Here is a 56,572-nt window from a genome sequence, read left to right as displayed (position 1 = left end):
TTGTCGCGGGTGAACTCGCGCTCGCCCTGGAAGACCTGGATCGCGACGGACGGCTGGTTGTCGTCGGCCGTGGTGAAGGTCTCGGACCGCTTGGTCGGGATGGCCGTGTTGCGCTCGATGAGCTTGGTCATGATCCCTCCCTTGGTCTCGATGCCGAGCGAGAGCGGGGTGACGTCGATGAGCAGGACGTCCTTGCGCTCGCCCTTGAGGACGCCGGCCTGCAGCGCGGCGCCGACGGCGACGACCTCGTCCGGGTTGACGCCCTTGTTGGGCTCCTTGCCGCCGGTGAGCTTCTTGACCAGCTCGGCCACGGCGGGCATGCGGGTCGAGCCGCCGACGAGCACGACGTGCGCGATGTCGTCGACCTTGACACCGGCCTCCGCGATGACGTCGGTGAACGGCTTGCGGGTGCGCTCGATCAGGTCGTTCGTGAGCTCCTCGAACTTGGCGCGGGTGAGCGTCTCGTCGAGGTTCGCGGGGCCGTTCTCGGTGAGCGAGAGGTACGGCAGCTGGATGCTGGTCGAGGTGCTCGAGGAGAGCTCCTTCTTGGCCTGCTCCGCCGCCTCCTTGAGGCGCTGGCGCGCGATCTTGTCCTTCGAGACGTCGACGCCGGTCGAGTCCTTGAAGCGCTTGACCAGGTAGTCGACGACGCGCTGGTCCCAGTCGTCGCCGCCGAGGCGGTTGTCACCCGAGGTCGCGCGGACCTGGATGGTGGAGAAGTCGTCGTCCTTGCCCACCTCGAGGAGGGAGACGTCGAAGGTTCCGCCACCGAGGTCGAAGACGAGGATGAGCTCGTCCTCCTTGCCCTTGTCGAGGCCGTAGGCGAGCGCCGCGGCGGTCGGCTCGTTGATGATGCGGAGCACGTTGAGGCCGGCGATCTCGCCGGCGTCCTTCGTGGCCTGGCGCTCGGCGTCGTTGAAGTAGGCCGGAACGGTGATGACCGCGTCGGTCACCTTCTCGCCCAGGTACTGCTCGGCGTCGCGCTTGAGCTTGCCGAGGATGCGCGCCGAGATCTCCTGCGGCGTGTACTTCTTGTCCTCGACCGCGAAGGTCCAGTCGGTGCCCATGTGGCGCTTGACGGAGGCGAGGGTGCGGTCGACGTTCGTCACGGCCTGGCGCTTCGCGGTCTCGCCGACGAGCACCTCGCCGTCCTTGGTGAACGCGACGACGGACGGGGTGGTGCGGAAGCCCTCGGCGTTGGCGATGACGGTGGGCTCGCCACCTTCGAGGACGGCCACGACCGAGTTGGTGGTTCCCAGGTCAATGCCTACGGCACGGGACATATGCGTGTTTCTCCTTCGCGGGCGGCCGTCGGGCCGCCCCTCACTGGTGGATCTTCTGCGGGAAAGTCGTTCGCGGGAGTTGAGCCCCGCACGCTCAAGTTTACGCATGGGTCGCGGGGAGTCAAGTCGAGAGCTGAAAACCTGAGTCGCTTCGACTCAACTCTCAGGCTGCAGAAAACGTCACGCTACCCGCCGTTCTTCCGGTCCCCCTACGGTGAGTCCATGACCGCCGGAACCCTCCCCCGCCCCCGCACCGGCCGCTGGCCCGTCCTCGCCTGGGGGCTGTGGGACTGGGGCAGCGCCGCCTTCAACGCCGTCGTCACGACCTTCGTCTTCACCGTCTACCTCACCACCGACGGCCTCTTCGGCACGCCGAGCGGCGTCTCGGCCGCGCTCGGCTGGACCCTCGCCGGCGCCGGGGTCGTCGTCGCGCTGATCGCCCCGGTCACCGGCCGTCGCGCCGACCTCGGCGGGAGCCGGCGCCGCTGGCTCGGCCTGCACTCCGCGGTCGTCGTCGCCTGCATCCTGCTGATGTTCCTCGTCCGCCCCGACCCGGCCTACCTCTGGCTCGGGCTGGGTCTGCTCGCCGTCGGCACGGTCTTCTTCGAGTTCGCGAGCGTCAACTACAACGCGATGCTCAGCCAGGTCTCCACCCGGGCGAGCGTCGGTCGCGTGTCGGGCTTCGGCTGGGGCATGGGCTACGTCGGCGGCATCGCACTCCTGCTGATCCTCTACTTCGGCTTCATCTCGCCCGAGGTCGGGCTCTTCGGCGTCACCGGCGAGGACGGCCTCGACGTCCGCGTCTCGATCCTCCTCGCCGGCGTCTGGTTCGCCGTCTTCGCGCTGCCGGTGCTGTTCGCGGTCCCGGAGCTCCCGGGACGGGTCGGCGGCGGGGAGCGGGTGAGTGTGCTCGAGTCCTACCGCGCGCTCTTCCGCCAGATCGGGGCGCTCCGCCGCGAGAGCCCGACGACGCTCGCCTTCCTGCTCGCGAGCGCCGTCTTCCGCGACGGCCTGACCGGCGTCTTCACCTTCGGCGGCGTCCTCGCGCAGGGGACCTTCGGCTTCAGCGCGGGCCAGGTCATCCTCTTCGCGATCGCGGCGAACATCGTCGCCGGGGTCGCGACGATCGCCGTCGGCGCTCTCGACGACCGCCTCGGCCCCAAGTCCGTCATCGTCGCCTCGCTGATCGGGCTGATCGTCTGCGGCGGCGCCGTCTTCCTCCTGCACGACGCCGGCGCGACCGCGTTCTGGGTCTTCGGCCTGCTGCTGTGCCTGTTCGTCGGTCCCGCGCAGTCGGCGAGCCGCAGCTACCTCTCCCGGCTGATCCCGGAGGGGCGCGAGGGCGAGATCTTCGGCCTCTACGCCACGACCGGTCGTGCGGCGTCGTTCCTCGCGCCGGCCGCCTTCGCCGCGGCCGTCTCGATCGCCGCGGGCTTCTCCGGCGACGCCGACGTGCAGTACTGGGGCATCCTCGGGCTGGTCGTCGTGCTGGCCGCGGGGCTCGCGCTGCTGCTGCCGGTCAAGACGCCGGCCGCCGCCGCCCGGACGAGCGACTGAACAGCTCGCGGACTCCGATCAGGCGGCGAGCTCCGATCAGGACGCGAGCCAGAACAGGATCAGCAGCAGCGTCACCAGGAAACCGGTGAGGAAGTTGAGCGCGAGGAAGCGCTTCCAGCCCGCGTTCGCCCGCTCGGCCTGTTCGTCGGTCAGCGAGCGGTACGGCCAGACGCTCAGCGCGTAGGGGATCGCCAGCAGCGCGGCGAGCGTCCCCGGCCAGGGCAGCAGCAGCAGGAGCAGTCCGCTGGCGACGTAGGCGCCGATCGCGAAGCGCACCGTCGCCTTCGCGCCGATCACCGTGGCGATCGAGCCGATGCCGCCGGCCCGGTCGGCGAGGATGTCCTGCACCGCACCGAAGGCGTGGCTGGCGATCCCCCAGAGGAAGAACGCGACCAGCAGGGCCCACAGACCCGGCGTCGCCGTCGTGCCCGCGAGCGCGAGGCCGTAGACCGCGGGGCTGACGAAGTGCGTCGCCGAGGTGAGCGAGTCGACGAACGGCCGCTCCTTGAAGCGCAGCCCGGGAGCGCTGTAGGCGATGACGGCGAAGACGCTGATCGCCAGCACCAGCCAGGAGAGCGGCGAGCCGAGCAGCACGAGCGCGATCAGGAACGGGACGTTGGTCGCCACCGCCGCGATGAGCGTCGCGCGATGCTCGCTGCGATCCAGGACCGCGCCCTCGACGCCGCCCTTCCGGGGGTTCCGCAGATCGGACTCGTAGTCGAAGACGTCGTTGATCCCGTACATCGCCAGGTTGTAGGGGATCAGGAAGTAGAGGGTGCCGAGCACGAAGGCGAGGTCGATCTCGCGGGTGGTCAGCAGGTAGGCCGCGGCGAACGGGTACGCGGTGTTGACCCAGCTCAGCGGGCGGCTCGAGACGAACAGCGCGCGCAGCCGCTTCACGGGGCGCTCCGGCGGCGGGCGGGCAGGAGGGTCCAGAGCGCCGGCAGGGCGAGCGCGGCGGCGATCGCGTAGGCGAAGTCCTCGATCGGCGCGACGCCGATCCGGATGCCGGAGATCAGGTCGTCGTCGTAGGCGACGAGGAGCCCGACGCCGATCATGATGTTGTCGAAGACGGCGGTCATCACGAGCAGCACCGCGAGGGTGCCGAGCAACGCGGGCAGCCGGAGCCGGCCGCGGCGGAGCGCGACCACGAGCAGCACCGCGACCACCGCGAGGAACACCGCGTTCAGGAGCAGGTAGGTCACGCGCGCGCCTCCGCCCGCTTCGCGAGGAACCCGTGCACGTCCATCGACAGGTAGCAGAGCAGCGTGAGGAAGAGGACCTCCTCGATCGGCAGCTCCGGCGCGATCTGCAGCCCGGTCATGTACGGCGTCTCGCCGCGGAAGAAGACCCCGAGGCCGATCCCGGCGAGGTCCCAGAGCAGGAAGAACACGACGCCGGCCGGGAGCACGATCGCGGCACGGCGGGCGTCCGCCCAGAAGAACAGGCCGAAGCGCCGGTCGAGCACGACCATCCCGGTGATCGAGACGACGAGCGCGAGCAGGTAGAGCACCCCCACGCGCTACTCCCCCGCGACCGCGACGACCGGCTCGGGCACGGGCTCGGGCGCGGGCTCGGGAGCCACGCTCGGAGCGACCGGCGCCGAGGGCGCGTCGCGCACCGGCAGCGGCTCGGTCGACACGTCGCCGCGCACGCGCTTGAGCATCACCTCGGCGCTGATCACGCACATCGGCAGGCCGATGCCCGGGATCGTCGAGCTGCCCGCGAAGAGCAGCCCGTCCACGTGCGCGCTGGCGTTGCCGGAGCGGAAGAACGCGCTCTGCGAGAGGATGTGCGCCGGTCCGAGCATCGAGCCGCGCCAGGCGCCGAGGTCGCTCTCGAAGTCGGCCGGGCCGATGGTGCGGCGCACCACGATCCGCTCGGCGAGGTCCTCGGCACCGGTCCAGGTCGCGATCTGGCGGATCGCGGCGTCCGCGATCGCCTCGACCTGCGCGTCGCCGGCGCCGTCGACGCCGCCGTGGCCGATCGAGGTGTCGGCCGGGATCGGCACGAGCACGAAGAGGTTCTCGTGGCCCTCGGGAGCGACGCCGGGGTCGGTCGCGCTCGGGCGGCAGACGTAGATCGACGCGGGGTCGGGGACGGAGGGGGTCTCGCCGAAGATCCGGCCGAAGTTCTCGCGCCAGTCGCTCGTGAACAGCAGCGTGTGGTGCTCGAGCTGCGGCAGCGCGCCGCGGACGCCGAGCAGCACCAGCACGGCGCTCGGGCCGGGCTCGCGGTTCTCCCAGTACTCCGGCGGGTAGCTGCGCAGCTCGTCGGGCAGCAGCGACTGCTCGGTGGTGAAGAGGTCCGAGGCGTTGACGACGAGCTCGGCTGGGAGCCGCTTCGTCCCCTCCGGCCCCTCGTACTCGACGCCGACGACCTCGGCGCCGCGCCGGCTGCCGCGCGGGGCGCGGGTCGTGAGGATGCGGGTCGCGGGCGAGGAGGTGCGGACGGTGACGCCCGCCTCCTCCGCCACCTCGGCGACCGCCGCGATCAGGCGGGTGAAGCCGCCCATCGGGTAGAGCACACCGTCGGCCAGGTCGAGGTGGCTCATCAGGTGGTACATGCTCGGCGCCGCGAACGGCGAGGAGCCGAGGAAGACGGCCGGGTAGCCGAGGATCTGCCGCAGGCGGTTGTCGGTGACCGCGGTCGCCGCGAAGGTGTCCAGCGGGGTGAGCAGGAGGCGGCCGAGCCGGCCGGTGCGGCTGAGCACGTCGCGGCGCAGCAGCGGGAGGAAGGACGCGAAGCTGGTGTAGAGGAAGCGGCGCTTGGCCACCTCGTAGGTGTCGCGGGCCGACTCGAGGTAGACCCGCATCCGGGCCCCCGCGCCGGGCTCGATGCTCTCGAACAGGGCGAGGTTCGACTCGAGATCGGCGAGCACGTCGATCGGCTCGTCGATGCCCTGGCTGTAGACCCGGTAGCCCGGGTCGAGGCGCTGGAGGTCGAGGCGCTCGGCGGCGCTCGTGCCCATCAGGCGGAAGAAGTGGTCGAACACCTCGGGCATCAGGTACCAGGAGGGGCCGGTGTCGAAGCGGAAGCCGTCGCGCTCCCAGGAGCCGGCGCGGCCGCCGACGACCTCGCGCTGCTCGAGCAGCGTGACGTCCCAGCCGTCGCGGGCGAGCAGGCCGGCGGAGGCGAGTCCGCCGATGCCGCCGCCGATCACGACGGCGCGGTGCGGGCCGCTCGCCGAGCGCGAGGCGCGGGCGGGGCCGGTGCCCAGGCGCGGGCCGATCGTCGAGACCGCGGCCCGGGCGGCGAGCGCCGCCTTCGTCGCGGTCGGGACACTGACCCGGGCACGGAGGAGCTCCTCGGCGGGGGTCGCGCGGATCCGGTCGGCGAGGGCGGCGAAGAGGGAGTGCGCGAGCAGCACGGCGCGGCGGCTCGAGCGCGGCAGCTCCGGCACGATCGCGCCGGCGGCGGCGAGGTCGTCGTCGAGGTCGGCGAGCAGGGCCGCCTTGTCGGTCTCCGAGAACGCCCGCGGGTCGACGCCCGGGAAGTAGCTGCGGCCGAGGCCGTCGACGTCGGCGGCCAGATCGCGGAGGAAGTTGACCTTCTGGAACGCGGAGCCGAGTCGCCGCGCGCCGGCGACGAGGCGCTCGCGCGCGGCGGGCGAGACGAGGCCCGCGTCGGGTGCGGCGAGGAAGACGTGCAGGCACATCAGTCCGACGACCTCGGCCGAGCCGTAGACGTAGCTCTCGAACGACTCCGGGGTGTGCACGGTCTCGCGGAGGTCGGCGCGCATCGAGGCGAAGAACGGACCCGTCAGCTCGGTGCCGAAGCCGGTCGCCCGCGCGGTGCGGGCGAAGGCGTGGATCACGAGGTTCGCGCTGTAGCCGCTGGCGAGGGCGCGCTCGGTCTCGGCCTCGAAGGCGTCGAGCGACTCCTCGACGGCGGCGCGGTCCAGGTGCGCCTCCTCGGCGACCCCGTCCACGATCTCGTCGGCGACGCGCACCAGCGCGTAGACGTCCTCGACGCGCTCGCGGACACCGGCGCCGAGCAGGCGGGTCGCCAGGCCGAAGGAGGTGGAGTAGCGCCGGATCACCTGCGCGGACGCCTCGTGGGCGACGCGGTCGTACAGTTCGCTCTGCCGGCTCATCGTGCCACCGTACGGCGCCCGCGGGCGTCGAGAAGCATCGGGGCCGAGATCCGCGCGTGGCGAGCGGTCCTCCGCTGCGCAGCCGCCGGTCCGGCGGTCATCGGGTGCGCCCGAGGACGCTGGAGACGAGGGGGCGCATCTCGGTGCGGAACGCCTCCGTCACCGCGGGGGTGTGCAGCGCGTCCCAGGCCCGGTTCGCGAAGTCGCTCGCGAGCGCCTCCGCGTAGCCGCGCGAGCCGCACTCCTCGAGGATGCAGCGCACCCGCTCCGCCGTGTCCGGGTCGAGGTGCTCGTCGCCGATCAGCCCCTCGATCTCCGGCCAGCGGTCGGTGCCGGCCGCGTGCGCGATGAGCACCGTGCGCTTGCCCTCGCGGAGATCGCCGAGCGTGGTCTTGCCGGTCTGCCCCTCGGAGCCGAAGACGCCGAGCAGGTCGTCGACGATCTGGTAGGCGATGCCGATGCCGCGGCCGAACTCGCCGAGCGCCTCGACCGCCGCGTCGTCGGCGCCGGCCAGGATCGCGCCGGCCTGCAGCGGCGCCTCGAACGAGTAGACCGCGGTCTTCATCCGCTCCATCTCGAGCACCTCGTCGACGGAGGGCATGCCAGGCATCAGCGAGAAGTCGACGTCGGCCAGCTCGCCCGCGGCGGAGGCGAAGACGGCCTCGTCGAGCAGGGTGAGCAGCCGGGCGCGGACGCCGTCGGAGGCGCCGACGCCCTCGACCAGGCGGTGCGCGCCGGTGAGCGCGAGGTCGCCCGCGATGACGGCGACGGAGGTGCCGCGGTGCTCGGCGATCGGGATCGAGAGGCCGGCGGTCGTCGCCTCGTCGCGGTAGCTGCCGGAGACGTTGGGGCCGCCGCGGCGGACGAAGTCGCGGTCGATCACGTCGTCGTGCACGATCAGCGCGGTGTGCAGCAGCTCGAAGGCCGCGCCCAGGTGGGCGGACGCCTCCGGGTCGAGTCCGCCGTGCGCCTCGTAGGCCGAGATCACCATCAGCGGGCGGAAGCGCTTGCCGCCGCGGGTGTTCGCCTCGATGGTCTGCCAGAGGGTCAGGTACCGGGGTCCGAGCCGCGTCGCCCGCGAGCGCGCGAGCGAGAAGAACCGGTCGAGGACAGCATCGACGTGCTCCTGCCGCCTTCGGGAGAGAACCACGGGGTCGCGCGTATCCACGGGGTCGAGGCTAACAAACTCGCTTCTCTAGCAATAAGCCGGCTGAGTTCCGCCGTCGTGCTTGACTTACGGTCATGACTTCGGAAGGAATCGCCGTGCGCACCGACGAGCTCGAGCAGCTGGATCTCCTCGAGGAGGTGGTCCTCCTCGACGAGTCCGGGACCGCCGTCGGCGTGGCCGACAAGGCGACCGTGCACGACACGCAGACCCGCCTGCACCTCGCGTTCTCCTGCCACGTCTTCGCCCCCGACGGCGCGCTGCTGGTCACCCGGCGCGCGCTCGGCAAGCGCACCTGGCCCGGCGTGTGGACCAACTCGTTCTGCGGGCACCCCGCTCCCGGCGAGCGGATCGAGGACGCGGTGGTGCGCCGCGCGGAGCGCGAGCTCGGTGCCCGGCTCGAGACGCTCGAGGTCGCGCTGCCGGACTTCCGCTACCGCGCGGTCGACGCCTCCGGGATCGTCGAGAACGAGATCTGCCCCGTCTACACCGCGACCGTGGCGAGCCGCGACGCGCTGAGCCCGCGCGCCGACGAGGTCATGGACGTCGAGTGGGTCGACCCCGAGGCGACGCTCGCCGCCGTCCGCGCGACCCCCTGGGCCTTCTCCCCCTGGCTCGTGCTGCAGCTCCCCCGCCTGCTCGGCTGACGTCTGCCCCCTCCCGCGAGATGCCACTTGTGCACGCGACATGCCGTGGAGAGCGTGCACAAGTGGCATCTCGCGGAGGGGGTCAGTCGCCGTAGACGTCGGTGCGGTGGAAGTTGAGGGACGAGCGGGAGGCGGTGGGGCCGCGCTGGCCCTGGTAGCGCGAGAGGTAGGCGGCCGAGCCGTAGGGCTGCTCGGCGGGCGAGCTCAGGCGGAAGAAGCACATCTGGCCGATCTTCATCCCGGGCCAGAGCATGATCGGCAGCGTCGCGACGTTGCTCAGCTCGAGCGTCACGTGCCCGGTGAAGCCCGGATCGATGAACCCCGCGGTCGAGTGGGTGAGCAGCCCCAGCCGCCCGAGCGAGCTCTTGCCCTCGAGCCGCGCGGCGATGTCGTCGGGGAGCGAGACCTCCTCGTAGGTCGAGCCGAGCACGAACTCGCCGGGGTGCAGGATGAACGCCTCGCCCGCCGGGGTCTCGACCAGGCGCGTCAGCTCGGGCTGGTCCTCCGCCGGGTCGATGTAGGGGTAGCGGTGGTTGTCGAACAGCCGGAAGAAGCGGTCGAGCCGCACGTCGACCGACGACGGCTGGATCATCGCGGGGTCGTGGGGCGAGAGCCCGACGCGGCCGGAGGAGAGTTCGAGCTTGATGTCGCGATCGGAGAGCAGCACGAGGCGAGCTTAGGGCGCGGGGCTTGCTACCATGGGGCGGTGCGCCCGAGCGGCGCCGCGCGAGTGTAGTTCAATGGTAGAACTTCTGCTTCCCAAGCAGATGGCGCGGGTTCGATTCCCGTCACTCGCTCCGACTCCCCCGGGTCTGCCGGCGCTCACGGCGGTTCAGCCGGCGCTCTCAGCTGTAGCGGCGCGTGCCGCAGCGGCACGTGCGGCAGCCGCGTCGAACACCGCGAGGATCTCCGCGGCGATGATCGCGTGGCCGCGCTCGTTCGGATGGTTGACGTACGACATCACGTCCGCCAGAGGCTCGCCGCGCTCCTGCACGGCGCAGAAGACCCGGAACGGGTCCGCCAGCAGCACGCCCTCGCGGCCGGCGAGCTCGCGGATCTGCTCCGCCTGCCGGACGAGGTCGTCGGCGGGGTCGGCGAGATCCGCGGTCAGATCCGGCGACGGCGTGATCAGCACGGGGACGACGCCCGCCTCGAGCACGGAGTCGATCATCGATGTCCAGGCGCGGCGGGAGCGCTCCGGTCCGATCGCCCTGTCGTTCAGCGCGTAGTCGATCAGGACGACGTCCGGGCGATGGCCGAGGACCTCGCTCATCCTCCGCGCTCCCGACTCCGAGTGCTCGCCGCCGACGGCGGTGACGATCGCGTTGAGGACGGCGTGCGGATGGCGCTCCGCGAGCCGGCCGGCGACGACGTGCGGGTAGGAGGCGCGGCGATCGATCACCGGCGTCGCGAAGTAGCCGGAGGGGACGCTGTGCCCATGGAAGACGAGGTTCACCGCCCGGTTGTCGGGCCAGGTCGCCTCCAGCAGGGCGATCACCCGCGCGAGGTCGGGCACTGCGGGAACGGGCGCTGCGCTATCGGGCACGAGCGTCGGCCTCTCGCTTCGCGGGCGGCGCCGTGCTCGCCCTCACGATCAGGGTCGTCGGCACCAGCTCGACGACAGGCTCGTCGGTGACCCCGTGCGCGAGCTGCTCGAGCAGACGCGCCACGCACCTCTCGCCGATCGCCCGGTAGTCCTGGCGGATCGTCGTCAGCGGGGGCGAGAAGTCCTGCGCCTCCGGGATGTCGTTGAACCCCACCACGCTGACGTCCTCCGGGATCCGCAGTCCGTGCTCCGCGAACGCCCGGTAGACGCCGAGCGCGGCCTCGTCGCTGGAGACCAGCACGGCGGTGCACTCGCCGTCCTCGGCCAGGGCTGCGCCCTGCAGGTGCCCGCCGTCGGAGCGCCAGTTGCTGTACCGCACGGGCGGCACGGGTGCTCCCGCCGCGAGGAGGGTCTCTCGCCACGCCGCCTCGCGGCGCTCGGCCGCGTACGAGCCCCGGGGGCCGGCGATGTGGTGCACGGTCCGGTGCCCGAGCTGCAGCAGGTGCTCGACGGCGGCGCGGACACCGCCCGCCTGATCGGCGTCCACCACCGGTCCGCGGGCGCCGGCGGCCGCGTTCACGAGCACCCGCGGGATCTCCGGGAGGGTCAGCTCCTCCGTGTCCCGCAGGTGGGTCTCGACGATGACTATGAGTCCGTCGACGGCCAGCTCACCGAAGCGCGTGAACGCGCCGTTGAGCCCGGTCTGACTGGGCGCCGAGACCGGGACGAGGGTGATCGCGTACCCGGCGGCGGCGGCGGCGCGGGCGATCGAATCGATCGTCCTCGTCATCCCCAGGCTGTCCAGGCTGAAGACGGCGACGCCGATGGTGCGGAACGAGCCGCTCTTCAGGGCGCGCGCCGCGCTGTTGGGCCGGTATCCGAGGGCGCGCATCGCGTCCAGCACGGCGGCCCTCGTCGCGGGGACGACGTTCGACTGGCCGTTGGCGACGCGGGACGCCGTGACGGGCGCCACACCGGCGAGGCGCGCCACGTCCGCGAGCGACGGGCGCCGAGAGGCTTCGGTCATGTCCTCAGTCTGGCTCCTCCGCTCGCGGACGTGGTTCATCACGTCGTCGACAAGATCGTCGCCGGAAAATGAGCCTTGCGCATTTTCATGTGACATGCGATGATGGTAACGCAACCATGCACGAACGACGAAACTCGGATCGTGCACATAGAAGGGACGAAGATGTCTTCTCACACGTCGAACCGCGCGCGTCGCGTCGCGGCCGCAGTCGTGGCAGCGGCGGTCGCCCTCGCCCTCGGCGGGTGCGCCGGCGGGGCCGCGCCGGAGGATCAGAGCCTCCTCGTCTGGACCTGGGACGGCAACGTCCCCCAGATCGCAGAGGCCTACCAGGAGGAGCACCCGGGGGTCGAGATCGAGGTCGTCAACGTGGGCACCGGCATCGACCAGTACACCGCCCTCCAGAACGCGATCGCCGCGAAGTCGGGCGCCCCGGACATCGCCTTCCTCGACGCGACCGCCCTTCCGCAGTTCGGCATCGCGGGCGCGCTGGCCGATCTCGGTCCCCTGGGCGCGGACGAGCTGGCCGACGACTTCGCTCCCGGACCCTGGGCGGCATCGCAGCTGAACGGCAGGACACTCGGGCTGCCCTGGGCGTCGGGCCCGATGGTGATGTTCTACAACCAGGCCGTCTTCGATCGGCTCGGCGTCCAGGTGCCGACCACCTGGTCGGAGTACGTGACCGCGGCCGAGCAGCTGCACGCCGCGGACCCCGAGGTCTACATCCTGAACGACTCCGGCAACGCGGGTCTCACGACCAGCCTGATCTGGCAGGCGGGCGGCACTCCGTTCGAGGTGGACGACGCCGAGGTGGCGATCGATCTCGCCGACGCCGGCACCACGAGGTACTCCGAGAACTGGCAGAAGCTCATCGACGCGGACCTGCTCGCGCCCGTCGCCGACTGGAGCGACGACTGGGTGAAGATGCTCGGCGCCGGCCGGATCGCGACCCTCCCCGCCGGAAGCTGGATGGGATCGGCGCTGATGGGGAGCGTGCCCGATGCGGCCGGTCAGTGGCGGGTGGCTCAGCTCCCGCAGTGGGAGGCGGGCGAGCAGGTCGCGGCCGAGCACGGCGGCGGCGGGTTCTCGGTGCTCGAGAGCAGCTCGCAGAAGGAGCTCGCCTACGACTTTCTGGAGTACACGACCAAGGGCGCCGGCGTCGACATCATCAAGGAGAACGGGCTGTGGCCGGCCTACCGGCCCGCCACGGAGTCCACGGCGTTCCTCGATGAGCCGAACGACTACTTCGGCGGCCAGAAGGTCAATCAGCAGTACGCGACCGCGTCGGCGAGCGTTCCCGGCGACTTCGAGTTCCTGCCCTACCAGGTGTACGCCAACGGGGTCTTCAACGACTCCGTCGGGAAGGCCTACACCAAGGACATCAGCCTGGAGGAGGGCCTGCTCGAGTGGCAGGCGTCGCTGGACGAGTACGGCGCCCAGCAGGGCTTCACCGTCGAGAAATGAGGCCGGCGGTCCCGGGCCCCGGGCCCGGGACCGTCCCGAGACAAGGATCGCCATGACCTCGACCACTCCGATGCGCCGTCGGCGCTCGCTCCGCCCGCAGTGGCCCGCCTGGGTCCTGCTGACACCGTTCCTCGCCGCCTTCGTGCTCGTGTTCGCGGCCCCGATCGTCTACGCGGTCGTCACCAGCCTGTTCCGCACGCAGCTGCTCACCGGCACGGTCTTCGTCGGACTCGACAACTACGTCCGTGCAGTGGGGGACCCGAAGCTCTGGCAGGGGCTGACGACGGTGCTGCTCCTGCTCGGAGTGCAGGTCCCGATCATGCTCGGCGTCGCCCTCGGGCTCGCGCTGGCGATCGACAGCGGCCGACTCCACGGGATGCGGTTCCTCCGCATCTCCGTCTTCCTCCCCTACGCGGTCCCGGCCGTCGTCTCGACCCTGATCTGGGGCTTCATGTACAGCTCGCGATACGGACTGATCGGCTCCCTCAACGACGCGCTCGGCCTCGATCTGCCGGATCCGCTGCGCGCGGACCTCATCCTGGCGTCCATCGGGAACATCGTCACGTGGGAGTTCATCGGCTACAACATGCTGATCTTCTACTCGGCGCTGCGGATCATCCCGCGATCGCTGTACGAGGCCGCGGCGATCGACGGTGCCGGAGAGCTGCGGCTCATCCGCTCGGTCAAGCTGCCGGGCATCCGCGGCGCGCTGCTCGTGACCGTCGTCTTCTCGATCATCGGCAGCTTCCAGCTCTTCAGCGAGCCGAGCATCCTGCAGGGGCTCGCGCCGAATGCCATCTCGTCGTTCTTCACTCCCAACCTCTACGCGTTCACCCTCTCGTTCTCCGGCCAGCAGATCAGCTACGCCTCCGCGGTGTCGATCCTGCTCGGGCTCGTGACGGCGGCGATCGCGTTCGCGGTGCAGGTCCGCACCCTCCGGAGGACGGACGCATGACCGGGCGCCTGTACACCCTCGACAGCCCGCGGCGGAGCATCCCGCTGAGCCTGGTCTGCGGCCTGGTCGTCCTCTACACCCTCCTGCCGTTCCTGTGGCTGGTGATCAACGCGACGAAGACCGAGGAGGGGCTGGCCTCGTCCTTCGGACTCTGGTTCGCGGGGGACTTCACCCTCGTCCAGAACATCGTCGAGACCCTGACCTACCAGGACGGCGTCTTCGTGCGCTGGCTGGCCAACACCCTCGTCTACGTCGTCGTCGGCGCCGGCGGAGCGACTTTGTTCGCCGCGCTCGGCGGCTACGCCCTCGCCACCTACGAGTTCCGGGGCAAGCAGTTCGTCCTCGGAGCCGTGCTCGTCTCGGTCGCCGTGCCCGGCGCCGCCCTCGCGGTGCCCACCTTCCTGCTGTTCAGCCAGCTCGGCCTGACGAACACGATGTCGGCGGTCATCGTGCCCTCCCTCGTCTCGCCGTTCGGCCTCTACCTGATGTGGAACTTCGCCCGCGACGCCGTCCCGCTCGACCTCCTCGACGCCGCGCGCATCGACGGCGCGGGCGAGTTCCGGGTCTTCTGGACGGTCGCCGCTCCGCTGCTGGCACCGGGAACGGTGACGGTGCTCCTGTTCAGCGTCGTCGCCGTCTGGAACAACTACTTCCTGCCGCTGATCATGCTCCGGAACCCGGACCTCTACCCCCTCACTCTCGGCCTGAACGCCTGGAACAACCAGGCCTCGACTGCGGGCGGCGACCCCGTCTACAACCTGGTGATCACCGGCTCGCTGCTGACGATCGTCCCGCTGATCGCGGTGTTCCTGCTGCTGCAGCGCTACTGGCAGTCGGGGCTGGCCGAGGGCGGCGTGAAGGGCTGATGCAGGATCCGGCGCAGGGGCCGGCGAACGGCGCCGACGAGCACGATCGACGACGAAGTCCGATCAGAGGAGAGACGACCATGACCACCCGTACCACCGAGCTCCCGGCGAGACTCGCCGTCTGCCTCTGGGACTTCACCTGGTTCACGCAGACGCGACCCGGAGAGCCGTTCCACGATCTGGACGCCGCCCTGCAGCAGACCGTCGAGCGCGGCTACAACACCGTCCGCATCTGCGCGGCACCCCTGCTGCTCTTCGGAGACCACGAGCTGGACACGTCCGCCCTCCGCTTCGCCCGGATCGCCGACGGAGTCGGCCAGGGCACGCGCTGGTACAACGTCGAGGGCGGGGACACGCTCGACCTGAGGGCGCGCCTTCTGGAGCTCTTCCGGCTGGCGAGGAAGCACGGGGTGGTCGTCATCGTCTCGTCGTGGGAGTACCAGCAGAGTCCCGCCTTCCTGGCCGACTCCTGTTGGCACGACATGCTGAGCGCGATCGCGCCGGAGGATCGGTGCCTGGCGCTCGCGCGCTCCCTCTCGCGGATGCTCGACCAGCTGACCGCTCTCGACCTGGTCGACACCGTCGCGTACGTGGAGCTGCACAACGAGGTCGATCTCTCCCGCCTGCGCGAGGCCGCCGACCCCGGCGACGACGTCTTCCGGGCGCTGCGCCCGCTCCTCACGGAGGCCTTGGCGGTGCTCCAGGAGGACCATCCCGAGATCCTCTCGACCGTGTGCTACGGCGTACCGCCCCACCTCGACCTCGAGGCCGTCCCGGAGAACGCGCAGGTCGCACACGCCCACTTCTACGTCTACGGAGTGCTCGGCGCCCTCGAGCAATGGGCCGGGGTGCGGGCCGACGCGCCGCACTTCCCGTCGCCCGAACTGGTGTCGCTCCTCCGCGACGACGCTCCGGCGTTCGAGGACTGGAGCGCGTCGATCCCTCCCTGGCGACTCGCCGCCACCGGGATCTCGCCCAGCATGTTCTACGCCTACGACTGGGTGGACCCGCGGAAGTGGGACGCCTGGCTGGAGCGCGAGTACGTCGATCATCGGGAGTCGATGCGGGCGGCGATCGACGAGCGGCTGGAGGCGTTCGCGGAGCTCGGCCGGGTCCGGGGCATCCCCGCCGTCATCGGCGAGGGCTGGATCGGCTACACCCCGCTGCACGCCGACTTCGAGGACGGACCGCTCGGCCAACAGCTGGCCGAGCACGCCGTGCGGCGCTGCGCCGAGCTCGGCTACTGGGGCACCCTCCCCGGCTCCAACAGCGCCCCGCACCACCCGGGCTGGGACAACGTCGTCTTCCAGCGGACGGTGAACGGCCTCTTCCGGGATTCCGCCGCGTCGATGTCGACGCGGGCCTGACCGCCCGGCGCTCCGCAGGCCGGGCAGCGCGCACCGGGCCGCCGACGGCAGCGACACCGACGGCAGGGACACCGACGGCAGCGACACCGGAGCCGCAGCACGAAGGCGCGGACATCGAAGACCACCCCTCAACAAAGGAGTTGACATGAGAACGAACCGGACTCGTCGAGCACCTCGACGAGCACGCCTCGCCGTCGCGGGGGCACTCGCCGTCGCGACAGCGGCGGCGGGCCTCGCCACCGGACCGGTCGCCGTCGCGGCCGCCCCGGTCACGATCGGGATCCATCCCGGCACGTCCTACCAGACCATCCAGGGCTGGGGCACCTCCCTGGCCTGGTGGGCCGAGGGATCGGGCAGATGGGCCTCCGTGCCCGCCAGGGAGGCGCTCGCCACCGCGCTCTTCGATCCCGTGGACGGGCTCGGCTTCACGGTCGCCCGCTACGTGTACGGGGCCGACGGCCCCGCCAACACCTGCGCGGCCACCCAGTGGCCCGAGTCGGACTTCCACTCCTTCCAGCCGACCCAGGGGACCTACGACTGGGCGGACACCTCCGGCCAGACCTGGATGCTGCGCGCCGCTCAGAAGCGGGGGGCGAACGTCTTCCAGGCCACGAACTACTCGGCACCCGTCTGGATGACGAAGACCGCGTGCTCCATGGGCGACTTCTCCGCACCCGGCACCGACAACCTCGACCCCGCGTTCTACGACGACTACGCAGCGCACCTCGCCACCGTCACGCAGCACCTGCAGACCACGACGGGCGTGCCGATCTCCTCGATCGAGCCCTTCAACGAGCCGAAGGACACCACCTGGCCGGCGCTGCTCCAGGACTACCCGACACCGGGAGTGACGACGCCGATCGGCACCCAGGGGATGAACGCGTCGCAGGCGACTCAGAACGCCGTGTACCAGGAGCTGATCGCGGCGCTGAGCAGCCGCGGGATGACCCCGTCGACGGGGATCGCCGCGTCCGACGAGGTCAGCGTCGCCAGCACGGTGGCCGGCGTCAACTCCTACTCCCCCGCGGTGCGCGACGGCCTGACCCAGATCGACACCCACGACTACGGCGGAGGCGACGGGAACGCGGTGCGGCTCGTCGCCGAGCGCGAGAACACGAGCCTCTGGATGTCCGAGTGGGGCAGCAACGGCGATCGGGACGATACGAGCCCGACGTCGATGGGCGCGGCGCTCGAGCTGTCCTCGCGGATCATCAAGAACCAGGACGAGATGCATCCCGAGGCGTGGGTGATCTGGCAGGCCGTCGACGGCCCGACCAACGGCGGGAAGCTCAACGACCTGTGGGGACTGGTCTACGCGGACTACGCGGCGAGCGGCTCCGGCGAGCTGACGTTCCCGAAGCGCTACTACGCCATGGGGCAGTACTCGAAGTTCCTCCGCCCCGGCTCGGTGATGATCGCCGACACCGACCCCTCGACGATGACCGCGTACGACTTCGGCTCCGGGAAGCTGGTCGCCGTCGCGACGAACAGCTCGGGTGCGGCCCGCGACATCGCCCTCGACCTCCGCGCCTTCGGAGGGACGGCCTCGGCGACCGCGTTCCGCACCTCGGCGACGGAGAGCATCGCGCCGGTCAGCGCGGGCACGATCGCGGGCTCGACACTCACGTCCTCCCTGCCCGCGAACTCGATCACGACGTTCGTGATCGACGGATTGAGCTACTCCGGCGCGAACGCCCGCATCCAGGTCGACGACGCCACCATCGGAACGGGCGCGAACCAGTGGTCCTACAGCGCCGGCTGGGGCCACTGCGCCGCCGCGGCGTGCGGGGACCCGCAGAACCTGCATGCGGGAACGACCAGCTACACCGGGCAGAAGGACGCGACCGCGACGCTGTCGTTCACGGGGACGAAGGTCGCGCTGCGCGGCGTGACCGGCCCGACCGCCGGGATCGCCCGCGTGTCGATCGACGGCGGACCGCCGACGGACCTCGACCTCTACGCCGCGCAGCGGCACGGTGACCAGCTGATCTGGCAGAGCCCCGACCTCGCGTCGGGACCGCACACGCTGGAGTTCCGCCACACGGGGCGCTTCAACCCGCAGGCGAGTCAGAGCGTCTCCGCGCTGGACCGGGCGGAGGTGACCACGACGGCGGCCCCCGCGGCGGGGAGCCTGGTGTCCCAGGCCGACCCCGGCACCGTCCGCAACGACCTGACCGGAGAGGTCGGCCTGTCGTTCACCACGGGAGCCTCGCCGGTCACGGTGACCGCGCTCGGGCGCCAGCTCGTCACCGGCTCGACGACGGGCGTGCACCAGCTGAGCCTCTACGACTCCACCACCGGGACGGCGGTGGCGACCGCCGCACTCGACACCGCGGTGAGCGAGACCGACGGTCTGGGCTTCCAGTACCGGCCGCTCGCCGCACCGGTGACGCTCGCGGCCGGTCGCACCTACCACCTTGCCAGCGCGGAGGCGGCGGGCGGGGACCAGTGGCGCGAGTTCGACAGCACGGTCGCGCTGCGCCCCGGCTTCACCGCGAACGGCCCGGCTTACCGGCTCCCGGGAGGAACCTGGACAGTGTTCGGTGCCACGCCGACCAAGGGCTACGGGCTCGTCAACCTTCTGACGAGCCCCTAGGCGCTCGGCGCCCCGGGGGCTCGTCGACAGTCCGACGAGCCCCCGGGCGCTCAGCCCGACACGCCGACCGGATCGGCGCCGATCCGCCGATCCGGCCCCTCGACGGTGCAGGCTGGACGGGTGAGCGAGCTCGTCCAGATCCCGTCTCCGGGCATCGCCCTCGAGTACGGGCACCCCGGCCGCCCCGTCGTGGTGATCCTGCACGACGTGTTCGGCCGGCTGCCCTGGCTGGAGCCGTTCGCCGAGGCCGTCTCGAAGCACGGCTACCACGTGCTCGTCCCCGACCTCTACGACGGCTGGGCCACGCTCGCCGCCGAGGACGCGTGGGACCTCGCCGCGATGGCGGCGCAGGACCGCGCCCTCGCCTCCGTCGCCGACGCGGTGCGCACCGGGGCGGCAGCCGGCGCGGCCCGCTCCGCGATCATCGGCTTCGGCTTCGGCGGGCGGCTGGCGCTGCTCGTCGCCGCCACCGGTCTCGTGGACGCCGTGGTCGCCTACTACGCGACCCTCGGCCGGGAGGAGCACGCGCTGGTGCCCTGCCCGACGCTGCTGCACTACGCGCAGAGCGACGACTGGCCGGAGGGCGACGACCCGGAGTCGTTCGTCGGCCGGCTGAAGGAGGCGGGCACGCCCGTCACCGCGCACACCTACCCGGACACCGGGCGGCACTTCGCGAACGCCACCCTGCGGGAGTCGGTCAGCCCGTCCGCCGCGGCGCTCGCCTACGCGCGGACCCTGTCGTTCCTCAACCCGCAGCTGATCGACTGCTGACGCACCGACCGGCGAGCCGGCTCCGGGCGCTCAGCCCTGGACGTCGTGCAGGTGGTGCTGGACGTCGTGCAGGTAGTACTTCGCGATCGTCTCGACCGTGAAGGACGCGCCGTCGCTCCGGCGACCAGGGCGCTGCCACTGCCTGCCGTCGACGCCCTCGAAGACGTGGCCGATGCGGTCCGCCTCCTCGACGAGCTCGCGGCCGACCGCCGCGGGGTCCTGCTGGTCGTAGCGCTCCTCGACCGCCGCCACGTCCTGATCCCAGTTGGGGAAGAGCGGGTCGTCGCCCTCGAGCATCAGCCCGAGGCGCAGCCGGTAGATGCGGTGCACGTCGCGCACATGCGCGGCGTACTCCAGCGGCGACCAGGTCTCGTCGTCGGGGCGGCCCGCGGCGTCCTCGCGCTCGAGGACGTACGGCCAGGCGGCGGCGTTCTGGCGGATCAGTGCGGGGACGGCGTCCGGCTCGACGAGCGAGGCGTCGAAGCCGCACTCGAGGCAGGGGCGCTCGAGCACCCAGGTCCAGTCCTTGGTGTCGGGAGTGATCGGCATGGGTCCAGGGTAGGACCGCTCAGCAGGGGCGCGCGCCCTGGACGGCGCCGCGCTCGCCGTCGGCCGTCCACGGCAGCTGGGGCAGCCCGGTGTCGCCGGCCGCCGCGCCCTGCTCGACCGCGATCGCCGCGAGGGCGCGCGCGGCGGAGGCGGCGAAGCCGTCGCCCGCGGTCGAGCTGTTGAAGGCGACCGCGACCGTCAGCCCCGACTCCGGATCGGAGTAGGCGGCGGTGAGGAAGCCCGGCGCGATGCCGGAGAACCCGCGCAGCGGGCCGGCCTGGTGGCCGCCGAGACCGGCGAGCAGCCACTCCGCCCGCCCCTGACCCTGCGGGACGGGATCGGCCCACATCGCCTCCCCCGCGGGCTCGGACGCCAGACCCTGGGCGAGGCGGCGCAGATCGTCGAGATCGGTGACGGCGCCGCCGGCCGCTCCGAGCGAGGAGGGCGAGGCCTGGGACAGGTCGCGGGGGACCCCGCACTGGACAGCGCCGGAGCGCGGGTCGAGGGCGGCGGAGAAGCCGATCATCGCCGGGCCGGGCACCTCGAGCTCGGAGTCGCCGGGGAGGCGGGTGCTGCTCAGGCCGTAGCGGGGCACGATGTACTCGTCGTACAGCGACTGCATGCTGCGCCCCGTGGCCTGCGTCGCCACTACGCCGGCGAGCAGCGGTCCGGTCGAGGAGTCGGCCCACGCGGCGCCCGGCTCGGCGATCGGCGCGCTGACCTGCGCGGCCGAGATCAGCTCGAGCGTGGGCCACTCGCGGGCGGGGTTCTGCACCACGGTCGGCCAGAGGATGGAGCGGAAGTCGGCGAGGCCGGAGGTGTGCGAGCAGAGCTGGCGGAGGGTCATCCCCTCGATGCCGGGGAGCGACGTGAGGGACTCGCCCACGTCGGCGTCGAGATCGAGCGTCCCCTTCTCCGCGAGCGCGACGACGACGTCGCAGGTCATCGCCGCGGTCCCGCCGGTACCGAGGCGCACGTGCGTCTCGGTGGTCACCGGGGTGGCCTCGGAGTCACCGATCGAGCCGACCGCGGTCTCCCAGCCGCCGGCCCAGGGCGACCAGACGCCCGCGATCGCGCCGGTGGCCCCCGCGGCGCCCTGCGCCTCCACGAGGAAGCCGGAGAGCGCGGTCCCCAGCTCGTCGGGCACGGGCCCGGGCGGCGCGTCCGGGACGACCGAGTCGGCACCGCCGGTGCAGCCGGTGAGGGCGAGGACCAGAGCGGTCACGACGAGAGCCCCGACCCGGGTCGGCCTGCGGCCACCGATCATGCCGTTCGACTCCCCCCGAAGACGCGTGCTGGAACCCCTCCACTGTACGGGCGCGGTCTCGCGCAGCACGGGGCGGGGGCCGGCGCGGGGGCTTTCGTGTCCCGACCGTGACCCGGAACCACGCGGATCCGGATCCGGCCACCCCTTTTCCAAACCGTCTGAGCGGCTGCTACGAAGAAGGGACAAGCGACGCGGAGGCGTTGCCCGGAAGGAGAAGAGGAATCATGCGCACATCACCGAACCGGCTGCTCGCCACGCTCTTCGGCGCGGTCTACGTGGTCGTCGGACTGCTCGGCTTCGTCGTCACCGGCGGCGTCCAGTTCCTCGCGACGGAGGGCGGACTGCTCCTCGGCATCTTCGAGGTCAATCCGCTGCACAACATCGCGCACCTGCTCATCGGCGGCGCGCTGCTGATCGCCGGTCTCTCCACCACCTCGGCGGCCAAGACGGTCAACACGACGGTCGGCGCGGTCTACCTGCTGCTCGGCGTCGTCGGCTTCTTCCTGGTCAACACCGCACTCAACGTGCTCGCGCTGAACACCGCCGACCACTTCCTGCACCTCGCCAGCGCGCTCGTCCTCCTCGGAGTCGGGCTCACCGCCGACAAGGGCGCCCGGGCGCGCACCGCCGTCGCCTGACCCGGAGCGGATCCGTCCGCTCCCCCCAGACTCCGTCCGCCGCGGGCCCGCCGTTTTCCGCGGCGGACGGACCGAACGGCCCCGGACGACACGATGCGGTGTGTCGATCCGGGGCCTCTTCCTCTTGCACCTCCACCACGATCGGAGACCGCGATGAGCACCGTCGCCCGCGGCAACGCCGCCTTCGCCGGGATCGGCGCCGGCCTCGTGCACCTCTCCCTCGCCGCCGGGCAGCTCGACGCGGGGACCCTCCCGCTCGCCGCCCTCGGTGTCGTCGAGCTGGTCTGGGGTGTCGTCGTCCTCGCCCGCGACCGGATCGTCCTCCCGCGGACCGCGCTCGCCGTCACCGGGGTCACCGTCGCCGGCTTCGTCCTCGCGATCGCCGCAGGTCTGCTCCGCGATCCCCTACCGGCCCTCGCGGCGGGCGCCCTGCAGCTCGTCGCCGCGGCCATCGTCGCGGCGACCCTCCGCTCGCAGCGCACCGCGGAGCGGCCCGTCTCGGCCCCGCGCGCGGTCCTCGGTCTCTTCGCGGGCGCGCTCCTCGTCTCCGCCCTCGCGACGCCCGCGCTGTCCGCCTCCTCCGAGGGCTCGCACGACATGGGCGGGATGATGACGACGGTCACCGACAGCGGGCACTCGCACTGAGCCCTGCCCTGGCGACCGCGGTGCCTTCGAGCTAAGGTAAGGGCAACCTAAGACGCCGAAGGAGGCCGCCGTGCCGAACGTCTCGAACGTCACCTCGTTCTCGCAGGCCCTTCGCACGCGCCTCGGTCGGTCCGCCGCGGACGACGAGGTCTCGGCCTTCATGACCGCGCTGATGACCGGGTCCGGCAGCCGCGACGACTACGTCGCGATGATCGCGCAGCACTACTTCGTCTACGAGGCGCTCGAAGCCGTGGCGGAGGCGATGGCGGGCGACCCGGTCGCCGCGCCGTTCATCTCGCCGAAGCTCACCCGGCTGCCCGCCATCGGCGAGGACCTGCGCTTCCTGGTCGGCGAGGACTGGCGCTCGCGGATCAGCCCGCTCCCCTCCACGGCGGCCTACGTCGAGCGGATCCGCACCGTCGCGAGCGGCTGGAGCGGCGGCTTCGTCGCCCACCACTACACCCGCTACCTCGGCGACCTCTCCGGGTGCTCGATCGTGCGGAGCCTGCTGCAGCGGCGCTTCGGCTTCGAGACCAACGGCGTGGGCTTCTACCTCTACGGCGAGATCGCGACGCCGTCCTCCTTCCGCGCGGTCTACCGCGAGCAGCTCGACGCCGCCGGCTGGGACGAGGACGAGCGCGAGCGCGTCATCGCCGAGGTGGCGGAGGCGTACCGGCTGACCACCGCGGTGTTCCGCGACCTGGCCGGCTCGCGCGCCGCGGCCTGACGGGCCGCTCAGGGGCTCAGGGGCTCAGGCGCTCAGGAGGACGCGGACTCCGGCTCGGCGACGGCCGCGGGCTCGGCCCGGCGCTCGGACATGAAGCGCAGCACGTCCTTGTCGACGATGATGTCGCTCGGCCGGAGCGGCCGGGTGAGGTAGAGCCCCTCGAGGCTCGTGATGCGGCTGAGCGCGACGTAGGTCTGACCGGGGGCGAACGCTCGCGAGCCGAGGTCGACCACGGCGGAGTCGTAAGTCTTGCCCTGCGACTTGTGGATCGTGACGGCCCAGGCCAGGCGCAGCGGGAACTGGGCGAACTCGGCGACGATCTCGCGGGTCAGCTTCTTGGTCGCGGCGGAGTAGGAGTAGCGGTAGCGCTCCCAGGTCGCGGGCTCGACCTCGTGCACCTCGCCGTCCACCTCGACCCAGACCGTGCCGGCCACCTTGGTCACGCGGCCGATCGTGCCGTTCACCCAGCGCTGCTCGGCGTCGTTGCGCAGGAACATCACGTGCGCGCCGATCTTCAGCTCGAGGTTCTGATCGGCCGGGTACGCGCGGCCGCCGAAGTCGCCGCTGATCTCGGCCGAGGCGGTCTTGACCGGGCCCTTGAGCCGCGCGAGGGCGGTCTGGTTGATCCGGTTGACGGTGTCGTTGCGGGTCGCGAGGGTGATTGCGTCGTTCTCGGGCGGCGTGCGCGCACCGGCGGCGTTGAGGACGTCCGCGATCTCCTTGGTGACCATGCCGAAGCGCACCGCGTTGAGCATCCACTTGAAGCGCTCGTCGCTCTGGCGGTGGATCCTCCCGAGCTCGATGATCCGCAGCGGCGCCTCCTGCCAGACCAGCGCGTCGAAGAACCAGAGCGAGCGGTAGCGGTCGGCGAAGTAGGCGCGCTCCTCCGGATCGCCCGGAACGGGCGCGAGCTGGAACGGGTCGCCGAAGAGGACGACCTGGACGCCGCCGAACGGCTCGGACCGGCGCTGCCGCGCCTGGCGGAGGCTGCGGTCGATTCCGTCGAGGAGATCGGCGTTGACCATCGAGATCTCGTCGATGACGAGGGTGTCGATGGTGTTCAGGAGCTTCCGCAGCTCGGGCGGCTGATCGAGGTCCGAGTCGGCGATGACGCCGATCGGGAGCCGGAAGAGCGAGTGGATCGTCTGCCCGCCGACGTTGAGCGCGGCGACACCGGTCGGCGCGCAGATGACGATCTGCTTGTCGGTGTTCCAGCTCAGGTGGTTGAGCAGGGTCGACTTGCCGGTGCCGGCGCGGCCCGTGACGAACAGGTGCTCGCGGGTGTTCTCGATGAGGTCGAACACCCGCTGCTGCTCGTCGGAGAGGGTCGGCTGGGTCACCGCTCCACTGTACCCAGCCGACCCCCGCACCCCGGCGCCGCGGTCAGACGTCGCGGACGCGGGTCGCCGTCAGCGCCGGGACCCAGACGGCGAGGAGCCACCCGGCGCTGGCGAGCAGCGCGGACGTCGTACTGATCTGCTCCACGCCGGAGCCCTCGCTCGGGACGCTGGACAGCGCCAGCCCGAGGTTCGAGAGCAGATAGGGGCTGACGTCGATGATCCACTGGGCCTGCAGCAGACCGCCCGCGATGCTCGCGAGCAACGGCAGCACGAAGAGCACGCCGACCGAGAGCCCGATGGCCGCCGCCGTGCTGCGCAGCAGCGCCGCCACGGCGACCGAGAACGCCCCGATGACCGCCAGGAAGAGGCCGCCGCCGAGCAGGCTGCCGAGCACGCCGTCGTCGAGCAGCGAGGTGGGCGTGCCCTTCGCCGCGAGCATCCCGGCGATGACGGCGAACGAGCCGACGCAGGTGAGCACGCCCACCACGAAGGACGCGACGGCCACGACGAGCCCGCGGGCGAGGAGCGACGGGACCCGGCGCGGCACGGCGGTGTAGGTCGAGCGGATCATCCCGGTGGAGTACTCGCCGCCGAGCGACAGCGCTCCGAGGACGGCGATCACCAGGCCGACGAACTGCAGGTGCAGGGTCGCGCCGCCCGCGACGAACGCGGAGACGGAGCCCTCCTTCGGCGGCGTGACGACGGCACCGAGGGCCAGGGCCAGAGCGAGCGCCAGGAGCACCGAGACGACGATCGACCACCAGGTCGAGCGGACGGTGACGAGCTTGAGCAGCTCGGAGAGGACGACCCCGTCGAGGCGGAGCCTCACCCCGCTCGGGGCGTCGCGGGCGGGGCTCGGGGCGGTCGCGGTCATCGGGAGGCTCCTTCGAGGGGCTGGGATCCGTGCGGCTGGGCGGCGGTGTACTCGACGGCGTCGGCCGTCATCGCGACGTAGGCCTCCTCGAGCGAGCGGGTCAGCGCGGTGAGCGCGTGCAGCACCGCTCCGGCCTCGTGGGCGAGCGCGCCGATCACCGGCGCCTCGAGCCCCTCGATCTCGAGCCCGCCGCCCGTGAGAGCGACCGCAGCACCGCGGGCGGCGAGGAGCGCGGCGAGTCGCACCGAGTCCGGGCTCTCGACGCGCACGCGCGGCCGCGCCTCGGCGAGGAAGTCGTCCAGCGGGGCGTCGGCGAGGATCCGGCCCCGGCCGAGGACGATGATGTGGTCGGCGGTCTGCGCCATCTCGCTCATCAGGTGCGAGGAGAGCAGCACGCAGCAGCCCTCCGCCGCCTTCGCGCGGACGAAGTCGCGGACCCAGCGGACGCCCTCCGGATCGAGGCCGTTCACCGGCTCGTCGAGCAGGAGGGTCCGCGGGTCGCCGAGCAGCGCGGTCGCGATGCCCACCCGCTGGCCCATGCCGAGCGAGAAGCCGCCGACGCGCTTGCGCGCGACGCTGCCGAGGCCGACGACCTCGATGACCTCCTCCACCCGGGAGCGCGGGATGCGGTGGGTCGCGGCGATCACGCGCAGGTGGTCGCGGAGAGTACGGCCGCGGTGCGTCGCCTTCGCGTCGAGCAGGGCGCCGACCTCGGCGAGCGGCGCGGCGTGCTCGCGGTAGGGCCGGCCGTTGACCAGCACCGAGCCGGCGGACGGCCGGTCGAGACCGACGATCATCCGCATCGTCGTCGACTTGCCGGCGCCGTTGGGTCCGAGGAATCCGGTCACCCTCCCCGGCGCCACGGTGAAGTCGATCCCGTCGACCGCGGTCTTCGCTCCGTACCTCTTGGTCAGGCCTCGTGCCTCGATCATGCGCTCCCCTTCTCGCAGCGCTGCGCCTCGAGCCCGCGGGACGCGGGCGAGGTCGGACAGCAGCGGCCAGCATAGGAAGCGCCCGCGGAGCCCGCTCGGGGCTGTCGCGGGACGTCCGTCGACCGGGAACGACTCGACCCGGGACGACTCGACCCGGATCGGAGACGGCCCGGCTCAGCCGCGCTTCTGCAGGGCGGCCAGGCGGTCGTTGTACGCGGTGAGCTCGGCCTCGCCGGTGCGGTCGGCCTGCCGGTCGAGCCGCTTGGAGTCGCGCGCGTCCGAGCGGCTCCACATCACCGCGACGATGATCGCGAGGGCGAGCGTGGGGATCTCGCCGATGCTCCAGGCGATGCCGCCGGCCGCCTGCTGGTCGTCGAGGGCGTTCGTGCCCCAGCCCATCGCGCCGTACCAGTCGGCGAGCAGGAGGCCCTCCCCCGTCATCAGCGCCAGGCCGAAGAAGGCGTGGAACGCCATCGTGCCCAGCAGCAGCAGCAGGCGCATCGGGTAGGGCACGCGGTGCACGCTCGGGTCGACGCCGATCAGGACGCTCACGAAGAGGTAGCCGGTGATCAGGAAGTGGACGATCATCCACTCGTGGCCGATGTGGTCGGTCGTCGCCCAGCGGAAGAGCGGCGAGTAGTAAAAGCCCCAGAGCGAGCCGACGAACAGCAGCGCCGCGACGATCGGGTGCGAGATCGCGGTGGCGAAGCGCGAGTGCACGGCGAGCAGGACCCACTCGCGGCCGCCGCGGGAGCCGTCGGTGCGCCGCGTCGCGGCGCGCGCGATCAGCGTCACCGGCGCGGCCGGGACCAGCAGCACGGGCACCGCCATGGTCAGGACCATGTGGGCGAGCATGTGCGCGCTGAACAGGTACTTCTCGTAGGCGTTGACGCCGCCGTTGGTGATGTACGCCAGCAGCAGCATGCCCGCGATCCAGAGCACGGTGCGGTGCACGGGCCAGCGGTCGCCGCGGCGGTGCAGGCGCACGACGCCGGCGACGTAGAACGCGATGCCGAAGCCGCAGACCAGGAGCCAGACCAGATCGACGTTCCAGAGGGTGAGGAAGTTCAGGGCGGACGGCGCGGGCGGCAGCGGCTCGCCGGTCAGCAGCTCCGCGGGGGTCGGGTTCGTCAGCTCGGTGGCGGCGACCTGGTCGACCGGCGTCGCCGTGCGGGCGAGGGCCGCCGCGACTCCGGAGGCGATGCCCATGAAGGCGATCTCCGCGGCGACGAGCCACCAGAAGCTTCGCCCGCCCGCGCCGCCGGCGCTACGCATGCGGACGATCAGGAAGCGGCGCTGGACGAGGCCGAAGACGCCGAGCGCGGTCAGCGCCGCGACTTTGACGAGCACCAGCACGCCGTAGCCGGTGAGCAGGTTGCCGAGCGTCGCGAGCCGCAGCTCGGCGCTGATGTAGCCCGAGGCGGCGACCACGATGAAGCTGACCAGCGCGAGGCTCGAGTATCGCCCGATCACGGGCAACAGGCGCGCGCCGCCGAGCAGCGGGCGCAGCACGATGATCGTGACCAGCCCGCCCAGCCAGATCGCGGCGAAGACCAGGTGCAGGCCCAGGGCGGTGACCGCGGCGTCGTGGCCGCTCGCTCCGGCCGCGTGGCCCTGCTGCGCCATCGGCAGCAGCGTCAGGAGCGCGATCGCCGTCACGAAGACGAGGGCGGTCTGGTTGCGCACGGCGAAGCAGAGCACCGTGACGACGGCGGCGAGGAGGGTGGTGATCAGCCAGGCCTGGCCGACCGGGATGCTTCCGATGAAGTAGCTGAGCTTGGTGCCGAAGTCGCGGTCGAGGCTCAGCGGCGTCTGGGTCACGTTGAGGAAGGTGAAGAAGCCGGTCAGCGCGGAGGCGGCGGCGAAGAACGCGGCGCTCGCGGCGGCGACGTCGAGCGCGATCGTGTACTCGGTGCGCGGCTCCGCCTCGGCGGGGGCGCCGGTGCGCTTCGCGATCGCGCGGGGGCTCAGCGCGAACAGCGTCAGGACGAGCGAGCCGATCATGCCGGCGGCGCCGAGGTTGACCGCGAGCTTGGCGACCGGGAGGCCGAAGCGGACGACGGGCCCCGGGTCGTTCAGGAGCGGTGCCGCCGAACCGCCGCCGAACGCGAGCGCCGCCAGGAGCGCGACGAGGGCGGCGACCACGAGCAGGAGCGCAGGGCCCGCGATCCGGACGGTTCGATTCACCCGGCAAGCCTACGTTCTCGCGGCTGGGGGGCGGCAGGACGACGAAGACCCCGGCGGAGGGCCGGGGTCTTCGTGTGGAACTGCTGCGCCGTGAGGGCGCGGACCGCGACTACTTGGCGGCGGCCTTGAGCTTGGTGCCGGCCGAGACCTTGACCGAGTGGCCGGCAGCGATCTGGATGGTCTCGCCGGTCTGCGGGTTGCGGCCGGTGCGCGCGGCGCGGGACGTGCGCTCGACGGCGATCCAGCCGGGGATGGTGACCTTCACGTCGTTGGAGACGGAGTCGGCGAGGGTCGAGAAGAGCGAGTCGAGGACGCCGTTGACGGCGGCCTGGCTCTGGCCGGAGTCGGCGGCGATCTTCGCGACGAGCTCGGTGCGGTTGAGCGACTTGTCAGCCATTGGAGTGTCCTCCCAGGACGTTCGCGCTGTTGAGAACAGCTGGTGGTTGTGTGTCGTCCAACGGCCGGGGACGGACCCCGTCGACCGGTCGGACCGTCCGTAACCTACCAGCCCGATCCCGGATCGGCGGCGATTCGCGCGACGGAATCCCCGGAAACACGCCGATCGGCAGCCCGCGGAGCCGTCGGGAGCGGCTGGGAGGCGATGTCAGGGGCCGTCGCTACACTCGCCGACGGCGTGCACCCGAGCCCGCCGGGAGAGGTGGCCGCGGTGGCGGAGACGACGACGGACGGCTGGATCTCGACGGCGATCTGGTGGCAGATCCACCCGCTGGCGTTCCTCGGGGCCGAGGCGACGTCGGGCGAGGGGCCGCAGCCCGGAGAGGAGCCGCAGCACCGCCTGCGCCGGATCCTGCCCTGGCTCGACGACCTGCTCGCGCTGGGCTGCAACGGCCTGCTGCTCGGGCCGGTGTTCGCCTCGATGACGCACGGCTACGACACCGTCGACCACTTCCGGGTCGACCCGCGCCTGGGCGACGAGCGCGACCTGGACGAGCTGATCGCGGCCTGCCGCGAGCGCGGGATCCGCCTCGTCTTCGACGGCGTCTTCAACCACGTCGGCCGCGAGCACCCGTGGTGGCGCGAGGCCGTGGCGGCGGGCGAGGGCTCCCCCGCCGCCGCACGCTTCCGGCGGACGGGCGCGGCGCGCGAGGTCGACGGCCTGCCGGTCGACGTCTTCGAGGGGCACGAGGCGCTCGTCGAGCTCGACACCGCGAACCCCGAGGTCGCCGCGCACGTCTCCGCCGTGATGAGCCACTGGCTCGAGCGCGGCATCGACGGCTGGCGGCTCGACGCCGCCTACGCGGTGCAGCCCTCCTCCTGGCGCGCCGCGATCGACCCGGTGCGCGAGCGCTTCCCTGAGGCGTGGTTCGTCGGCGAGGTCATCCACGGCGACTACGCCGGCTACGTGCGGGAGTCGGGCCTGGACTCCGTCACGCAGTACGAGCTCTGGAAGTCGGTACGCAGCTCGATCGAGGAGGGCAACCTCTTCGAGCTGGACTGGACGCTGCAGCGGCACGCGGAGTTCCTCGAGACGTTCGTGCCGCTGACCTTCGTCGGCAACCACGACGTGACCCGGCTCGCCAGCGCGATCAGCGACCCGCGCCACCACGGGCACGCCGTCGCGATCCTCGGCTTCGTCGGCGGCGTGCCGAGCATCTACTCGGGCGACGAGCGCGGGCTCGAGGGCGTCAAGGAGGAGCGCGCGGGCGGCGACGACGCGATCCGGCCGGAGTTCCCGGCGGACCCGGCCGAGTGGCCGCGGAACGACGCCTACCGCGTGCACCAGGAGGTCATCGCCTTCCGCCGCCGGCACCCGTGGCTGGTCGGCGCGCGCACCAGGAGCGTCGACCTGTCGAACTCCGCCGTGCTGCTGGTGGCCGAGGGGCCGGCCGGCGAGAGCGCCCGGCTCGCGCTCAATCTCGGCGACGAGGCGGCGAGCGTCGGCGGCGAGCGGGTCGAGGCGCATTCCTGGCTGCTGCTCGACTGACGCCGCGATCGGACACGCCGTGATCTACGCTCGGGGCAGCGGCGGGAGCGCTCGGCCCCGATACGGGACGACGCTGCCGCGAGGAGACGGACGAGGAGCGACGATGCCCCAGGGGTCGGAGTCACAGCACGAGCAGACGCGGCGGATCGGGCACCAGCCGGAGGCCGGCGTCGAGCGGACGGGACTGGAGGCGGCGCTGGCCGCTCCGGTCGACGAGCTCACCGATCCCGGGCCGGGCGAGCGCAGCGGGCTCTCGAGCCGGATCGCCGAGGATCTGCTCGACGGCGTCTCGGAGATGATCGGCGGTGACGCGGACCTCGCACCGGGACGCGCCGTCGAGATCGACGACCCGGCGCGCGCGGTCGGCGACGACCCGGCGCACCCGATCCACGGGACGCTCCGCCAGGAGTTCGAGTCGCGCTGATCGGCACTCCCTGCTGATCGAATAGCCCGCGGAGCGGGCGTATCGAGATCCACCGGCGCCCGAAGGACGAGTCTGCAGACCCGTCCTGCTGATGACGGCGGGTCTCGATACGCCCCTGCGGGGCTACTCGACCGGCATGGAGGGCGGGGCGGCGAGGGCCTCGGTGAGGAAGTGCAGGAGCTCGCGCAGCAGCGCCTCCTTCGAGTCGGCGCGGCGGTACTCGTGGCCCTCGCCGTCCAGCTGGAGGTAGCGGACCGGGCGGCCGAGCTCCTCGAGCGCCGCGACGATCTGCCGGGCCTCGCCGAGCGGGACGTTGGTGTCGAGCTCGCCGTGCACGACGAGCAGCGGCACGTCGATCGCGTCGGCGGCGTTCAGCGGCGACAGCTCCTCCAGCAGCTCCCCGTCGTGCTCGGGGTGGCCGTACTTGGTCATGGCGGCGGAGGCGATCCACGGCTCGGTGTCGCGGTAGAAGGTCTGCAGGTGCGACATCCCGCAGATGTCGACGCCGGCGGCGAAGACGCCGGGCGAGAAGGCGAGCGACGCGAGCGTGAGGTAGCCGCCGTAGGAGCGGCCGGTGACGGCGATCCGCGCCGGGTCGGCGATCCCGGCGTCGACGAGGTGCGCGGCGGCGGCGAGGACGTCGTCGAAGGCGCCGCGGCGCTTCTCCACGTCGTCGGCGTGCACGAAGTCGCGGCCGAAGCCCGAGGAGCCGCGGACGTTCGGCGCGAAGACGGTGATCCCCGCGGCGGCCACGGCCTGGTGCTGGGCGGAGAAGGTGGGCCGCTCCTGCGACTCCGGACCGCCGTGCAGGCTGAGCATCGCCGCTCCCGGCCCCGTCGCCCCGGGCGCGCGGTAGAGCCAGCCGGAGAGCGCGAGGCCGTCGCGGCCCGCGAAGCGCTCGAGGGTCGGCACGATCAGCGGCGGTGCGTCGAGCGTCGGCACCCCGGTGATCCGGGACCACTCGTGGGTCGCCGTGTCCAGCCGCCACAGCTCGCGCGGGCGCTCCGGGCCCTCGACGCCCAGGATCACCGCGCCGCCGTCGCGGGAGAGCACCGGCGTCGTCGCCACCAGCCCCGGGAGCCCGGCGACCGGGACCCGCGCGCCGGTGGTGGTGTCGAGCAGCTCGATCTCGCTCGAGCCCGCGACGTTCCAGACCAGCATCAGCATCCGGCCGGCGTCGTCGGCGTCCAGGCCCTCGAGCTCGGCGTCGTCGCGGGCGGCGAGGCGGCGGATCCGGCCGCGCCAGCCGTCCGGGCCGAGCGGCATCGCGACGAGCTGGCGCCGCGGAAGGTCGACGTCGGTCGCGAGGTAGGCGACCATCGGGCTCTCGGTGTCGTGCAGCGGCGAGGGGCGCAGCAGCGCGACGTCCGTGGATCCGGTGCCCGAGTCGGGCAGGAGCGCGTGGTTCTCGTTCGTCAGCCGGTCGACGACCACGCAGTACTGCTGGCCGCGCTGGCCGTCGCGGACCACGACGAGGCGCTCCTCCACCGAGAGGTCGAGCACCGAGATCAGGTCGCCGTCGACGAGCGGCTTCCGCTCGCCCGTCACCGGGTCGACCAGGAAGGAGCGTGTCGGCTGCTCCGGCTCGGCCGACGGGATCGTGACGACGACGTGGTGCCCGCTGCGCGTCCACGGCCCGAGCTCGGCGTGGGCGTCGCGGGAGCCGGCGATGCGGCGGGCGTCCGAGCCGTCGGGGCGGACCACCCAGACCTGGCTGCGCACCCCGCCGTCGGTCGCGACGAGGCAGGCCAGCCAGGCGGAGTCGGCGGACCAGGAGACCTCGAGCACCGGATCCTCCGTGAGCGCGATGCGGCGCGCCTCGCTCGGCTCGGCCCCGACGACGACGTCCTGCACCCAGACCTCCGGCGACCCGCCGCGATCGCTGAGGAAGGCGACGCGGGCGGCGTCCGGGGTCATCGTCGGACCCCAGCTGCCCCAGGCGTGCACGAGTCCGAGCGCGAGCTCCTCGGCGGCATCCAGACGGTCGGCCTGCAGCGGATCGGTGAGCGGAAGCGTCATGCCTCCATCCTCCGGCACCGCTCAGCCGACGCCGTGCTCCTGGAGCCACATCTCGAGCAGGGCGAGCTGCCAGAGCTCGTTCGAGCCCAGGCGGGTGCGGGTCGCGTTCGGGTCGGCCAGCAGCGCATCGACTGTCGCGGGATCGAAGACGCCGCGGCGCCGCGCGGCGGGGTCGGTCAGCGCCGCCCGCACCCGTTCCAGGTAGGGCCCCTCCAGCTGGCGGATCGCCGGCACCGGGAACGAGCCCTTGGTGCGGTCGATCACCTCGTCCGGGACGATGCCGCGGACAGCCCGCTTGAGGATCCCCTTGCCGCCGTCGGCGAGCTTGAGCTCCGGCGGGATCGTGCCGACCAATTCGACGAACTCGTGGTCGAGGAACGGCACGCGCGCCTCCAGGCCCCAGGCCATGGTCATGTTGTCGACCCGCTTCACCGGGTCGTCGACCAGCATGACCGCGGTGTCGTTGCGCAGCGCCGCGTCCACGGCCGTGTCGGCGCCGGGGCGGGCGAAGCGCTCGGCGAGGAGGGCGGTCGCGGCATCGGGGTCCCCGCGCCAGGCGGGGGCCAGCAGCGCCTGCAGCGCGGAGAAGGGGCGGTCGACGAAGACGTCCGCGTAGGCCTCGACGGCGCGCTCGCGCGGCACCCGAGCCAGGGGCGGGTACCAGTCGTAGCCGCCGAGCACCTCGTCGGCGCCCTGACCCGACTGCACGACCTTGACGTGCCGCGAGACGTCCTCGCTGAGCAGGTGGAAGGCGACGGCGTCGTGCGAGACCATCGGCTCGCTCATCGCGCCGACCGCGGCGTCGATCCCGGGCAGCAGCCGCGCGGAGTCGATCGGCAGGCGGTGGTGGTCCGTGCCGAAGCGCTCCGCGACCAGGCTGGAGTACTCGAACTCGTCGCCGGACTCGCCGCCCGCCGCGTCGAAGCCGATCGAGAAGGTCTGCAGCCCGGTCTGGCCGGCCTCGGCGAGCAGCGCCACGATCAGGCTGGAGTCGATGCCGCCGGAGAGCAGCACGCCGACCGGCACGTCCGCGACCATCCGGCGCGAGACGGCGGTGCGGAAGGACGCGAGCAGCGCCTCCTGCCAGTCGCGCTCGCTCCAGGCGGCGCGGTCGGGATCCCGGGCGAAGACCGGCTCCCAGTAGACGCGCTCGCGGCTCGTGCCGTCGGGCTCGATCACGCGCACGGTCGCCGGCGGCAGCTTGGTGACGCCGGCGAGGATCGTGCGCGGCGCGGGCACGACCGAGTGGAAGCTCAGATAGAGCATCAGCGCGGTGCGGTCGATCGAGGTGTCGACGCCGCCGGCCGCGAGCAAGGACTGGACCGTCGAGGCGAAGCGGATCCGCTCGCGGGTCTCGTCGAGGTAGAGCGGCTTGATGCCCAGGCGGTCGCGCGCCAGCACCACCCGGCCGGACTCGCGCTCGACGATCGCGAAGGCGAACATGCCGAGCAGATGGTCGACGCAGTCCTCGCCCCACTGGGCGTAGGCCTTGCCGATCACCTCGGTGTCGGAGTGCGAGAAGAAGCGGTGCCCCTTCCCCTCCAGCTCGGCGCGCAGCTCCCGGTGGTTGTAGATGCAGCCGTTGAAGACGATCGTCAGGCCGAGAGCGGCGTCGACCATCGGCTGCGCGCCGGCCGCGGAGAGGTCGATGATCGCCAGCCGCCGGTGCCCGAGCGCGACCGGCCCGGCCGCCCAGAGCCCGTCGCCGTCCGGGCCGCGGTGCACGAGGCAGCCGGTCATCCGGTCGACGGCGCCGATGTCGGCGCGCGCGCCGTCGAACCGGATCTCGCCCGCGATGCCGCACATCTCAGCCTCCGACGATCCAGGTGTCCTTCGCGCCGCCGCCGCGCGAGGAGTTGACGATCATGCTGCCCTCCGCCGCCACGCGGGTGAGCGCGAGGTCGGCGAGGCGGACGTCGCCGGGCCCGGTGCCGGTGACGAAGACGAAGGCGCGCAGGTCGACGTGCCGCGGCTGCAGGTCGGTGCCCGAGAAGGCGGGCAGCGAGGAGAGCCGGACCACCTCCTGGGCGACCCAGGCGCCCGGGTCCGCCGCGATCTCGGCGCGCCGCTCGGCGACCCGCGCCGCGGGGGCCGACGGGCCGATCATCACGCCGCGGCCGCCGAAGCCGTCGACCGGCTTGGTGACCAGCTCGCCGACCCGCTCGAGCACGATCCGGCGCTCGGCCTCGTCCTCGGGGCGGTAGGTCGGCACGGACTCGAGCAGCGGGCGCTCGTCGAGGTAGTAGCCGATCAACTCGGGGACCGCGCAGTAGAGGGCCTTGTCGTCCGCGACGCCGTTGCCGGGCGCGTTCGCCAGGTACACGTCGCCGGCCGCCGCGACCTCGAGGATCTCGCGGCCGATCGCGCGGTCGCCGGCGACGAGGTCGGCCAGCTCGACGTCGAGCCGCAGATAGAGCGCGTCGACGACCGTGCCGCCGGCCAGGACGCGGCCGCCCTCGACGGTGAGGTCGCCGGCCTCGAGCAGCAGGAGCCCGGCGCCCTCGGCGAGGCGGCGGTGCTCGAACCAGGCCGAGCTCGACGCCCCGCTCGAGAGCAGCCCGAGCACCGGGTCGGCGCGCTTCGTCCCGTGGGCGAGCGTCGCGCGCAGTCCGGCGAGCGCCGTCGACGCGTCGAGCAGGCCCGCGGGGCGCGGCAGATCGGGCAGCACGTCGTCGAGCAGTGCGCGGATGCCCAGCGCGTAGGCCAGGCCGCTGGGGTTCCGGAGGTTGTCCTCCAGCACCCGCCAGCCGCCGAACTCGTTGCGGACCAGGTCGAAGCCCATCACCGCGCCGCGCACGGTGCCGGCGGGCAGCCGCGCGGCGTCCTCGCTCCAGCCCGGCGCGCCGCGCAGATCGCGGACCACGCCGGCCCGCACCGCCCGGCCCTCGCCGTAGACGTCCTGCAGGAAGCACTCGAGGGCGCGGGCGCGCTGCTCGAGCCCGGCCGCGAGCTCACTCCACTCGTGGGCCTGGAGCACGCGCGGGACGAGGTCGACCGGGAACGGCCGGTCCTCCTCGCCGACTCGGAAGGTGAGCCCGGCCTGCTCGACGAGCCGGTCGCGCGACTCGTGCAGAGTCTCGAGCCGCTCGGGGCCGAGGCCGCGGAAGTGCTCGAGGATCGGCTGGTAGGCGCTCTTCGCGCGGCCGCCGGTCGCGACGGCCTCGTCGCCGGCGCGGACGCGGTAGGTGCGCAGGCTCGGGGCGGGCAGGATCGGGCCGCTCGCCGGGCCGTGAGTCTCGGCGACGACGGCGTCGACCACGGCGTCGAGCGTCCCGCGCTCGGCGAGGACGGCGCGCTGGCGGTCGGCGGAGTTGCCGCGCGCGATCAGCGTCTCGGCGAGCGCGCGCACCTGCTCCAGGTCGCCGAGCTCGTCCAGCGCCGGCTGGAGCCGGGCGATCAGGCTGCGGAGCGCCTCGGCGGCGGGGACGGGGCGGGGGTGCTCGGTGTGGTCGAGCAGCGGACCGGAGAGACCGCCGCGGGCGGCCTGCCAGGTGGCGGCGCGCTGGATCGGCGGCGGCGTGTGCCGGAACGGGCGGCCCGCCTCGATGTCGAGCTCGGCGGTGCGGACGAGGCCGCGGAAGAGCCCGGCGATCAGCACCGCGTCGTCGACGATCGGCATCGCGTCGCAGACCCGCAGCTCCAGGGCCGGCGCGTGCGAGGAGGGGCGGACGTCGAAGTAGGCCATCTTCGAGTCGGCGATGACGCCGGTGGCGATCAGGTCGTCGAGCAGGCGGTCGTACTCCGCCGCGGACTCCAGCGGCCCGGTCGCGCCGGCGCTCGGCCAGCGCTGCCAGATGATCGTGCGGATGCTGGCGTAGCCGGTGTCCTGGCCGTTCCAGTAGGGGCTGCTCGCGCTGGCGGAGAGCAGCACCGGCAGGTCGCGGGCGATCCGCTGGGCGATCTGCACGGCGAGCTCGCGGTCGGAGACGCCGACGTGGATCTGGGTGCCGCAGATCAGCTGCTCGTCCACGAGCATCCGGTACTGCTCCTGCATGCGTCCGTAGCGGCCGGTGCTGGTGAGCTCGAAGTCGCCGTGCTCGGAGCGCGGCGCGGTGCCGACCGCCGCGATGCCGATGCCGTCGGGAGCCGCGGCGTCGATCACCGCGCGCCGGAGCGAGATCAGCTGCTCCCGGAGCCCGTCGAGCGAGTCGACCACCGCGGTGTTCGTCTCGACCGTGGTCCGCTGCAGCTCGGCCGAGAAGCTCTCCTTCGGCAGCCGGGCGAGCACCTGGGGGGCGTGGGGGGAGAGCTGCCTCGACTCGAGATCGATGAGGTGGAGCTCCTCCTCCGCACCGAGGGTCAGTTCTGCGCGCATGCGCTCACCGTACGACCCTCATGTTTCGGGCGGCTACCGGGTCGCCTGCGAGCGGCGCGGAGGACCGGGATCACGGAGGTCTCGGCAGGGAACCGGCTGTGGCGCGACAGCCCTCGATCCGGCGGGCCCGCGACCATACAATCGTGAATAGGAGGTGGTGGCGCATGTCTGATCTGCACGTGATCCCCCCGAAGGAATGGCGCAGCGAGCTCGCTCGGGCACGGACACGCCGCGACCACGGCAGTGACGAGTTCCTCGCGGCGGTCGCTCGGGTGGCCGATTCCGGCGTCTCGCAGACCGAGATCGCGGGTCAGCTCAGGGCGTCTCAGCCGCAGGTCTCCCGATGGGCGGCGAAGGGTCGCAGGATCCTCGGTCTCGTCGCGGAGGGCCGGATGCTCGGCCGCTCGCCGTACCACGTCGCCGAGCGCTACTCCCGCGGCGAGATCTCCCGCGAGCAGGTCGTCGAGGCGCTCACGACCTGGCAGTACGTGACGGCCGAGACGAGGACGGGCGGCCTCCACGAGGATCTCCTCAATGTCGTCGCCGGCTCGTTCGACGAGGTCCAGGCGGCGTCACTCGACGACCTGATCGACGAGGACGTCTACGCCGCTGCGCTCGACGCCCTGAGGGCGCAGACCGCGTCCCTCCGCCAGACCGACGGTGAGTAGCAGCAGCGTCACCGATCGGGTCGAGGAGCACCGAGCGGTCCTCCAGGCCCTGACCACTGCGGGCGGAGCGATCGGCGCGGAGAGCCCTCACGCCTCCCAGCGGAATGCGGAGTGGTTCGACCAGGAGACCCGCCAGCCGCTCCCAGGCCGGGACACTGCGCAGAGGGAGATGATCCGGGCTCTCCGCGCGGGGGCTCCGGACGTGCGTCGCGATCGCGAGGCGATCTTCCTGGCCGGCCCGCCCGGCGCGGGCAAGACGACGGCTCTGGACGAACTGCTGGCGAGCACCCGGACGACCGCGGCCGACTGGCGCATCCTCAATGCCGACGACGTCAAGGACCTCCTCCTCAGACGCGCCCTGGAGGACGGCAGCTACGAGTCCCACCTCACCCCTCCCGATGTCGCCGCGGTCGAGGCCGACGGCGAGAAGGTCTGGCCGCGCGAGCGTGCAGCGCTCGTGCACGAGGAGTCGTCGATGGTGATCAAGCGCGCCCGCGACCAGTCCGTGCGACGGGGCGAGAACGTCGTCGTCGACGGGACGCTCGCGAGCGCGGACGCCGGAAAAACCTCGTCGAGCGTCTCGAGGGGCAGGGCTACCGCGTCCGCGTCGTCCTCGTCGACGGCCCGCGCGCTGTCACGGAGGCTCGAGTCGCGGACCGCTGGGCGCGGGGCTACCGGTGCGCCGTCGACGGGATCGCCGACCCGGGCGATCCGGACCTCCTCGTGCTCGGCGGTCGGTGGGTGCCCGCGCAGGTGACCGATGCGCTCTACCGCGACGGCGACGACAGCTCGATCTGCGCGAGCTCGGCGCGCATGATCTCGGAGAGCTGCGCGGCGGTGACGCAGCTCGACGTCTACCGGATCGGCCGGCCGAGCGGGGCGGCCGAGCTCGTCGAACGGCGCATCGGCAAGCACGAGGACGGCCGCTGGATCGCCGTCGAGCGCTTCGGGACGGAGGAGCTCCGCTCCGAGAGGGGACGACGGGAGACGGAGCGACGGGAGATCCCCTGACGCACGCGACGTCAGCGGGCGGTGCGCGCGCGGATCTCGAGGTCGATCTGCGAGGCGTCGAGGGCGGCGAGGACCGAGGCGAGGACGTCGGCGTCGAAGGTGCCGTTGTCGCGAGCGTCGAGGAGGTCGGAGCGCTGCGCCGCGATCACGGCCAGCCGGTGCCGCTGCGCCTGGAGGAACGCCTCGGTCCGCGGGGCGTCCGGGGCGGGCGGCGGCTCCTGGACGGCCTCGGCGCTGGTGCGCAGGAGGGCGAAGACGCGGGTGCGCTCCTCCTCCCGGGCCTTCTCCTCGGCCGCCTCGTCGACGTCCGGCGCGATGGCCCGCAGCAGCGGCCCGACCGTGCCGCCCTGCAGCAGCAGCGACAGCGCGGCCACCGCGAACGCGATCAGCACGAGGACCGAGCGCTGCGGGGTGTCCTCGGGCAGGGTCTGCGCGGCGGCGACCGTGACGGCGCCGCGCATCCCGGCCCACACCACGGCCGTGCCCTCGCGCCAGCCGAGCGGCGCGCGGACGAAGTACTCCATGTCGGCGAGCATCCGGGTCAGGCGGGTGGCGAAGCGCTCGAGATCGCGGGCGGTCGGCGACCGGCGCCCGCGGCTGATCCGCTTCAGGCTCTCCTCGCGGCCCTCCTCGGTGCCCATCTGCTCCTGCAGGCCCTCGACGCGCGGGCGCATCCGCTCGCGCAGCCGGCCGCGGCTCCTCAGCACGCCGAGCAGCGGGGCGACGTAGGCCGCCCGCACCAGGATCGTCAGCAGTAGCGCGCCCGCCGCGATCAGCACGGCCGGGCCGACGCCGGCGTGGTCCTCCTCGACGCTCGTCACGATCGCCCGGACCTGCAGGCCCATCGTGAGGAACACCGTGCCCTCGAGCACCAGCTCGACCGTCCGCCAGTTCTGCGAGTCGGACAGGCGGTTCTGCGGCGAGAGCTCGCGCGGCGCGCGGATGCCCGTGACGACGCCGGCGACGACCGCCGCGACCAGTCCCGAGGCGCCGAGGAGCTCGGCCGGGACGGAGGCGAGGAAGGGCACGGTGAAGGACAGGATCGTGTTGACCGTCGGGTCCTGGACCCGGCGGCGCACGGCCAGGTTCAGCCAGCCGACCAGACCGCCGACGATCCCCGCGATCAGCACGGAGTAGCCGAACGAGCCGAGCGCGCCCCAGAAGGAGAAGCTCGCCGCGGCGGCCGCGATCGCGGTGCGCAGCAGCACCAGGGCCGTCGCGTCGTTGAGCAGGCTCTCGCCGTCGAGCATCGCGACGACCCGGCGCGAGACGGAGGTGCCCTTGACGATCGAGGTCGCCACCGCGTCCGTGGGGCTGACGATCGCGCCGAGCGCGACGCCCCAGGCGAAGCCGAGATCCGGCAGGACCAGCTGGAAGAACAGGCCGAGCACCAGCGAGGTGCCGACGACCAGCAGCACCGAGAGGCCGCTGATCGCACCGAACTCGCGGCGGAAGTTCATCGCCGGCATCGACACCGCGGACGAGTAGAGCAGCGGCGGGAGCACCCCGGCCAGGATCCACTCCGGCTCGATCTCGATCGGACCGACGACGGGCAGGAAGCTCGCGGCCACCCCGATCCCGACCAGCACGAGCGGCGACGCGACGCCGAGGCGCGGGCCGACGACGGCGGCGCCGGCGATCACGACCAGCGCGAGGACCAGCACCATCAGGAGCGGGGTCACGCGTGCCCGGCGGAGTCGGAGGCGGAGTCGGAAGCGGAGTCGGAAGCGGGTCCGACCGCGCCGCGGCGGACGTCCTCGAAGAAGTCGGGGCGGAGCACCCGCTTCTCGATCTCGAACGCGCCGCTGCTCCAGCCGTCGCCGAGGGGGTGCTCGGGGTCCAGCAGCACGTGGCCCGGAGTGGCGCCACGGCCGAGGGCGGCGGCGATCGACCGGTCGGGGTCGTAGAGCGCGTGCTCGACGAGCGGGGCGAACACCTCGTGGGCGGCGAAGTCGGCGGGGGCGCCGAGGAAGACGGGCATCAGCTCCTCTCCCTCCCGCAGGCCGTTCGGCCACCAGCGGAAGCGCTCGACCAGCTCGTGGCAGGAGATGCAGGACGGCGAGAAGAAGACGAGGTGCGTCGGCGGGTCCGCCCACTCGGCGAGGGCGATCGGCTCGCCGACCGCGGTGAGGAAGGCGAGGTCGCCGATGTCGCTCGGGGACGCGGGTGCCGGAGCAGGCGTCGAGGCGGCGGGTGCTCGCGCGGCGAGCCGGTCGCGCACCGGGACGAGTGCGAGAGCGAGCAGCACGGCGATCAGCGCCGGGACTCCGGGGACGAGCAGCTCCGCCGGTGCGCCGGCCCCGACGAGCCCGGCGAGCGCCAGCGCGAGCAGGACGGCGTTCCGCGCGACCGTGCGGCCGGTCATCCTGGCGTCGCCGAGGCCGCCGAAGCACTCGCACTCGACCGGCTCCGGGGCGCGGACCGCCCGGATCGCGACGACGAGGAAGACGACGTCGACCGCGACCGCGCCGAGCAGCGCGCCACGGTGCAGCGGTGACGGGGTGAGCAGGATCGCGAGGCCGAGCGCGATCTCGACGACGGGGAAGGCGCGGGCGAAGAGCGGGCCCGCGGAGAGCCGGGCGGGCAGACCGAGCGCGGCGAGGCTCGCGCGGAACCGCTCCGTCCGCCCGAGCTTCAGCACGCCGCTGACGACGAGGACCGCACCGGCGGCGACGCCGGCGACCGCGAGCAGGACCTCGAGCGCTGACGCGAGCATCCGTGTCCCTCCCGCACCTGACGGTGCCCCCGCAGAGCACGCTACCGGGCGGAGGGCGCCGTCAGGAGTCGGGGCCGATCAGGAGTCGAAGCCCAGCCCGAGCGCGTCGAGGGTCCGCAGCAGCGGGTTCCGCCGGCCGCCGTCGTGGTCGGCGCGGTCGAGCGACCAGCGGGTGGCCTGGATGCCCGCGGTCGCGAACGGCTCGGGCGGGAACGGCAGCGGGCGCTTGCGGACCATCTCCAGCTCGGTCCGCTCGGTCGGCTCGCCGGCCAGGAGGTCGAGGAGCACGTCGGCCGCGAAGGCGGTCGTCCCGACGCCGAGGCCGGTGTAGCCCGCGGCGTAGGCGACGCGACCGGCGAGCGCGGTGCCGTAGAAGGCGGCGAAGCGGGTGCTGGTGTCGATCACCCCGGCCCAGCGGTGGCTGAAGCGCAGGCCCTCGAGTTGCGGGAAGGTGGTCAGGAAGTGCGCGGCGAGGGCGCGGTCGGTCTCCGGGCGGTCCTCGTAGGCCGAGCGGATCCGGCCGCCCGGGTGGTAGACGGCGTCGTAGCCGCCCCAGAGGATGCGGTCGTCGGCGGTGCGGCGGTAGTAGTGGAACTGGTTGGCGACGTCGCTGAGGCCCTCGCGGCCGGTCCAGCCGATCGAGGCCAACTGGGCGGCGTCGAGCGGCTCGGTCATCAGGACGTGGTCGTAGACCGGGACGGTCATCAGCCGGGTGCGCGCGAGCAGCGACGGGAAGGCGCTGGTGCCGAGGATCGCCTGATCCGCCGCCACGGAGCCGCCCGCGGTGCGGACGACCACGCCGGCGCCGTCGCGCTCGAGGCCGAGCACGCGGCTGTCCTCGTGGATCTCGACGCCGAGCTCCTCCGCGACCCGCGCCAGCTCGCGGACGAGCTTGCCGGGGTGCACCAGGGCGCACTGCTCGGCGGGCGCCGCGAGGCCGGCCAGGAAGGTCGGCGAGTCGACCAGGGCGCGCACCTCCGCGGTGTCGAGGAAGCGGCCGCCCGCGACACCGTCGCCGTCCGCGAGCGGGCCGACCTGGTACTCCTCCACCGCTACCGCGAGCGAGCCGGTGCGCTCGAAGTCGCAGTCCATGCCGTAGCGGGCGACGGTCGCCTCGATGTCGTCGAGGTTCCGCACCCCGAGCTCCTCGAGGCGGGCGGCCTCGGCGGGCCAGCGCGCGAGGCCGTTCTCACGGCCGTGGGTGAGGCTCGACTCGACGAAGCCGCCGTTGCGACCGGAGGCGGCCCAGCCGAGCGAGCGGGCCTCGAGCAGCACCACGCGGCGGCTCGGGTCGCGCTCCTTCGCGCGCAGGGCGCTCCACAGGCCGGTGTAGCCGCCGCCGACGACCACCAGGTCGGCGCGGACGGCGCCGGCGACGGCCGGGCGCGGGGCGTCGGGGTCCTCGAGCCAGAACACCCCGCGCCGCGTGCCGGCCAGGGCGGCGTCGACGACGGTGGGATCGGGGGCGGATCGTTCGAAAACCGTGCTCGTGAGGGCCATAGTGCCTCCATTACGTCAGTTTCTTCGTCGTTTCGCAACCGGATCCGTCGTTGCGGTACCGGACTCCCGGGCAGGTCCTCCGCCGCGGTCGTACACTGCGAAGGAAATCGGAGGGGACATGCGAGGACGCCGGCCGCGCGACGGGACACGCGACGCGACGGCGACCCCTCCGGCCGCGACTCCTCCCGGCGCGACTCCGCCTGGCGCGACTCCTCCTGGCGCGACTCCCCCGGACGCCGTCGGCGACGCGCCGCACGACGTCTCCCCCGGCATGCGGATCGCCGCCGCCTGGGGCTGGCGGGTGCTGGCCGTCGCGGCGCTGCTCTGGCTGGTCGTGAAGCTGGTCGCGCTGGTGCCGGTCGTCGTGGTGCCGGTGCTGATCGCGATCCTGGTCACCGCGCTGCTCACTCCGCTCCGCGACCGGCTCGAGCGCTGGCGGCTGCCGCGCCCGCTGGCCGTGCTCGTCTCGATCCTCGCGCTCCTGCTCGCGCTGGTCGGCCTCATCGGGCTCGTCGTCGTCCAGTCGCGCGCGGGCTTCGGCGGTGTCGGGCAACGGGCGCTCGACGCGGTCGACGACGTGGAGGCCTGGCTGCAGGGCCCGCCGCTCGGCTTCTCCGACGTGCAGCTCGGCGACTGGGCGCAGAAGGCGATCGACTGGGCCGACACCCAGGCGTCGACCATCGCCTCCGGAGCCCTCGCCGTCGGCTCGCAGGTGGCCGAGGTGTTCGCGGGCGCGCTGCTCACCCTGTTCTCGCTGATCTTCCTGCTGCTGGACGGCCGGCGGATCTGGACCTGGTTCCTCCGCCTGATGCCGCGCGCCGCGCGCCTGCCGCTGGACACGGGGGCTGCGGCCGGCTGGCGGACGCTCAGCCAGTTCGTCCGGGCGCAGCTCGGAGTCGCGGCGATCAACGCGATCGGCATCGGGATCGGCGCGCTCGCTCTGCAGCTGCCGCTGGTCGTGCCGATCGCGATCGTGGTGTTCCTCGGCTCCTTCGTGCCGTTCCTCGGCGCGATCGTGACGGGGGCGCTCGCGGCGGTCGTCGCGCTGCTGTTCAGCGGACCGGTGGCGGCGCTGGTGATGATCGGCGTCGTCGTCGTCGTGCACCTGGTGGAGGGGCACGTGCTGCAGCCGCTGATCCTCGGCTCGGCGGTCAAGGTGCATCCGCTGGCCGTCGTGCTGGGCGTCGCGACCGGGCTCGAGGTGGCCGGGCTGGCCGGCGCGCTGTTCGCGGTGCCGGTGATCGCGACGCTGAACTCGGCGATCACGGCGATGCGGCACGATCCGGAGCAGCTCGACTCCGTGCCCCGCGATCCGGGGCGCTCCGCGTGAGCCGGCACCCCTTCGACCCTGCGGGCGTCCCCGGGTCGGCGGTCCTGCCCGCGCTCGCCTGCCCGGTCTGCGGGGCGCCGCTCGCGCCGGACGCGCTGCCGCGGCCGACCCTGCTGCGCTGCCCGCTCGGCCACAGCGCGGATCTGGCGCGCCAGGGCTACGTCTCGCTGCTGCGCGGCCGGCACGCGACCTCGGGCGACACCGCGGCGATGGTGCAGGCGCGCGACGTGCTCCTGAGCTCCGGGCATTACCGGCCGATCCAGGACGCGGTCGCCGGGGCGGTGCCGGCGGGCGCGCGGCTGGTCGTGGACCTCGGCTGCGGGACCGGCGCGTACCTCGCGGCGGTCCTCGAGGCGCGGCTGGAGGCGAGCGGGCTGGGGCTGGACCTGTCGGCGGCGGCGGCGCGCCGGGCTGCGCGCGCGCATCCGCGGGCCGCGGTGGCGACGGCGGACCTGTGGCAGCCGCTGCCGCTCGCCGACGGCTGCGCGGACGCGCTGCTGACCGTCTTCGCGCCGCGGAACGCGCCCGAGATGCGGCGGGTGCTGCGGGCGGGCGGCGTCGCGATCGTGGTGACGCCGCGCGAGCGGCACCTCGGCGAGATCCGCCCGGTGTTCGGGATGCTCGGCATCGACGCGGGGAAGGCCGAGCGGCTGGACGACCAGCTGCAGGGCTTCGAGCGGGTGGCGCGCGAGGAGCTGGACTACGCGGTCGCGATGACGCCCGGCGAGCTGCGGGCCGAGGTGCTGATGGGGCCGAGCGCGCACCACGTCGACGCGGCGGCGGTGGATGCGCTGCTGGCGGGCCGCTCGTCGACGACGACGGTGACGGTCGCGGTGACCGTGTCGGTGTACCGCGCGGGCTAGGCGGAGCGGCGCGGGGGCGCTGGTCGCCTCACGGATCTCCCCCTCTCACGACGGTGCCTCTCCAGGGAAGAGACGCTCGCGGACATGCTGGTCGAGTAGCCCCACAGGGGCGCATCGAGACCCACCGTCATCAGCAAGGCCGGTCTGCAGGCTCGTCCTTCTGACGCGAGTGGGTCTCGATACGCGCGCTGCACGCGCTACTCGACCAGCAAGAGAGGCGACACAAGCCGGTCGAGCACCCCGCAGGGCGGCCGTTCATGCTGGTCGAGCAGCCGCCTCCGGCGGCCCTCCCATGCTGGTCGAGTAACCGCCTTCGGCGGCGTCTCGAGACCCACCATCACTGACAGGTTCGGGAGCGGGTCTCCTCCACACTCGCGATCCGACGACGTTGTCCCCGATCAGCCCATGGTTCCGACCCGGTTGTCGGTGGCCCCTGATTCAATACGCGTATGTCAGAAGATGAGAACGCAGCAGCACTCGCGGAGGTGCGCAACTGCTTCGACGACTCCGCGGCCACCGAGCGCGCCGCGTCCCCGACGCGCCTCAGGGCCGCAGAACGGATGCACCGCGGCTACCGCGTCGCCCTCACCGTCCCGGAGGCGTTCGCCCGCGGCGCGTCCCGGAGCGAGACGCGAGATCTCGTCGAGCGCTCCATCCGCGCCGAGCTCTCGGCGACGCTCGGCGTCTCCGAGCGGGAGGTCTCCCGCCGCCTCGAGACCGCCCAGATGCTGATGGAGCACCTCCCGCTCACCCGCGCGCTGCTCCGTGACGCGCGGATCCTCTGGGACACCGGCGAGGCGATCTGCAGGACCGCGAGCAGCCTCCCGGAGAACTCCCGCGCGGCACTCGACGAGCGCGCCGCCGACGCCGCCCTCACGATGACGACGACCCAGCTGCGCCGCGCCCTCAGCCGCTGGCGCGAGGAGCTGCACGAGCAGCCCCTCGCCGAACGGCACGCGCGCGCCCGGGAAGACCGCGCCGTCTGGGTCACGCCCGACGTCGACGGGATGGCCACGCTCTGCGTCCACGCTCCCGCGCCCGCAGTGGCGGGCGCCTACGACCGACTCCGCCGCATCGCCCGCACCCTCCGCGACGACGGCGACCCCCGCACCCTTCAGCAGCTCAGCGCCGATGCCGCCGTCGACCTGCTCTGCGACGGCGACATCGCCGGCTCCACGCCGAACGCCGAGCATCGCCCCGACCCGACCTTCGTCCCCGGTGTCCGCGCGGAGGTGCGGCTGACCCTCGCAGTGTCCACCGCCGCGGGTCTCGATGACGCCCCTGCGGATCTCGACGGCTTCGGGCCGGTCCCCGCCGAGATCGCCCGCGAGCTGATCCGCACGGCGGCCTCCTTCACCCGCGTCCTCACCGATCAGGACACCGGCGCCGTCGTGTCTGTCGGCCGCACCTGGCGCGTCCCGCCCGCGCAGATGCGCCTGCACCTCCAACTCCGCGATCAGACCTGCCGCTTCCCCGGCTGCACCCGCACGGCCTCCACAGCCGAGGCCGACCACACCCTCGAGTGGCGCAACGGCGGCGAGACCTCCCTCGAGAACCTCGTCATGCTGTGCACGTCCCACCACCACGTCCGGCACGGAGAGCAGTGGAGCTACGACCGGATCGACGACGACGGGACGCTCGAGTGGACGAGCCCCACCGGCCGGCGGATCAGCAACCGGCCACCACCGCTGCCCGGCCGGCCGCCCGAACGGCCGCCGGGGCCCCGGTTCGACAACGTGCCCGCGCCGTTCTGACGGGTGGTGGATCTCGATACGCCCGCTTCGCGGGCTGCTCGATCAGCAGGGGAGAGGACGTCGGCGACATCACCTGGCCCGCGTCGCATGCTGGTCGAGCAGCGCGCAGCGCGTATCGAGACCCATCGTGACCAGGCGTGCCGCCGAGGCTCTGACGCGCGTGGATCTCGATACGCCCACTGCGCGGGCTACTCGATCAGCAGGGGCGCGGAGCGCTCCGCTCGACCGGCCGCGGGTCAGTAGCTCTCGCGGTGGCGCTCCTGGTCGACGACGGCGGCGCGGTCGGAGAGGGCGCGCAGGCCCGCGAGGGGCTGGGCCATCCGGTGGTTGCCGCGGAGGACGGGCTCGGTGCGGTCGAGGAAGGCCCAGTAGCCGGCGGTGACCGGGCAGGCGTTCTCGCCCAGGCGCACCTTCGGGTTGAAGCGGCAGCCGCCGCAGTAGTCCGACATCTTGTTGATGTAGGCGCCGCCGGAGGAGTACGGCTTGGTCGCGACGATCCCGCCGTCCGCGTGCTGGGACATGCCGATCACGTTCGCGGGCATCACCCACTCCGTGCCGTCGACGAAGACGTCGACGAACCAGTCGTTCAGCTCGGCCGGGTCCCAGCCGCGCTGCAGGCCCCAGTTGCCGAGCACCATCAGCCGCTGGATGTGGTGCGCCCAGCCGTGCCGGCGCACGTCGTCGAGGGTCTCGTGCAGGCAGTTCGCCTCGATGCCGGCCGGATCGAGGTCGAGCAGCTGCTGCGGCAGCGGGGCCTTCGCGCCGAGCGCATTGCTGCGCTCGCGGTAGTCCGGGCCGAGGTGCCAGTAGAGGTGCCAGACGTAGTCGCGCCAGCCGAGGATCTGCCGGACGAAGCCCTCGACGCTCGCGAGCGGGGCGCCGCCCGAGGCGTGCTCGGCCGCGGCGGCGTCGATCACGGCGCGCGGATCGAGCAGGCCGAGGTTGAGCGGGGCGCTCAGCAGCGAGTGCGCCATCGTCCAGTCGCCGGAGAGCATCGCGTCCTCATAGGTGCCGAAGTCGCCGAGCCGCGACGAGACGAAGTCGGCGAGCGCCGCCTCCGCCTCCGCGGGGGTCGCCGCGAACCGGCGCGGGCCGTCCTCGCCGACGAGGCGGATCGCGCCCTCGCGCTCCCAGCGGGCGAGGTCGGCGCGCACCTCCTCGTCGATGGCGTCCTCCTCCGGCCACCACGGGTCGGGCAGCCCGAGCCGCGACGCGCCCTTGGGCGGCGGGTTGCGGTTGTCGTGGTCGTAGTTCCAGCGGCCGCCCTCGGGCTGGTCGCCGCGCATCAGCACGCCGGTGCGCTCGCGGCTCCAGCGGTAGAAGTCCTCGAGGAGGAGGCGCTTGCCGGACTTCGCGAGCGCCCACTCACGGAAGTCCTCCTCCTCCGTGACGAAGCCGCGGCTGGGCAAGACGCTCATGCCCAGCCGGCGGGCGAGGCGGCGGCCGCCCCGGGTCGGCGGGTCGATCACCTCGAGGTCGTCGCGGCCCGCGAGCCCCTCCGCGAAGGTCTCGGCGCGGACGTACTCGACGCGGTCGCCGAGCTCGCGGCCGCGGTGACGCAGGGCCGAGAGCAGCAGCTGCGCCTTCGCGCGGTGCATCGGCCGCCGCCCGAAGGCCGAGCGGGCCTCGACGAGCAGCATCGGGCCGCCGTCGTCGAAGAGGGGGCCGAGCTGGCCGATGACGCTCCAGCGGGTGCGTGCAGTCCGTGCAGTCATGCTCGGAGGCTAGGCGGCGGCGGACGGGTCGCGACAGGAGTTGCGCTCGGGGCGGGGAACGGCGAAGCGGCCGGGACGCCGACGTGTCGCGGACGTGCGCCGGATGTCAAGGTGCGCGGATGTGCAGCCGCGACGGCTTGCACCGGCGGACCGGGTGCAGGATCGTCGACTGCATCCACCCGACGCGATGAGGCGAGGAGCCCCGCCATGGCACACGACGACGAGTTCGAGACCACCACGACCACCGAGAGCGGCGGCACGACCGAGGAGACGACCCGACGCGGCCGCCACCTCGCGGACGGCGACGCGGGCGGCCACGGCACCGACGGCCACAGCACCCACGAACACAGCACCGATGAACACAGCACCGACGGACACAGCACCGACACCTCGACCGAGGGCGAGTACACCGAGACCGACGGCGTCTCGCACACCGACGGCGAGCGGGAGGGCAGCTACGTCGACACCTCCTCGCACGAGGAGTCGAGCACCGAGAAGGGCAGCTACGTCGACACCGAGGGCTCCGGCCCCGACTCCACCGGCGAGGGCGAGTACACCGACCGCGACGAGTAGTCCGCGGGTGCGGGCCGGCCGTCAGTGCTGGGCGGCCGCCCGCTCCGCCGCGATGAACGCGGCGATCGCGTCGGCGCCCGGATGGTCGTCGGCGCTGATCGTCACCACCGCGTCGCCGGCGAAGACGAGCAGCTGGCCGTAGGCGCCGTGCAGGCGCCAGCTCGCGCCGGGGCCGTCCCAGCCGGCGAGGGCGTAGCGCCGGTAGCCCAGGCCGGTGCCCGCGGCGACCCAGTCGGAGTGCATCAGATCGCTCCACTCGGGCGCGAGGATCCGTGCGCCGCGCCAGAGGCCGCGATCGCGGATCAGGCGGCCGATCCGGGCGCTCTCCTCCGTGCGGAGCGCCAGTCCGCTGCCTGCGACGATGCGGCCGTTCGGGCAGCGCTCCCACTCCGCGCCCTCGATCCCGAGCGGCTGCAGCAGGCGGCGGTCGACGTACTCGCCCACGTCGCCGACCCGCGTCTCCAGGAGCCGCATCGCGGTGTAGCTGCTGGCGTTGGAGTACTGGAAGACGGGCCCGGCGGAGGGCCGGCGGAGGAACTCGACGGCGAGGTCGGGCCAGTCCGTCATCAGGGTCGGCGACCAGGGCAGGTCGATGCCGCTGGTCATGCTGAGCAGCCGGCGCAGCGTGAGCTCGGCGACTCCCTCGCCCAGGTCCGCAGTGACATCGGCGGTCAGGGATCCCAGCGGCTCGTCGAGGGAGATCAGGCCCTCGTCGACGGCCAGGCCCGTGGCCAGCACGCAGACGCCCTTGGCGACGGAGTGCACGTCCTCGCGGACGTCCGGCGTCCAGCGGTGCTCGGCCGTGTCGTCGCCGATCAGCACGTGCAGGCCGTGCGCACCGAAGCCGACGGCGTCGATGTGCTCGACGAGGCGGTCGCGGAAGATCTGCGCTGCGGTCACCGGGACAGTCTGCCCGGCGCGGACGCTTCCTAAGATCGTGGGCATGGACGAGGACAGCGCGCGGGGCACCTGGCGGCGCGAGCCGAGCACCGTCGTCGTCGCGGACACCGGTGCGCCGACGCGCATCGCCGAGCCGTTCGCGATCGCGGCCGGCAGCGTCCGGCTCGAGGCGCCGCACGAGTTCGCGCCGCACCGGCACGCGCTGCACGAGCTGGTCTGGGTCCGCGGCGGCACCATGACCGTCCGGCTGGAGCACCGGATCCTGACCGTGCCGGACGGCTTCGGCGTCTGGATCCCGGCCGGCACGGAGCACGCCGGGCGGACGACCGCGCGCACCGCGCTCTGCGACGCGCTGTTCGATCCGGAGCGCTCGCCCGTGCCGATCACGTCGCCGGTCCTCGTCGAGATCACCCCGGTGCTCGCCGCGCTGCTCACCCGGCTCGCGCGGACCGACCTCGAGGCGGCGGCGCGACTGCGGGCGGAGGCGGTGGTCTTCGACGTGATCGCGCCGTCGGCGGAGCAGTACTCCGTCACCGTGCCGCAGGGCGAGCGGCTCGCGCCCCTGGTCGCGGCCCTCCTCGACGACCCGACCGACCGGCGGACGCTCGCCGACTGGGCGGAGCACCTCGGCGTCGGCGAGCGGACCCTCTCGCGGGTCCTCCGCGCGCAGACCGGGCTGTCGTTCCTGCAGTGGAGGCAGGCGCTGCGGGCGCACCGGGCGCTCGCGCTGCTGGCGGAGGGGCGCAGCGTGCAGGACGTCTCGGAGCTGATGGGCCACACTCACCCGAGCACCTTCATCGCGGCGTTCAAGCGGGTGATGGGGACCACACCGGGTGCGTTCGCGCAGGATCAGCGCACGGCCGCTTCCTGACCGGTTGCGGCCGCACCTGGCCGGAACGCTCTATCCGGTGTCGTCGGCAGTCGATTGCGGACGGTGGGGTGGCCGCCTAGCCTGAGGAAGGTAAGCCAACCCTTACTCAGCGGATCCCCTCCCGCTTCCCCCTCCGACGCAGGAATCCGCTCCTCCCATGCCTCCCTCCCCCGAGCCCGCGCGCGCGTCCTCGCGCCTCGCCGGCACCGAGCTCGTGCTCGGCTTCGGCCGGCGCACCGTCGTCGACGGCGTCTCGGTGCAGCTCGAGCCCGGCCGGGTGACCGCGCTCGTCGGGCCGAACGGCTCGGGCAAGTCGACGCTGCTGCGCGCCCTGGCGCGACTGCACGCCCCGAGCGGCGGCGCCGTCGTCCTCGACGGCGACCGCCCCGCGACCGCGCTGAGCAGCCGCGACTTCGCCCGCGAGGTGACCCTCTTCGCGCAGAGCCGCACCGCCCCGCAGGGCCTCAGCGTCCGGGAGGTCGTGGCCTTTGGCCGCCACCCGCACCGTCGGGCCTTCGCCGGGCCGTCCGCCCGCGACCGCGAGGCGGTGGAGCAGGCGATGGCCACCACCGGGGTGCTGTCGATGGCGGAGCGCGCGGCGGGCGAGCTCAGCGGCGGCGAGCTGCAGCGGGTCTGGCTCGCGGCCTGCCTCGCGCAGGAGACCGGTGTGGTGCTGCTCGACGAGCCGACCAACCACCTCGACCTGCGCTACCAGGTGGAGACGCTCGATCTGATCCGCGATCTCGCCGAGGTGCACGGGGCCGCCGTCGGCGTCGTGCTGCACGACCTCGACCACGCCGCGCGCGTGGCCGACCGCCTGCTGCTGCTCAGCGACGGGCGCGTCCTCGCCGAGGGCGCTCCCGTCGAGGTGCTCACCGCCGAGCACATCGAGGCGGCCTACGGACTGCGGGTCGAGGTCGCCGTGGACGAGCGGACCGGACACCTGCGCATCGACCCCGTCAGCCGGCACAGCGTCCGCCTGCACGACCAGACCCCCGCCCGTTCCCGAGAGGAAACCGAAGAATGACCCGCGCCCCCCTCCTCCCCGCCGCCCTGGCCGCGGCCGCCGTCGGAGTGCTCCTGCTGACCGGCTGCGGCACCACCGCCGTCGAGAGCGCCGACGCGGCCGGCACCGTCGACTCCGCCGAGTGCGCCGCCGACGACACCGCGACCGCCACCGGCGCCGTCTCGCTCACCGACAGCCTCGGCCGCACGGTCGAGCTCGACGCGCCCGCCGAGCGGATCGTCGTGCTGGAGTGGCAGCAGACCGAGGACCTCCTGACGCTCTGCGTCGCCCCGGTCGGCGCCGCCTCGACCGAGGACTACGCCACCTACGTCAGCGCCGAGACGCTGCCCGCGAGCACCGCGGACGTGGGCGAGCGCGGCGAGCCCGACCTCGACACCCTCTACGGCCTCGACCCCGACCTGATCGTGATGGAGGCGTACAGCGCCGACGACGAGCTGCTCGCCCAGCTCGAGGAGCGCGACGTGCCCGTGCTCGCCACCATCGGCGCGGACGCGAGCGGCCAGATCGACAACATGAAGGAGGTGTTCTCGCTCCTGGGCGAGGCCACCGGCCGGAGCGAGCGCGCCGACGCGGTGCTCGCCGAGTTCGACCAGCACCTCGCCGACGCCAAGACCGAGGTCGCCGAGGCGGCGCTCGCGACACCGGAGTTCGTCTTCTTCGACGGCTGGATCGAGAGCGGCAACGTCGTCATCCGCCCCTACGGGAAGGGCGCGCTGTTCACCGAGCTGGGCGAGGAGCTGGGCCTGGAGGGCGCCTGGACCGACGAGATCAACGACTCCTACGGCAGCGGCGGCGTCGACCCCTCCTACGGACTCGCGCAGACCGACATCGAGGGGCTGACCGCGGTCGGCGAGGCGAACCTCGTCTACTCCAACGACGGCACGCCCGACAGCTACGTCACCGAGCTCGCCAAGAGCCCGGTCTGGTCCGCGCTGCCCGCCGTGCAGCAGGGGCGCGCCTTCGAGTTCCCGCCCGGCGTCTGGGGCGCGGGCGGACCGAAGTCGGGCGAGCAGGCCATCGACGCCTTCGTGGACGTCATCGTCGGCGAGTGACGACGACGCCGACCGCCGCCGAGCGCAGCGCGACCGCCCCCTCCGGGCGGCGCGCGGCGCTCGGCGGCGTCGGCGTGCTCGCGGCCCTCGCCGTCGCGGTCGTGCTCATCGGGCTCTGGCACCTGACCCAGGGCACCTCGGGCATCGGCGCGGACGGGCTGCTGCGCGCCCTGCTCGGCGAGGACGTGTCGGTCGGCGGAGTCTCGGCGGGCGACGTCTTCACCGGCTCGCGGCTGCCGCGCCTGTGCGCGGGCATCGCCGTGGGCCTGGCTCTCGGCGCCGCCGGCGCGCTGCTGCAGTCGATCTCGCGCAACGCGCTCGCCTCCCCCGACACGCTCGCGGTGACCGCGGGCGCCTACTTCGCCCTGACCGCGGTGGCCGCCTTCTCGCTGACCGTGCCGCTCTGGGCGTCCAGCGGAGTCGCCTTCCTCGGCGGTCTCGCCGCGGCGGCGCTGGTGCTGGCGCTCACCGGGCGGGCCGCGGGCACCTCCAGCACCCGGCTGATCCTGGCCGGCTCGGCCATCGCGATGGCACTCGACTCCGGCACCGCGATGCTGCTGATCCTCTTCCGGGAGAACACCACCGGGCTCTTCGCCTGGGGCAGCGGCTCGCTCGGGCAGCTCAACATCGACGCGTCGGCGCGCGCCGCTCCGCTGATCGTCGTCGTCCTCGCGCTCGCGCTGCTGCTCTCGCGCCGCCTCGACGTGCTCGGCCTCGGCGAGGACGGCGCCGCCTCGCTGGGCGTCCCGGTCCGCTCGACGCGGGCGCTCGCCGTGCTCTGCGCGGTCCTGCTCACCAGCACGTCGGTCACCCTGGCCGGGCCGATCGCCTTCGTCGGCCTCGGCGCCCCCGTCCTCACTCGGCTCCTGGCCGCGCGGGTGCCGGCGCTGCGCCGCCACGTCTTCCTGGTGCCCGCGTCGGCGCTGATCGGCGCCGCGCTGATCGTGCTCGCCGACGCGCTGCTGCGCGCGATCCTCAGCCCGGAGGGAGCCACGGCCATCCCGACGGGCATCCCCACCGCGGTGCTCGGCGGCCTCGTCATCGTGGTGCTCGCCCTGCGGATGCGCGACGCCGGTGCGGCGCGATCGGCGCGGACGGTCCGCTCGACGTTGCGGACGGCGCGGCGGTTCCGGGTCGTGCTCGGGGTCGTCGCCGTCCTGCTCGCCGTGACGATCGTGCTCGCCCTGCTCGCGGGGAGCCTGCAGCTGCGGCTCGGCGACGTCGTCCTCTGGCTGCAGAGCGCGGCACCGGATCTCGTCGCCCGCGCCCTCGACGAGCGGGCGCCGCGCATCGCCGCGGCCGTGCTCGCGGGCGGGGCGCTCGCCCTCGCCGGCACCGCCGTGCAGGGCACCGTGCGCAATCCGCTGGCGGAGCCGGGGCTGCTCGGCATCACGGCCGGCGCCGGGCTCGGTGCCGTGATCGTCGTCACCACCGGGCTGGGCGGCGGCGGCCGACCGGTGCTGATCGCGATGGCGATCGCCGCGGGGCTCGCGACCTTCGGCGCGATCGCGCTGCTCTCCTGGCGCGGCGGGCTGCAGCCGGACCGCTTCGTGCTCGTCGGCATCGGTGCCGGCTACGCCCTGAGCGCCGTGACCGCCTTCCTGCTGCTGAGCTCCGACCCGTGGCGGACCCCGCGGATCCTCACCTGGCTCTCCGGCACGACCTACGGCCGCTCGCTCCCGGACGTGCTGCCGGTCGCGCTCGGCATCCTGGTGCTGCTGCCGGTGCTCCTCGGGCTGCGCCGCCGCCTCGACCTGCTGGCGATCGACGAGGACACGCCGCGGATCCTCGGCGTCCGGACCGAGCGCACCCGCCTGGGCGTGCTCGCCCTCGCCGCCGTGCTCGCCTCGCTGGCCGTCGTCGCCGTCGGCACGGTCGGCTTCGTCGGTCTGGTCGCGCCGCACCTGGCCCGGACGCTGGTCGGCGCGCGGCACGGGCGCATCGTCCCGGTCGCGATGCTGCTCGGCGGCCTGCTCGTCCTCGTCGCGGACACCCTCGGCCGCACGCTGATCGCGCCGTCGCAGCTGCCCGCGGGGCTGATGATCGCGCTGGTCGGCGCGCCCTACTTCGTCTGGCTGCTCCGCCGCACCCGCGACTGAGCGACACGGCTGCGGCAGTGGCGCGGAAACGAGAAGAGGGACCCCCGCGGGGATCCCTCTTCTGATTCGATTGTCTGCAAGGGGAGGCCGAAGCCAGCAGGTCTCGCAGCTCTTGGGAGCGATTGTACCCTCGCTTCATGCCGCGCGCCACGCCTCAGAACGTCCCGGCGATCTGCGCAGCGCTCAGCGCACCCCGCATGGGAACGTACCTGGTGGCAGCGGCCGGCGACCAGGCGAGGGCGGTCGAGCTGTACGGCTGGAACGCCCGGATCTCGTCAGCACTGATGCTCCCCGCGCACTTCGCCGAGGTCTCGACGCGGAACGCGGTCGATGACGCGCTGACCGCCAAGTACGGCCCACGGTGGCCGTGGAACGCCACCTTCGAGCAGAGTCTGCCGGACAGTGGTGGACCCGCCTTCAACGCACGGCGGAACCTGAGGAGCGTGAGAGCCGTTGAGCACTCGACCGGGAAGGTCATCGCGGAGCTGAAGTTCATGTTCTGGCAGACGATGTTCACCGCACGTCACGATCAGCGCGTCTGGAATCGGCAGATCGCCGCACTCTTCCCGCACGCCGACACCGACAGTCCGCAGCAGCTTCGCGCGAGGATCTACAACGACCTGGAGACGATTCGACGCCTCCGCAACCGGATCGCGCATCACGAGCCGATCTTCGCCCGCGATCTTGCAGACGACCTCGCGAAGATGATCGACCTCTGCAGGATCAGATGCGCCGCGACAGCCCGCTGGGTCCAGGCGCTGGAAGACGTGACGGCTACTCTCGCGGAGCGACCCTGACCGGCTCGGTCGCGCTCCCGTCGGGCCGCGCACGCGACAAAGCGATTGCCCGGTAGGCGGCGCCGACGGCGAGCACCGCGACGCCGCCCGCGATCGAGGCGGGCGGGAGGGTCGCCACGAGCAGGAGGCAGCCGGCGACGCCGACCACCGCCAGCGGGCGCGGGTAGCGGCGGTGCGGGGCCTCCTGAGTCAGCGCCGCGACGTTCGCGACCAGGTAGTAGAGCAGCACGCCGAACGAGGAGAAGCCGATCGCCGAGCGCAGGTCGGCGACGAGCACCAGGACGACGACGATCAGGCCGACGGCGATCTCGGCGCGGCGCGGGACGCTGCGGATCGGGTCGATCACGGCGAGCGCCCGCGGCAGATCGCCGTTCCGCGCCATCGCCAGGCTCGTGCGGCCGATGCCCGCGATCAGCGCGAGCAGCGCGCCGAGGCTCGCCGCCGCGGCGCCCACGCGGATCGGCACCGCGGTCCACGGCCAGGCGGCGGCCGCGTCG

Annotated in this window: 50 protein-coding genes and 1 tRNA gene (2 of these 51 only partly in view); 26 read left to right on the top strand and 25 right to left on the bottom strand. The window is 73.0% G+C overall.

Annotated elements, in window-relative coordinates:
• Nucleotides 1-1,283, bottom strand: the 5' portion of a protein-coding gene (gene dnaK / locus EDF22_RS01110; protein ID WP_123444861.1) for a molecular chaperone DnaK. Its footprint begins 580 nt before the window's first position; 1,283 of the gene's 1,863 nt are visible here — the first part of the coding sequence; the start codon lies at nt 1,281-1,283; its stop codon lies off the left edge, out of view.
• Between the two features lie 222 nt (nt 1,284-1,505).
• Between dnaK and EDF22_RS01105 the strand changes: the two genes are divergently transcribed.
• Nucleotides 1,506-2,840, top strand: a complete 1,335-nt coding sequence (locus tag EDF22_RS01105; RefSeq protein WP_123701773.1) for an MFS transporter — start codon at nt 1,506-1,508, stop codon at nt 2,838-2,840.
• Nucleotides 2,841-2,876: 36 nt separating this feature from the next.
• On the opposite strand, the gene EDF22_RS01100 is transcribed toward EDF22_RS01105, so the two are convergent.
• The 5 genes from EDF22_RS01100 to EDF22_RS01080 all read right to left on the bottom strand — a co-directional run bounded on the left by EDF22_RS01100 (nt 2,877) and on the right by EDF22_RS01080 (nt 8,104).
• Nucleotides 2,877-3,740: a prenyltransferase gene (locus tag EDF22_RS01100; protein WP_123701771.1), complete on the bottom strand. Its 864-nt coding sequence runs from the start codon at nt 3,738-3,740 to the stop codon at nt 2,877-2,879.
• Nucleotides 3,737-4,045, bottom strand: a complete 309-nt coding sequence (locus EDF22_RS01095; RefSeq protein ID WP_123701769.1) for a lycopene cyclase domain-containing protein — start codon at nt 4,043-4,045, stop codon at nt 3,737-3,739. Before EDF22_RS01095 ends, EDF22_RS01100 begins: the two co-directional genes overlap by 4 nt.
• On the bottom strand, nt 4,042-4,359 hold the full coding sequence (locus tag EDF22_RS01090; protein WP_123701767.1) for a lycopene cyclase domain-containing protein: 318 nt from the start codon (nt 4,357-4,359) through the stop codon (nt 4,042-4,044). Before EDF22_RS01090 ends, EDF22_RS01095 begins: the two co-directional genes overlap by 4 nt.
• Nucleotides 4,360-4,362: 3 nt before the next feature.
• Nucleotides 4,363-6,936: a phytoene desaturase family protein gene (crtI, locus tag EDF22_RS01085; RefSeq protein WP_123701765.1), complete on the bottom strand. Its 2,574-nt coding sequence runs from the start codon at nt 6,934-6,936 to the stop codon at nt 4,363-4,365.
• Nucleotides 6,937-7,033: 97 nt separating this feature from the next.
• Entirely contained in the window at nt 7,034-8,104 is a 1,071-nt protein-coding gene (locus EDF22_RS01080) for a polyprenyl synthetase family protein (protein ID WP_243839828.1), read from the bottom strand.
• Nucleotides 8,105-8,178: 74 nt separating this feature from the next.
• On the opposite strand from EDF22_RS01080, the gene idi reads away from it, so the two are divergent.
• Nucleotides 8,179-8,748, top strand: a complete 570-nt coding sequence (gene idi, locus EDF22_RS01075) for an isopentenyl-diphosphate Delta-isomerase (protein WP_123701761.1) — start codon at nt 8,179-8,181, stop codon at nt 8,746-8,748.
• Between the two features lie 82 nt (nt 8,749-8,830).
• On the opposite strand, the gene dcd is transcribed toward idi, so the two are convergent.
• Entirely contained in the window at nt 8,831-9,415 is a 585-nt protein-coding gene (gene dcd / locus EDF22_RS01070) for a dCTP deaminase (protein ID WP_123701759.1), read from the bottom strand.
• Nucleotides 9,416-9,474: 59 nt separating this feature from the next.
• On the opposite strand from dcd, the gene EDF22_RS01065 reads away from it, so the two are divergent.
• A tRNA-Gly gene (locus EDF22_RS01065) sits at nt 9,475-9,545 on the top strand.
• Between the two features lie 35 nt (nt 9,546-9,580).
• On the opposite strand, the gene EDF22_RS01060 is transcribed toward EDF22_RS01065, so the two are convergent.
• Together EDF22_RS01060 and EDF22_RS01055 are read right to left on the bottom strand one after the other, a co-directional pair.
• A complete protein-coding gene (locus EDF22_RS01060; RefSeq protein ID WP_123701757.1) occupies nt 9,581-10,294 on the bottom strand; it encodes an SGNH/GDSL hydrolase family protein in 714 nt (237 codons plus the stop codon).
• Nucleotides 10,284-11,321: a LacI family DNA-binding transcriptional regulator gene (locus tag EDF22_RS01055; protein ID WP_123701756.1), complete on the bottom strand. Its 1,038-nt coding sequence runs from the start codon at nt 11,319-11,321 to the stop codon at nt 10,284-10,286. Before EDF22_RS01055 ends, EDF22_RS01060 begins: the two co-directional genes overlap by 11 nt.
• A 162-nt stretch (nt 11,322-11,483) precedes the next feature.
• Here EDF22_RS01055 and EDF22_RS01050 point away from each other — a divergent pair, with 162 nt between their 5' ends.
• From EDF22_RS01050 to EDF22_RS01025, 6 genes are all read left to right on the top strand, one after another.
• The gene (locus tag EDF22_RS01050; protein ID WP_123701754.1) at nt 11,484-12,782 is read left to right on the top strand and encodes a sugar ABC transporter substrate-binding protein; all 1,299 of its coding nucleotides are present in this window, start codon (nt 11,484-11,486) and stop codon (nt 12,780-12,782) included.
• 52 nt (nt 12,783-12,834) lie between these two features.
• The gene (locus EDF22_RS01045; protein ID WP_123701751.1) at nt 12,835-13,737 is read left to right on the top strand and encodes a carbohydrate ABC transporter permease; all 903 of its coding nucleotides are present in this window, start codon (nt 12,835-12,837) and stop codon (nt 13,735-13,737) included.
• Complete coding sequence (locus tag EDF22_RS01040; protein WP_123701749.1) at nt 13,734-14,603, top strand: carbohydrate ABC transporter permease; 870 nt, start codon at nt 13,734-13,736, stop codon at nt 14,601-14,603. The genes EDF22_RS01045 and EDF22_RS01040 overlap by 4 nt, the downstream gene beginning before the upstream one ends.
• Before the next feature lie 80 nt (nt 14,604-14,683).
• The gene (locus tag EDF22_RS01035; protein WP_123701747.1) at nt 14,684-15,970 is read left to right on the top strand and encodes a cellulase-like family protein; all 1,287 of its coding nucleotides are present in this window, start codon (nt 14,684-14,686) and stop codon (nt 15,968-15,970) included.
• Nucleotides 15,971-16,115: 145 nt separating this feature from the next.
• On the top strand, nt 16,116-18,566 hold the full coding sequence (locus EDF22_RS01030) for a glycoside hydrolase (RefSeq protein ID WP_123701745.1): 2,451 nt from the start codon (nt 16,116-16,118) through the stop codon (nt 18,564-18,566).
• A gap of 120 nt (nt 18,567-18,686) precedes the next feature.
• Nucleotides 18,687-19,337, top strand: coding sequence for a dienelactone hydrolase family protein (locus EDF22_RS01025; RefSeq protein WP_123701743.1), 651 nt, complete (start codon nt 18,687-18,689; stop codon nt 19,335-19,337).
• Nucleotides 19,338-19,367: 30 nt separating this feature from the next.
• Here the strand turns inward: EDF22_RS01025 and EDF22_RS01020 are convergent, their stop codons facing one another.
• Together EDF22_RS01020 and EDF22_RS01015 are read right to left on the bottom strand one after the other, a co-directional pair.
• The gene (locus tag EDF22_RS01020) at nt 19,368-19,886 is read right to left on the bottom strand and encodes a DinB family protein (protein ID WP_123701740.1); all 519 of its coding nucleotides are present in this window, start codon (nt 19,884-19,886) and stop codon (nt 19,368-19,370) included.
• A 19-nt stretch (nt 19,887-19,905) separates the two neighbouring features.
• Nucleotides 19,906-21,111: a serine hydrolase gene (locus tag EDF22_RS01015; protein WP_148059073.1), complete on the bottom strand. Its 1,206-nt coding sequence runs from the start codon at nt 21,109-21,111 to the stop codon at nt 19,906-19,908.
• A gap of 266 nt (nt 21,112-21,377) precedes the next feature.
• Between EDF22_RS01015 and EDF22_RS01010 the strand changes: the two genes are divergently transcribed.
• From EDF22_RS01010 to EDF22_RS01000, 3 genes are all read left to right on the top strand, one after another.
• Entirely contained in the window at nt 21,378-21,791 is a 414-nt protein-coding gene (locus tag EDF22_RS01010) for a DUF4383 domain-containing protein (protein WP_123701737.1), read from the top strand.
• A 153-nt stretch (nt 21,792-21,944) separates the two neighbouring features.
• Nucleotides 21,945-22,436: a hypothetical protein gene (locus tag EDF22_RS01005; RefSeq protein WP_123701735.1), complete on the top strand. Its 492-nt coding sequence runs from the start codon at nt 21,945-21,947 to the stop codon at nt 22,434-22,436.
• Between the two features lie 70 nt (nt 22,437-22,506).
• Nucleotides 22,507-23,163, top strand: coding sequence for a heme oxygenase (biliverdin-producing) (locus EDF22_RS01000; protein ID WP_123701733.1), 657 nt, complete (start codon nt 22,507-22,509; stop codon nt 23,161-23,163).
• A gap of 32 nt (nt 23,164-23,195) precedes the next feature.
• Here the strand turns inward: EDF22_RS01000 and EDF22_RS00995 are convergent, their stop codons facing one another.
• The 5 genes from EDF22_RS00995 to EDF22_RS00975 all read right to left on the bottom strand — a co-directional run bounded on the left by EDF22_RS00995 (nt 23,196) and on the right by EDF22_RS00975 (nt 28,893).
• Nucleotides 23,196-24,503 (bottom strand): ATP-dependent RecD-like DNA helicase, encoded by a 1,308-nt coding sequence (locus EDF22_RS00995; RefSeq protein WP_123444845.1) that lies wholly within the window; start codon nt 24,501-24,503, stop codon nt 23,196-23,198.
• A gap of 43 nt (nt 24,504-24,546) precedes the next feature.
• A complete protein-coding gene (locus EDF22_RS00990; RefSeq protein WP_123701731.1) occupies nt 24,547-25,377 on the bottom strand; it encodes an ABC transporter permease in 831 nt (276 codons plus the stop codon).
• The gene (locus tag EDF22_RS00985) at nt 25,374-26,309 is read right to left on the bottom strand and encodes an ABC transporter ATP-binding protein (protein WP_123701729.1); all 936 of its coding nucleotides are present in this window, start codon (nt 26,307-26,309) and stop codon (nt 25,374-25,376) included. The genes EDF22_RS00990 and EDF22_RS00985 overlap by 4 nt, the downstream gene beginning before the upstream one ends.
• A 174-nt stretch (nt 26,310-26,483) precedes the next feature.
• Nucleotides 26,484-28,496 (bottom strand): cytochrome c oxidase assembly protein, encoded by a 2,013-nt coding sequence (locus EDF22_RS00980; protein WP_221180877.1) that lies wholly within the window; start codon nt 28,494-28,496, stop codon nt 26,484-26,486.
• Between the two features lie 109 nt (nt 28,497-28,605).
• Nucleotides 28,606-28,893, bottom strand: coding sequence for an HU family DNA-binding protein (locus EDF22_RS00975; RefSeq protein ID WP_055786347.1), 288 nt, complete (start codon nt 28,891-28,893; stop codon nt 28,606-28,608).
• Between the two features lie 270 nt (nt 28,894-29,163).
• On the opposite strand from EDF22_RS00975, the gene EDF22_RS00970 reads away from it, so the two are divergent.
• Nucleotides 29,164-30,441 (top strand): alpha-amylase family protein, encoded by a 1,278-nt coding sequence (locus EDF22_RS00970; protein WP_260302056.1) that lies wholly within the window; start codon nt 29,164-29,166, stop codon nt 30,439-30,441.
• A gap of 103 nt (nt 30,442-30,544) precedes the next feature.
• Nucleotides 30,545-30,865 (top strand): hypothetical protein, encoded by a 321-nt coding sequence (locus EDF22_RS00965; protein ID WP_123701726.1) that lies wholly within the window; start codon nt 30,545-30,547, stop codon nt 30,863-30,865.
• Between the two features lie 123 nt (nt 30,866-30,988).
• Here the strand turns inward: EDF22_RS00965 and EDF22_RS00960 are convergent, their stop codons facing one another.
• Genes EDF22_RS00960 through EDF22_RS00950 form a run of 3 tightly spaced genes read right to left on the bottom strand, consistent with a single transcriptional unit; the run spans nt 30,989 to nt 37,199 of the window.
• Nucleotides 30,989-32,884, bottom strand: coding sequence for a S9 family peptidase (locus EDF22_RS00960; protein WP_123701724.1), 1,896 nt, complete (start codon nt 32,882-32,884; stop codon nt 30,989-30,991).
• Nucleotides 32,885-32,905: 21 nt separating this feature from the next.
• Nucleotides 32,906-34,690 (bottom strand): N-acetylglutaminylglutamine amidotransferase, encoded by a 1,785-nt coding sequence (locus EDF22_RS00955; RefSeq protein ID WP_123701722.1) that lies wholly within the window; start codon nt 34,688-34,690, stop codon nt 32,906-32,908.
• 1 nt (nt 34,691) lies between these two features.
• Nucleotides 34,692-37,199 carry a glutamate--cysteine ligase gene (locus EDF22_RS00950; RefSeq protein ID WP_123701720.1) on the bottom strand — a complete coding sequence of 836 codons (2,508 nt, stop codon included), beginning with the start codon at nt 37,197-37,199 and terminating at the stop codon, nt 34,692-34,694.
• A gap of 164 nt (nt 37,200-37,363) precedes the next feature.
• Between EDF22_RS00950 and EDF22_RS00945 the strand changes: the two genes are divergently transcribed.
• The 3 genes from EDF22_RS00945 to EDF22_RS00935 all read left to right on the top strand — a co-directional run bounded on the left by EDF22_RS00945 (nt 37,364) and on the right by EDF22_RS00935 (nt 38,878).
• Nucleotides 37,364-37,867, top strand: a complete 504-nt coding sequence (locus EDF22_RS00945; protein ID WP_123701718.1) for a hypothetical protein — start codon at nt 37,364-37,366, stop codon at nt 37,865-37,867.
• Nucleotides 37,868-38,069: 202 nt separating this feature from the next.
• Complete coding sequence (locus EDF22_RS00940) at nt 38,070-38,624, top strand: zeta toxin family protein (RefSeq protein ID WP_185038646.1); 555 nt, start codon at nt 38,070-38,072, stop codon at nt 38,622-38,624.
• A complete protein-coding gene (locus EDF22_RS00935) occupies nt 38,609-38,878 on the top strand; it encodes a hypothetical protein (RefSeq protein WP_148059071.1) in 270 nt (89 codons plus the stop codon). The genes EDF22_RS00940 and EDF22_RS00935 overlap by 16 nt, the downstream gene beginning before the upstream one ends.
• 11 nt (nt 38,879-38,889) lie before the next feature.
• Here the strand turns inward: EDF22_RS00935 and EDF22_RS00930 are convergent, their stop codons facing one another.
• The 3 genes from EDF22_RS00930 to EDF22_RS00920 all read right to left on the bottom strand — a co-directional run bounded on the left by EDF22_RS00930 (nt 38,890) and on the right by EDF22_RS00920 (nt 43,094).
• Nucleotides 38,890-40,545 carry a sodium:proton antiporter gene (locus tag EDF22_RS00930; protein ID WP_397460146.1) on the bottom strand — a complete coding sequence of 552 codons (1,656 nt, stop codon included), beginning with the start codon at nt 40,543-40,545 and terminating at the stop codon, nt 38,890-38,892.
• 11 nt (nt 40,546-40,556) lie between these two features.
• Complete coding sequence (locus tag EDF22_RS20620; protein ID WP_185038644.1) at nt 40,557-41,594, bottom strand: MauE/DoxX family redox-associated membrane protein; 1,038 nt, start codon at nt 41,592-41,594, stop codon at nt 40,557-40,559.
• Nucleotides 41,595-41,672: 78 nt separating this feature from the next.
• Nucleotides 41,673-43,094: an FAD-binding oxidoreductase gene (locus EDF22_RS00920; protein WP_123701710.1), complete on the bottom strand. Its 1,422-nt coding sequence runs from the start codon at nt 43,092-43,094 to the stop codon at nt 41,673-41,675.
• Between the two features lie 118 nt (nt 43,095-43,212).
• On the opposite strand from EDF22_RS00920, the gene EDF22_RS00915 reads away from it, so the two are divergent.
• The 3 genes from EDF22_RS00915 to EDF22_RS00905 all read left to right on the top strand — a co-directional run bounded on the left by EDF22_RS00915 (nt 43,213) and on the right by EDF22_RS00905 (nt 47,041).
• Complete coding sequence (locus EDF22_RS00915; RefSeq protein WP_123701709.1) at nt 43,213-44,424, top strand: AI-2E family transporter; 1,212 nt, start codon at nt 43,213-43,215, stop codon at nt 44,422-44,424.
• On the top strand, nt 44,421-45,287 hold the full coding sequence (locus EDF22_RS00910) for a methyltransferase domain-containing protein (RefSeq protein ID WP_123701707.1): 867 nt from the start codon (nt 44,421-44,423) through the stop codon (nt 45,285-45,287). The genes EDF22_RS00915 and EDF22_RS00910 overlap by 4 nt, the downstream gene beginning before the upstream one ends.
• A 449-nt stretch (nt 45,288-45,736) precedes the next feature.
• Entirely contained in the window at nt 45,737-47,041 is a 1,305-nt protein-coding gene (locus tag EDF22_RS00905; protein ID WP_123701705.1) for an HNH endonuclease signature motif containing protein, read from the top strand.
• Between the two features lie 236 nt (nt 47,042-47,277).
• Here EDF22_RS00905 and EDF22_RS00900 read toward each other — a convergent pair whose 3' ends face one another.
• Nucleotides 47,278-48,756, bottom strand: a complete 1,479-nt coding sequence (locus EDF22_RS00900; protein ID WP_123701703.1) for a cryptochrome/photolyase family protein — start codon at nt 48,754-48,756, stop codon at nt 47,278-47,280.
• A gap of 207 nt (nt 48,757-48,963) precedes the next feature.
• Here EDF22_RS00900 and EDF22_RS00895 point away from each other — a divergent pair, with 207 nt between their 5' ends.
• Complete coding sequence (locus tag EDF22_RS00895; RefSeq protein ID WP_123701701.1) at nt 48,964-49,329, top strand: hypothetical protein; 366 nt, start codon at nt 48,964-48,966, stop codon at nt 49,327-49,329.
• Nucleotides 49,330-49,350: 21 nt separating this feature from the next.
• On the opposite strand, the gene EDF22_RS00890 is transcribed toward EDF22_RS00895, so the two are convergent.
• A complete protein-coding gene (locus EDF22_RS00890) occupies nt 49,351-50,229 on the bottom strand; it encodes a serine hydrolase (RefSeq protein ID WP_123701699.1) in 879 nt (292 codons plus the stop codon).
• A gap of 43 nt (nt 50,230-50,272) precedes the next feature.
• Here EDF22_RS00890 and EDF22_RS00885 point away from each other — a divergent pair, with 43 nt between their 5' ends.
• From EDF22_RS00885 to EDF22_RS00865, 5 genes are all read left to right on the top strand, one after another.
• Complete coding sequence (locus EDF22_RS00885; RefSeq protein WP_123701697.1) at nt 50,273-51,100, top strand: helix-turn-helix domain-containing protein; 828 nt, start codon at nt 50,273-50,275, stop codon at nt 51,098-51,100.
• 157 nt (nt 51,101-51,257) lie between these two features.
• Nucleotides 51,258-52,127 carry an ABC transporter ATP-binding protein gene (locus EDF22_RS00880; protein ID WP_123701695.1) on the top strand — a complete coding sequence of 290 codons (870 nt, stop codon included), beginning with the start codon at nt 51,258-51,260 and terminating at the stop codon, nt 52,125-52,127.
• On the top strand, nt 52,124-53,179 hold the full coding sequence (locus tag EDF22_RS00875) for an ABC transporter substrate-binding protein (protein WP_123701693.1): 1,056 nt from the start codon (nt 52,124-52,126) through the stop codon (nt 53,177-53,179). The genes EDF22_RS00880 and EDF22_RS00875 overlap by 4 nt, the downstream gene beginning before the upstream one ends.
• The gene (locus EDF22_RS00870; RefSeq protein ID WP_123701691.1) at nt 53,176-55,278 is read left to right on the top strand and encodes an iron ABC transporter permease; all 2,103 of its coding nucleotides are present in this window, start codon (nt 53,176-53,178) and stop codon (nt 55,276-55,278) included. Before EDF22_RS00875 ends, EDF22_RS00870 begins: the two co-directional genes overlap by 4 nt.
• A 137-nt stretch (nt 55,279-55,415) precedes the next feature.
• Nucleotides 55,416-56,075 (top strand): hypothetical protein, encoded by a 660-nt coding sequence (locus tag EDF22_RS00865; RefSeq protein WP_123701689.1) that lies wholly within the window; start codon nt 55,416-55,418, stop codon nt 56,073-56,075.
• Here EDF22_RS00865 and EDF22_RS00860 read toward each other — a convergent pair.
• On the bottom strand, nt 56,053-56,572 hold the end of the coding sequence (locus EDF22_RS00860) for an APC family permease (RefSeq protein WP_123701687.1). Its footprint extends 761 nt past the window's final position; 520 of the gene's 1,281 nt are visible here — the last part of the coding sequence; its start codon lies off the right edge, out of view; the stop codon is at nt 56,053-56,055. The genes EDF22_RS00865 and EDF22_RS00860 overlap by 23 nt on opposite strands.

Origin of the sequence: Rathayibacter sp. PhB127 (assembly GCF_003751665.1) — a bacterium.
GTDB classification, from domain to species: domain Bacteria; phylum Actinomycetota; class Actinomycetes; order Actinomycetales; family Microbacteriaceae; genus Rathayibacter; species Rathayibacter festucae.
Note: the sequence above shows the minus strand (reverse complement) of the source record. Positions and strands in the feature narration are given on the sequence as shown.

Excerpts from the sequence above, each read along its gene's own strand:
- EDF22_RS00960 (WP_123701724.1), bottom strand. The coding sequence starts at position 32,884 with ATGACGCTTCCGCTCACCGATCCGCTGCAGGCCGACCGTCTGGATGCC.
- EDF22_RS01050 (WP_123701754.1), top strand. The coding sequence starts at position 11,484 with ATGTCTTCTCACACGTCGAACCGCGCGCGTCGCGTCGCGGCCGCAGTC.
- EDF22_RS00965 (WP_123701726.1), top strand. The coding sequence starts at position 30,545 with ATGCCCCAGGGGTCGGAGTCACAGCACGAGCAGACGCGGCGGATCGGG.
- EDF22_RS00955 (WP_123701722.1), bottom strand. The coding sequence starts at position 34,690 with ATGTGCGGCATCGCGGGCGAGATCCGGTTCGACGGCGCGCGCGCCGAC.
- EDF22_RS00915 (WP_123701709.1), top strand. The coding sequence starts at position 43,213 with ATGCGAGGACGCCGGCCGCGCGACGGGACACGCGACGCGACGGCGACC.
- idi (WP_123701761.1), top strand. The coding sequence starts at position 8,179 with ATGACTTCGGAAGGAATCGCCGTGCGCACCGACGAGCTCGAGCAGCTG.
- EDF22_RS00985 (WP_123701729.1), bottom strand. The coding sequence starts at position 26,309 with ATGATCGAGGCACGAGGCCTGACCAAGAGGTACGGAGCGAAGACCGCG.
- EDF22_RS01010 (WP_123701737.1), top strand. The coding sequence starts at position 21,378 with ATGCGCACATCACCGAACCGGCTGCTCGCCACGCTCTTCGGCGCGGTC.
- EDF22_RS01105 (WP_123701773.1), top strand. The coding sequence starts at position 1,506 with ATGACCGCCGGAACCCTCCCCCGCCCCCGCACCGGCCGCTGGCCCGTC.
- EDF22_RS01005 (WP_123701735.1), top strand. The coding sequence starts at position 21,945 with ATGAGCACCGTCGCCCGCGGCAACGCCGCCTTCGCCGGGATCGGCGCC.
- EDF22_RS00885 (WP_123701697.1), top strand. The coding sequence starts at position 50,273 with ATGGACGAGGACAGCGCGCGGGGCACCTGGCGGCGCGAGCCGAGCACC.
- EDF22_RS01030 (WP_123701745.1), top strand. The coding sequence starts at position 16,116 with ATGAGAACGAACCGGACTCGTCGAGCACCTCGACGAGCACGCCTCGCC.
- EDF22_RS00900 (WP_123701703.1), bottom strand. The coding sequence starts at position 48,756 with ATGACTGCACGGACTGCACGCACCCGCTGGAGCGTCATCGGCCAGCTC.
- EDF22_RS01055 (WP_123701756.1), bottom strand. The coding sequence starts at position 11,321 with ATGACCGAAGCCTCTCGGCGCCCGTCGCTCGCGGACGTGGCGCGCCTC.
- EDF22_RS01035 (WP_123701747.1), top strand. The coding sequence starts at position 14,684 with ATGACCACCCGTACCACCGAGCTCCCGGCGAGACTCGCCGTCTGCCTC.
- EDF22_RS00975 (WP_055786347.1), bottom strand. The coding sequence starts at position 28,893 with ATGGCTGACAAGTCGCTCAACCGCACCGAGCTCGTCGCGAAGATCGCC.
- EDF22_RS20620 (WP_185038644.1), bottom strand. The coding sequence starts at position 41,594 with ATGCTCGCGTCAGCGCTCGAGGTCCTGCTCGCGGTCGCCGGCGTCGCC.
- EDF22_RS01045 (WP_123701751.1), top strand. The coding sequence starts at position 12,835 with ATGACCTCGACCACTCCGATGCGCCGTCGGCGCTCGCTCCGCCCGCAG.
- EDF22_RS00920 (WP_123701710.1), bottom strand. The coding sequence starts at position 43,094 with ATGGCCCTCACGAGCACGGTTTTCGAACGATCCGCCCCCGATCCCACC.
- EDF22_RS00895 (WP_123701701.1), top strand. The coding sequence starts at position 48,964 with ATGGCACACGACGACGAGTTCGAGACCACCACGACCACCGAGAGCGGC.
- EDF22_RS00865 (WP_123701689.1), top strand. The coding sequence starts at position 55,416 with ATGCCGCGCGCCACGCCTCAGAACGTCCCGGCGATCTGCGCAGCGCTC.
- EDF22_RS01020 (WP_123701740.1), bottom strand. The coding sequence starts at position 19,886 with ATGCCGATCACTCCCGACACCAAGGACTGGACCTGGGTGCTCGAGCGC.
- EDF22_RS00875 (WP_123701693.1), top strand. The coding sequence starts at position 52,124 with ATGACCCGCGCCCCCCTCCTCCCCGCCGCCCTGGCCGCGGCCGCCGTC.
- EDF22_RS00950 (WP_123701720.1), bottom strand. The coding sequence starts at position 37,199 with ATGCGCGCAGAACTGACCCTCGGTGCGGAGGAGGAGCTCCACCTCATC.
- crtI (WP_123701765.1), bottom strand. The coding sequence starts at position 6,936 with ATGAGCCGGCAGAGCGAACTGTACGACCGCGTCGCCCACGAGGCGTCC.
- EDF22_RS01040 (WP_123701749.1), top strand. The coding sequence starts at position 13,734 with ATGACCGGGCGCCTGTACACCCTCGACAGCCCGCGGCGGAGCATCCCG.
- EDF22_RS00945 (WP_123701718.1), top strand. The coding sequence starts at position 37,364 with ATGTCTGATCTGCACGTGATCCCCCCGAAGGAATGGCGCAGCGAGCTC.
- EDF22_RS00880 (WP_123701695.1), top strand. The coding sequence starts at position 51,258 with ATGCCTCCCTCCCCCGAGCCCGCGCGCGCGTCCTCGCGCCTCGCCGGC.
- EDF22_RS00990 (WP_123701731.1), bottom strand. The coding sequence starts at position 25,377 with ATGACCGCGACCGCCCCGAGCCCCGCCCGCGACGCCCCGAGCGGGGTG.
- EDF22_RS00905 (WP_123701705.1), top strand. The coding sequence starts at position 45,737 with ATGTCAGAAGATGAGAACGCAGCAGCACTCGCGGAGGTGCGCAACTGC.
- EDF22_RS00930 (WP_397460146.1), bottom strand. The coding sequence starts at position 40,545 with ATGGTGCTGGTCCTCGCGCTGGTCGTGATCGCCGGCGCCGCCGTCGTC.